This window comes from Agrobacterium sp. RC10-4-1 (assembly GCF_014138475.1).
Taxonomy (GTDB): domain Bacteria; phylum Pseudomonadota; class Alphaproteobacteria; order Rhizobiales; family Rhizobiaceae; genus Agrobacterium; species Agrobacterium pusense.
In genome coordinates, this window is sequence record NZ_JACJIT010000015.1 from 1 (window position 1) to 42,733 (window position 42,733).

Sequence of the window (42,733 nt, forward strand, 5' to 3'; positions counted from 1 at the left end):
TTCTATCTTAGGGATGTGACTAGTCATAATGGGCACATTACTCCTCACACTTAACAAGTGGGAGATCGCGTCCAGATATTTATGGGGCCACTACATAGAGAAGCAAGCTGGCGAAGAGGAAATCTGGATATTCGCCTATGGCTCATTGATGTGGAACCCCGGATTTGAAGTGGCGGGCATGGAAAACGCCGTCGTCCACGGTTGGCATCGTGCGTTCTCGCTAAGGATCGAACGGCTTCGTGCCACCTCAGACGCGCCGGGTCTGATGCTCGCCCTTCAGCCAGGGGGAAGCTGTTCCGGCGTGGTTCTCAAGCTTCCATGTGCTACAAAGAAACGAGATCTCCGGAACCTTCTGGCGCGCGAAATCCGGTATGCTGAGGTGTCTGACATGGTACGTTGGGTCACGGTCAAGACGCCGGCGGGCGCCCGTCGGGTACTAACGTTCTGGGCAAGCCCGAAGCAGTCGCCGTTGACATACAAGGTGCCTCTCAATGAGGCCGCCGCGCTGATCGCCCAGGCGTGCGGGCCGGCCGGTTCCTGCGCGGAATATCTGCATCGCACGGTTCTTGATCTCTCGGAGCGCAACATTTTCGATCGAAATCTCTGGCAGTTGCAAAAACTTGTCGCGGAAAGGCTTCAAGCTCTTCCGCGACATGCTCATCCCGCATGACCATATATGCCGCCCGTTTCTTGAAGCGTTTTGAGCAGGCGATACTGTGGAGCTGGATAGTAGATAGTAGAAGGTCAAAAATAAAACCAACGGCCAGTCCGTGAAAGGCATCAACAAGGGACCGCCCGCCTATGTCACCTTGATCACGTCAGCAATTAATGCCGGCGGGTAAATTAAGCGCGCGTTTTTACGCCTGTTGCTTGATTAAATGAAATACGCCCTGATTAAATAAAGACTGTCGGCCGCAAACCGTGTCAGCATGTTCTGCTGTCGACGATGTCTTCCGTTGCAGGCCAGAGTTCGGTTTTCGTCAAGGCGCCTACACGCGCCAATGGTTTCAAACGGCGTCGTTACAGTGAAGCCGAGAAAAGAAAGAAATCTGTGTTTCTGCCGCGAAAGCACCGCCACTCGCGCACTACCTACGAACGCGGTGGGCGAGTGCCAGAAGCGCATGAAAAGGTGAGAAGGCCGGTTGCCGTACGGCTCACGTTCTCCTCGCTGGTGTCAGAAGCTGCTCATTACGCGCCCTCCGTTCACGTTTGAAGCTCCGAAGACGACATCGATCTCAGCGCCGAAAAAAGGTATCGTTCGGTGAGCTCAAGCCCCGCATTCCTGGCGATTTTTATAGCGGATGTTATTTGCGATTCCAGATGACCCGTCTCGAGTTTCGTCTCAGCGGTCTGCTCAATGAGTACGACCCCGGAATAGATTGAAGGAAGATTGTCCAGGTCTCGAGAGCAGGAGCCCATACTCAGAAGAGATTTTCGACGTCCGCTGGGACACTCGATTGCATACGGCGAGACGAGTGGTTCACCCCCCAGAATGACTTCATGAATTCTAGCGGCCAGCCGTGGCCGATCTTCCTCCACGATACGTTCAAGAATAAACTCAACTGGAACACCGCGCGCGAGTTCTCCTTCGTCGATTTCATATATCTGTGCAAAAGCCTTGTCAGCAGTCAGGCTGTTTTCTCGGAGACACCATGAATAAAAGCCCGCGCCCTTCATCAGAACCTGGGCAACTTGCATATGCGGTTGCTTCATGGATTTGTACCCCCATCCATCGGCGGCACCTTGCAACACATTTATTTTCCGGGCAATGGTGCCGGGCACCAATCTCCAAACCCGTCCATCGCCTTTGGGCTCCATGTCGCCCGCCCAGCCACCTCGTTGCAGGCAAGTTCCGCGAAGGGTTTACGGTGGCGGTGAGAACCGCGGCGTTTTGACCGATGTTTCCTGATTAGCGGAAATCGGGCCTGCCGCCTCCATTTTCCTGGTGCTCCAGAGAGTGAAAAGCGTCCGCAATATCTTGTATGCGACCTCACGCGGCCAGCATTTACTCAACAGATCAAGCAGCCCACAGCGTGTCAGTGCTTTCCAGCAACGATTTGTATCAGGGCTTCGGAACCTGCTGGTCGGATGGAATGGTCCCATCTGGCGTCAGTTCATCGACAGCTTGCGGTAGATCCTTGCTTAGACGCGCCAATATCTCTTCACGCGACAGACGTGTCTTCGCGGCCAATTCATCGAGAACCTCCGGCCCGATCGCCTCTGAGAGTTCGTCGGCGTTGATGTCGTCGTTTGCCCCTGGCTTGATCCAGGATTCCGCCTTCTGCCCGAAGCCGTTTTGTTGGAACGTCTTGAGAAGGTCGCTCAGACCACCGCTTAAAATTCCTCCTGAGGTGAGCCCGTCGAAAATGGATCCGATCCCGCCGGAGTCCCTGCCGCCACCGAGCTTGCCGAGTAGGTCGCCGCCGCCCGACCGCGGTGATGCCGATCCTTCATCCCGGTTGGCTTCGGCGGACTGCTGCGCGTTCAACCCCCTCAGAAATTCCGCGATTTTCTCCCTATTCTGATAGCCCGCTACCGCAAGTACACCCAGCAATGCTTTCAGTTGGCCGCTCACCATGATTTTTCTCCTTGTTTTCCTGGGCCCCGAGAAAACATGGCGACGTGGCCCTCTCGCAAAAACAAAACGACTCGTCGGCAATGAGGTTCCATGAGGTCAATGGATGGAGACTGGCAGCCGCTTCTTCTGATAAACGCGCTAATGAACGGGCTGGGAGGGAGAGAAACGGATGTCCGATAGCGGCGCCATGCGGGTGGCGCCCCTAAGAGCAAGCTACCTTCCGCTCATGTCGTTCACTTCGTTCGGCGAGGTCGAGACGCCATAAGATTTTCGCCTAACTTGGATCGTCCGGCAATGACGGCAGTCCTGCACCATGCCCGGGTCGAGCGGAGGCTTTCGGGATCTTAAATGCAGGCGCGGGGAAATTTTTCATCATCGACAGGAGAGCGGCCGCGCGAAATTAGTGTCGTTCCAGGCCGCGGCTGGCCTGGTGCGATTTTGAGGATGTGCCCGCATTTTGCGCGTCATGATGAACCCATTTGAAGAATGGGTAGATGGGCATGAAAATGACAACTAGGGTGAGGATTGAAACGAGCATCTGAATTGGACGTTAGTGACGAAAAATCCGACCTGAATCTGTGTATACCTGCGCGACGCAATGTCACGATCGCAGTTAGAGTTTATTAATTGTGCCAGGGCGAGCGTTACTTCGCTGTCCGAACTTGCGAACCAATTTGTCTGCGCTGCATTCACTGTGATCAGCATGGCCGCAAATATTGTAGACAAGGTGACGATCATGAAAAGTTTCGGAAAATGTCAGTGTCTACGACGCGGGCGGGCGGACGCTGTACAAGCCGCGCCACATTATAATTGACGGTAATTATTAAAACTTGGTTTGCAATATTCCTTGCGTGAACGGACGGTACCGAAAGGGGATCCGGGCGAAATTGCAAGGTTTGCATGCCGAGAGACATCAGAAAGGGGCAAGTGGCACTTACGGCCGACTGCTGTTCCGCTTACGAATTCTGCATACCAATTAGAACGGGTGGAATGAAATCTCTGCCGCAGACCGTTGAATTAATCGCGGCAATTTTCTGGTGTACGAGATCTTTATCAAAGGTGGTATCGGGCGTCACTAGAGGGGCGCCACCGTGGCGCCCCTCCTGAAACTCTCACATACCATTGCCGCGATAGCGAAGCCGTTCCTGTTCGATCTGTTCGGCCTCGTAGGGCGACAGCGTTTCGTCGAAACGCGTCCATCCTTGCTTCTCGTACGCGGCGCGACGTTCTGTCGGATCGACCCAATTCGAGCGTTTGAGAATGGCTTCAGCCTCCGGCGCCAAGGCGTCATCTACCTTTGCGGTGACGAGGGTGCCACCCCGGCGGACGCCTTCCGCGTAGAAGTGGGCATCTCGTTCCGGGACGCCGGAGCTCGTCAGTGCGCCAATAATCCCGCCAGCGGCCCCACCTGCAACCGCACCGGCTGCCGCGCCCGCTGCAGTCGCTGCAAGCCAGCCAGCTGCAACGACCGGACCGACGCCCGGAATGGCCATCAAGCCAAGGCCGGTGAGCAGGCCGCCCGCGCCGCCGACGACCGCACCGATCCCCGCGCCAGTTCCGGCCCCTTCTGCGGCATTCGACTCTTTGTGCCGCCGATCGCCGTTATTGGAAACGATACTGATATCGCTGGATGGTACGCCCTGAGCTTCTAGTTCACTGACGGCGGAACTTGCGTCTGCGTAATCGTCAAAAAGTCCGGTAACAGTTTTCATAACATCCTCCTAGAGGTTACTTGGCAACAACATTGCCCTGATAATCGAGAGCGATCGAAACAGTTTTGCCGTCCTTCATGCCGGTGGCATTCCAAACGCCCCTGTCGTCTTTCTTAAGATCCTTCAACCCCGTATAACCCGCTTTTTCGATCCGATCCTTTGCCTGGTCCTCAGTAAAACTGTTGGCGCCCTCCACCGGGGCCGTCGGGTTTTTCGTGTCGGGGGTCGCAATTGCCGGCGTGTTTCCGTCGCTGTTGGCCGCGGGCGCACCTTGAGCATGTGCTGTAAGGGCCGAGACACAAATGAAGGCGGCGGTGAGAACAGTGTTTTTCATGGTTTTCTCCCTAGCTCGGATCTGCGTAGATTGATCCACCTGATTAACCCTTTGATGTTGTGTTGGTTCCAGCATCGGAGGCCTAGTGCTCAACAAGCATGGCGGCGCGTCAGGCATACGAGCGACGATGCAAGGGTCTGGACAGTGGCGCAGGCGAACGTCCAAATAAGGGGGAGATAGCAACTGAAGCGGTAGAGCGGCCGGAAAGCTACACGAGGCGATTGGCATCGGTAGTCAGGAGACCATAGAGATCGTCGATCGTGATCCCGTTCCGAACCTTCCGGACCTTTTTCATTTTGGCACGTGGATAGCGCAGAATATCGGCTATTTCGTCTCATCGCGGGCAAACCAGGCGTTAGGCACAGAGCCGCGTTCCTGTTTGCTCGTCGGATCCCGTTCGGCAGAGCTGGTAACCGGACCAAGCCCGGATGCCTGGTTCTTCCAAAACCAAGACTGAAACGACAGGCACTGCTGGTGCGACGAACGGCGATGTCTCGGGGTCGCCATCTGCGGCGACAAAAGAGCAGAAGTCCGGTTCGCAAGTGAACGTCAATGTCACGACCGAGCAGCGCACCGAAATCCGAAATGTAATCATCGAAAACAAGGTCGAACCCGTCCGCCCGACATTCAGCATTTCCGTTGGAACCGCGGTTCCAAGAACCGTTAGGCTTCACAAGCTCCCAGCGCGCGTGATCCAGATCGTTCCGCAGTACCGTGATTACGAATATATCGTTCTTGCTGACGAACGGATCATCATCATCGATCCTGCGACCTACGAGATCGTCTACGTTCTCACGATCTGACCACCGTCGTTGCCATTCATCCTGTTGGTCGCCACCTTGCGACCAACAGTTTGACCGGTTGTTTGCGTGCTGAGCCGCGCAAATTTCCCCCGGCAAGCGGGACATGCAGTGCCGTTTCGCGCGCCGATGACAGCGACCTGCCTTACAGGGTTCAATGACCCCCGCCACGAATAACCGCGTCCGCGGTGTGCGGCCAGGGCTCCATACAGCTCCTGCACCACCTGACAAAACCAAGGAGAAGAATGCGGAGGGTGCCAGACCGAGGTCGAGTGGTGGCAGGTTCTGCACGCACTCCCCCTCACTCGGGCCGGGGTCGGGTTACTCGCTGATCGCCTGGAGTTTGTCGCGTCTGAGTATTTCGATACAGCGGGCGTTCTTCAGGCGAACAATACCCTTCTCGCGAAGCCTGGACATGCTCCGCGATACCGTTTCAACCGTCATCCCGAGATAATCGCCGATATCCGTTCGCGTCATCGGCAGATCGATAATTCCCACATCGCCTTGTCGACGATCAAGGTCAACAAGGAATACCGCAAGTTTCTCGAGGGCGCTTTGGCGGCCAACCACGAGCAGATGCTCCTGGGCCCGAATCATGCTTCGCAAGGCGAGCGCCATCAGGTCGCCGCGGTGAATTTCGCTTCCTTCTGCCTCGATCGACGTCAATCCGGTTGGCACGATCGCCTCGGCGTAGAAGCTCCGACACCCCCACGCCTCAAAACCGAACGTTTCCCCTTGCACATGAAACGCAACAACCTGCCTACGGCCGTCCGTAAGCAGACGGTAGATGCGCACAGCCCCGGACTCTATCCTGTACAGAGATCCAGACTTTTCGCCCTGCGCATAAATCTCACTACCGGAGGCATGAAAAGTGATAGCGCGCGGGCGGACTACCCCCATTGGCAGACCGGGTGACGGAGACGAGCCACGGGAGGAATAACTGGCGGAAGCCATAGCGAGCATGTGAGCTGACCCTCAATTTTGATTGTCCCGACTATGCCGCAGAGCGACGCCTGCCAAAATTCGTTTGTTCCACTAAGGGTTTTTACCTAGCCGCATCAGCGCACTCACGATATCCGTGCCCGTTAGCGGCTTGTGAAGGATTTCTATGCTTGGCCTCTCGTTGCTGAACGTCTCGTCTTCTGCAAGAAAAAGGACAGGCGTCTTTACGGGGAGGGTTGCGAGACATGCTTCCCGCTCGCATTCTGGAAGGGAGCCGTCGAGAATAACACAAATCGCTCCACCGACCGATTCTCCGGCATACTTCCAGGACCGGAATGACGCGACGTCATATCCGTACGCGCGCAGGGCGAACGCCAAGCCGCGCGACAGTGCGGGGTCCTTCACAATCGAAGTTATATGTCGTGTAGTCGGCAAATTGACACCGGGAACATTGCAATAACGCGACAAGCAGGGCCAGTTGAACAGCCTCTTGACCTTGCGCGCCTTGTTCTGGATCAATTTCCGTCGGAGTTTCCAAAGTCCGCGATTTCAATCGAAAGTGACATGCGGACCAGCTCGGGAAGGCTTCGAGCTTTCATTTTTCCCATGACGTTAGCTCTGTGGACCTCCACGGTTCGCGGGCTTATGTCCAGATTGAAGGCTATGGACTTATTCGGGTGCCCCGCCACCACCGCCGCGAGAACCTGCCGCTCGCGTTCGCTCAGCGTCTCCAGTCTTTTGCGTACTTCTTCTGCCGATTCCGTTTCGGGAGCACGGGGATCCAGACGGGTAGCCGCACGGTGGATCGCGTCGATGATGACCGTATCTGCAAATGGCTTTTCAATGAAGTCAACGGCGCCGGCCTTCATTGCCTCCACCGCCATAGGCACGTCGCCATGGCCGGTGATTACTATCGACGGTATACGCACCCCCTCTGAGCGGATCCGTCGGATCAGCTCAACACCACTTATGTCCGGCATGCGCAAATCAGTCACCAGCACAGCGCGGTGAAGTCTGGGCGCAAGCGATGCAAAGGCGGTAGCCGTTTCATGCACTCTCACGCCAAGACCGCTCATGCTGAGCATAAAGGCGAGCGATTTCCTGACAGCTTCCTCGTCATCAACGACGTGCACAGTGAAATCATCGTTCGCCATTTTCTTCCCCATCATAGGCTGGCAGTGTGAATGTAAATCTTGCTCCTCCGAGCTCGCTACGTGACACGGTTATCTCTCCGCCGTGAGCCTCGATGATACGCTTCGATATGGACAGCCCGATTCCCATTCCGCCAGCCTTAGTCGTGACAAAAGGCCTGAACAACTGGTCGGAAATCTCATTGGGAATGCCGGCGCCGGAATCTTCGACTGTTACTGCGGCTTTGCCGCTTTCAGCAGCCTTGATGCTCACCCGAAGGTTTTTCTTTGGGGACTCGCCCATCGCCTCGACTGCATTTCGCATCAGGTTCGTGAGTACCTGCTGTATCTGAATTCGGTCGACCATGACCATATCGTCGCTAGCAGCAAAGTCAAAGACGGATCGCACACCTTTTTCTCTTGAACCCATCAGCGCCAGTGCGCCCGCCTCCTCAACCAGATGGCGGAGTTTGTGAGGCAGCTTCTCAGTCTCACCCTTAGTTACGAATTCTCGGAGATGGCGAATGATTTGACCTGCCCTGACACTTTGTTCACCTGCTTCCCTCAGGGCTTCGTGCAATTGCCTGTCCCTTTCACTTTCGGAGCCCTGTAGCAAGCGTGCGCAACCATGAACATAGTTGGCAATCGCCGAAAGCGGCTGGTTCAGCTCGTGGGCCAAGGTAGATGCCATCTCTCCCATTTCGTTCAGCCGTGCCAATCTTGCCAGTTCAGTCTGAATCTCCTGTAGGCGGGCTGCTGATTCCTCTCTTTCGGTAAGATCTCTCACGAAACCGGTGAAAAACCGTTTGCCCCCCCGATGCGTTTCTCCAACCGCGAGCTTCATGGGAAATGTCGACCCGTCCTTGCGCTGGCCGACCACGACCCTATCGGTTCCGATAATGCGTTTTTCGCCGGTCGCGAGATAGCGCTGGAGGTAGCCGTCGTGCTCGTGCCGATAAGGTTGTGGCATCAGCATTCGAAGATTTTGCCCAATTGCTTCGTCCTCGGAGTACCCGAACTGCCTGACGGCAGCTGCATTGAAAGAGACAATCGTGCCATCCTGCTGGCTGACGATCGTGGCATCGAGCACAGTATCGAGTATAGACCTTAGGTGTGCCTCGCGCGTGTTCAGCGCTTCTTCTGCCGCCTTATATTGATGCCTCAGGCGTTTGAGCGACCCCCCGAGGTACGCAATTGCAATGCCGACCGCTCCGAAAACCATCAACTCGGGGACCTGGGCGCCGCCGGGGGTAAGCGACCTCAGATAGCTTGCGGAGCAAAACGCCAGGAAAAATGCCAGCAGTCCAAGCCGCAAACCTCCGGTTATTGCGGCCAGGAGAATTGGAGGAACAAACAGTATGTAGATAGCAGGGGCGTCGAGTAGATCCATGAGAAACACTCAAAATAAACAGAACGAAAACGGATGAAGCTGCGATGGAATTCCCATGCGTTTGTCGCAAAGCGAGCGCAACCCGCCATTGGATCTTTTCCGGTCCCTGATCGGCATCATACTTTTCGCGTCCGCCATCGAGGTGCCCATCCTATCGCTAACCATATGTCACATTGGCATAGCGCGCTGGCTGGCGACCGGCAATTGATTCATGTGTCGGCGGGAGATCATGCCAAACTTGCGGACCACAGACGGTCGTAGAAAGTGATATACAATTCAGCGGCGACGGGACGAACTACCAGAGCTGGCCACGCCCGGAAAAGTCTACGCTGGCTTTGCGCACGAGGTTGCGATGAGGATCACGCATTCACGCGTGACGGACCGCCCGATCAACATGCCGGCGGCGCGAATCTTGAACATGCAGACTGACGTCTCGACTTCGACTGGGATGTTATTGCCACCCAGCCCAAGGCCTTCGATCAGACCAGGCCGGTCCACATGATTGCGCACATCAGGGTGACAAGGGTGTCGGCGAGCCACGCGCTGCTCAAGTCCCGGAAAGCTGAAGATTCAAAATGGTTTCAAGATTCTTCGGTCGACGTGAAGAGCCGGAATATGTCCGATCGGCGGCCAACAATGTTACAACCGCAGTCGTGTCGAGAAGATGCGCGATTACGGAAACATCGTATAGATCTCCAGCCGGTCCTGTCGATCTGACTGGTCGCGCACGTCTTTCATAAAATCGTCGCTCTCGCCGCGTGCCATCGCTGCTATCAGGGAGTTCCAGGCCTCGGCACGCTCAACATGGGGACACAAGATCAGTGCATCGCCCTCTTGCGTTATGTCCACACGATCAACGCCGAAACGCCATTCTTTCGGCAGGCGAATCCACTGGGAGTTACCGGACTGAAATACGCGGGCGACATGGGGCATGGTTCGCTCCCCTCAGTGTTTACCGCATTTATAAACATTATATGTCCCGCCACTTCAACTAGCAGCCTGCTTATAACCGACAGAGAGTAAGAAATGCGCAAGAGCAGGCTGTCGCAATGAGCGAGGCAAAGGCTCCGCCCTAGACTTGACTGATATCGCCGTCCGCCAGTTGAGCAAGGCCCGGTAGATCGCATACGAGAAGCTTCTGCCGGCCGCCCTGTACCAGGCCCTTGCTCTCCCAGCTGGACAGGATGCGAGAAACGGTGTGGAGCGTGGTGCCGGTCATTTCCGCTATGTCCTGCCGCGAGATCGGGAAGTCGATTCGAATACCGTCCACCTCCTTGCGCCCTGCCTGTTGCGAAAGGCGCAGTACGGCGTGCGCCACCCGACGCTCTACCTCCTGCGTCGACATTTCGCGTATGCGCGTATGGGCTTCCTCAAGACGTTGGCCAATGGTCTGCATGGCGGAGACGGCAAGGTGCGGGTTCTGCTCGACGAAGTGCGGCCAGAGGTCCGTCTGCCAGGAAAGGATCACGCTTTCGGCGGCCGTGGTCGCGGTACCGGGATAATCGGACCGCTGCAGCGCCCGGGCGAAACCGAAGAGATCACCGGGATGCACCACACGCACGATGATTTGCTGGCCATCGTGCGTGACCTGCGTCACCTTCAGGCGGCCATGAATGAGCAGGAAGAAATGCTTGGCTGGCTGGCCCTGCTCAAAGATGGCTTCGCCCGGCGGCACCAGCCGAGATGTGGCGTGCGTCAGCAGTCCGTCCAGCTCATCGTCGGCCATCCTGGCAAACAAGGCCAGCGACCGGATGACGCTTCGGTCAATCTTCACTTGCACCCTCTCCGGTTAACTGGCACCGCGCGCTCCCTGCCAGGAGAAACATGATGCGAGCGTTCTGTATTCTCAACGACACAGCTCTACCCATCGGGCGAAGAAGAACAAATGATATAAATCAACTGGATGTTTTAAGTGACGACTATCACGTAGCCCGACCGGCTGCCCGGAGCTTTTCGATGAGCGGAGCATACCAGCGCGTATCCTTCACCAGCCGGAAGCCGAGATTGTCAGGCGGTACTCCGACAGCGCAGCCTCCGCTCTTCGGGTTTTTGACGAAGGCGCTCATAGCCGCCCGATGTTTTCCCGACGCGACCGGGATACCGCAGGAGGCAACGCTATCGATCGCCTCACCATCCTTGCCGAGCGTCACGCGGTGGCTGCAGCTCGATGTCCATTCCCAGACGTTGCCCCCGAAATCGGCAAGGCCATATTCGTTTTCGCCAAAGCTGCCATAGGATTGCGGAACCGGGTTGTCCGAGGCTTTACGGCTGGTCTGCCGCTCGTAATCGGCCAGCCAACGCAAGGCCGGGTTTTCGCTGTCCGCGCCGACACCCAGCGTCTCATCCGGAAAATGCGACCCGGCGGCAAAAGCCAGTTCAGCGTCGCTCGGCAGGCGCCAGACCTCGCCTGTCCGCTCACTCAGCCACGTCGCATAAGCGCGGGCGTCATCCTGGCTGATTCCGGTTGCCGGTATCTCGCCGCCGACGGGAGCGGCAAAGCCGGGTTCCGGCTGCTGACAGCCGCCTTCCGCTACGCAGCGCGCATAATCGCCGCTCGATACCTGATATTTCATGATCGTCAGATTTTGCCGCATCACTACGTCGACCACCGGGCCATCGACGGCATAGCCATTGCGGAAATATTCGCCCTCCGCCCGGTATGTGAAATGTCCTGCGGGCACCGTAACGACCTGTGGAGCCATCATGGCCGCGCGGTCATCAATGCCGCTGCGGATGATCCCGGACTGGAAACCGATGGCCGTTGCCAAAAGCGTTGCAATCGAGAGCGGGAGAAGAAGCGAGACGGCGTTTGGGAAGTGGCTGTCGCGGGGAATGCCCATGGGAACCTGCCTGCGTCGAGAAGACGCCAAATTCGGACCTGCGTTCAGGCGCGGAGAGCAGAACCTTGAGCGCGCCCGCGGCTGTCGACGGGCGCGCTACCGTTTGTGTCAGATGCTCGACGGGGCGAGCACCGCCTGCATCAAGCTGTTGTTCCACTCGCCCGTCACCTTGAAATGGGCGGCCGCGCCCAATTCGAAGGCTTCGATAAGGTTGTGATTGACATAGGCGTAGATGCCGGGCTGCTCGAAGGTATAGAAGGCCGCGCCCGCCGTGCCGCCGGGGATGAACCATGTTTCCTGGTCGAGATCCGGCGGGTTGCGGAATTTACCCGTTGCCCAGACATAATCGCCATGGCCGCCGATAAGGTGCGGGCGGGTATCACGGTTCGCCTGCGAATGCACGATCAGCACCTTTTCACCCACGGCGGCCTGAAGGGCGTGTTCTCCCGTTAGCGCGCCAACCGCACCGTTGAAGACGATGTGACTCGGTGTCAGCTTGCGCATCACCTCCAGCGTGTCGGCCATGGCGTCGCCGGCGCTTTCATATTTTTTGAAATTGCCGTTCTCGTCGCGCGGGATGTAGAAGTCCTGCTCGCCGACATAATAGATCTTGTCATAAACAAGCTCCTTGCCGTGGCCATCCGTCAGGCCCTCACGCGGCAGTACCATGATCGCGCCATTCATGCCCGAGGTGACGTGCCACGGCACCATGCCGGGAGGTGCGCAGTGATAGACGAAGACGCCGGCCTTGGTGGCCTTGAAGCGCAGGATCGCCTTTTCACCGGGGTTGACGATGGTGAGCCCGCCGCCGCCGAGCGCGCCGGTGGCCGAGTGGAAATCGATGTTGTGCTGTAGCTCATTGGTATCGGGGTTGATGAGGGTCAGTTCGACATAGTCGTCCTGGTGCACCACCATCAGAGGCCCCGGAACCGAACCGTTGAAGGTCATGGCGTGGACCTCGGTGCCCTTGTCGTCGAGGATCATCTTCTGCTCTTTGATCGTGAGCGTGAACTCGACGATCTTCGGTCCGCCTTCGGCTTTCTGCGTGTGAGCATGCACGAAGGGCGGCTTGACGAGATCAACTTTTACGCGAGGTAGTACTCCAATCTCCGCCTTCGTCAATGGCTTGGCCGCAGCCTTTTTTTCCTCTGCCGCGCTCGCTGTCGATGGCATGATGACGGGAGCCAAAGCCCCTGCAAATGCCGCGCCTGCGAGAATATTACGCCGTGTGATGTGGAAGGTTTCCGTCATCATATTTCTCCTGTCCCTCTTGGGGCAGAGCATGCTTCGCTCTGTCCCAGCATTTGTAGTGGAGGTACGAAAATACAATTTGAGATGGAGCAAACTGCGCGTCGGGCCACCTGCGACATTTTGGCAGGAGGTTACGGCTTCATGCGGACGGGTAGCACCTCCTCTTTGCCTGTTCGCAAAGAAGCGAGACGGGATTGCGTCTAGACATATGTCAAGACCAAATGAGGAGCATTACAATGAGTGGCAGCCAAACCGTTCCCACCCAGGGGCGCAGCCGGCCAAAAGGCGGCATTCCAAGGGGGCTGGCACGCAGCGGCCCGGTTATCTTCTCCTACGGCTTCCGGCCGTTTTTTCTCGGTGGCGCCCTTTGGGCCATCGTGGCGATGGTGTTGTGGATAGCAGCACTTTCCGGCTTCATTGACCTTGGCGGAGATTACGGCGCGCCGAACTGGCATGCCCATGAGATGCTGTTCGGTTTCGCTTCAGCGGTGCTGGCCGGCTTTCTTTTGACGGCTGTGCCCAACTGGACGGGGCGGCTGCCCGTATCGGGCAAACCGCTGGTCTGGCTGTTTGCGCTCTGGTGCGCGGGCCGGATCTTCCTGCTCGTGCCAGACACGGTGGGTGTGGTCACCGCCGCAACCGTTGACGGACTTTTCCTGCCGGCACTTCTCACGATCTGCGCGCGCGAGGTCATTGCAGGGCGCAAGTGGAAGGACCTCAAAGTGCTGGGTGGGCTATTGGCGCTTTCCGTCGCCAACATCGTTTTCCATTTGGCGGCGATTGAAGGCGACCTGAGCCAGATGGCGACCCGTCTCGCCGTCTCAGCCTACACCGTGCTCGTCATTATCGTCGGCGGCCGGATCGTGCCGAGTTTCACTCGCAACTGGCTGAACCGTTTTGGCCGCACGGATTTTCCTGTGCCCTATAACGGCTTCGACACCGCCGCCATCCTCACCGGCGTTGCGGCGCTGGCCACCTGGACAATGGAACCCGAGAGCATGCTGGCCGTGACAACGGCGCTTCTGGCGGCTTGCATGCATGCGGTGCGGCTCATCCGCTGGCGCGGCTGGACGACATGGCCGGACCAGGTGCTGGTGGTGCTGCATGCGGCCTATGCCTTCATCCCCGCCGGTTTCATCGCCATCGCGCTGGCGGCTCTCGATGTCATGGATACACGCTCGGTCCTGCATGTCTTCACCGTCGGCGTCATCGGCTGCATGATGCTTGCGGTGATGACCAGAGCGAGCCTCGGCCATACCGGACGAAAGCTCGCGGCTAGCAAAGTCACTATTGCCGCTTATGTGGCGCTGATCGCCTGCGCACTGCTGAGGCCGGCAGCCGAGTTCTTCCCCGGCGCGATGATGCGTCTCTACGCCTGCTCGGCGCTTCTCTGGATCGTGGGTTTCGGTCTGTTCTGCTTCGAGTACGGGCCAATCCTGATGCGCGAGCGCAAACCGCTCAAAGCCTAGAAGGCCTGCTTGCCATACCGCCAAAACAAAACGCCCCGGAAGCAATTTCAGGGGCGTTTCGTTTTCCGGGAGTTTGACTTATGGTTTAATGCGCGCCGGCACCGGCGCGGATGAAGATGCGAAACGCCGTACGCGCCTCGTCGAAATTTCCGGCCCATTGATGACCCCGGGCCAGAAGCTCCGGGTAGAGGAAGGTCGGTTCCTGCGGCATCAGCAAGAAGATCACGGAACCTAGGGGAAGACGGTCAAGTGCGGCAAGCGTACGGGTCGTTTGACCCCCGGTCGCCTCATCGCTCAGATCGAGATAGACGACCGGGTCGGGCCATATCTGCGGCTCCTCCGCGTTGCCCGCAAGCGCGGGCGACACGGAAATCTGCTCGGCTTCACTGGATCGCGGCGTGAACAGCACCTCCCAGTCGCCGCCGCCGATTTCGCGGACCTGATGGTTGAAACCGCGTTCCGCCATCATTTTGAACAGTGGACTGGGCCGGAAGGTGGCGTATAATCGCAGCGCCTCACCGGGCGCAAGCCCTGCCACGGCTTCCATGATGGCCGGAAAAGGCTCGCCGCCGCTCAGCAAAAGCCGCCGGACATCGAGTTCCCTGATCATTTCCGTCATTGCATCACCTCATCTGTCGGCTGGCGGCGGCGGGGGCCGTCCGCCAGAGGAATTTTCACCATGCCGCAGGCGCTGGGGTCAATGTTCGGATCCGCAGCAGCATTCGCAGCCGGAGATATCGTCTTCCGAACCTTCGGCCTGTTCTTCCAGCCGGCCGATATCGAGACGCCAGACGTCCGGACCCTGTTCGAGATATTCCCAGCCGAACTGGCCGGGGAAATTGGTGGCGAGTTGGTAAAGCAGTGGACGGGGATCGTGATCGCTGGTGATCTGTAGCGATTGACCCTCGGTCAACGCGCCAAGTGCACCGAAAATGCGCGGATGGCGTTCGCGATGCGGAATGATGCGCACATCGATATTGGTCGCACTTTGGGCTTCGGACATAGGCTGGCTCCGTGGCCGCGGATGGAATGATGCCCGGCGGTGCGGCTGGCCGGCGGACTGGAAAAACCTATCCGCCTTGGCGTTGGGAGACATTGTCGCCGCGCAAACAAACCTGAGACTCGTCAGGTCCGTCTGCGTGACATGCGTCATCCGGCAAGGCTGCGATAGATTGCCGGCAGCGCCGATGGCAGCTTCGCTATCCTGCTGACGATGGCATAACCGTTCTGGCCGAACATTGCTGGAATATAGGATTGCGCCTTGCTGTCGACGGTCACGCCGAAGACGCTTACGCCCGAACGTCTCGCCTCGGAGACCGCACGGCGGCTGTCCTCGATGGCGAAGCGGCCCTCATAGTGGTCGACATCGTTCGGCTTCCCGTCCGTTAGCAGCAGAAGCAGCTTGCGGCGCTCCGGCCTTTCATGCAGCTTGGCGCTGGCATGGCGGATGGCGGGGCCGATACGGGTGTAAAAGCCGGGCTTCAGCGCCGCGATGCGACGCTCGACGGTGTGGCCCATCGGCTCATCGAAATCTTTCACCGTTTCCACCCGCACCCACGAACGGCGGCGGGAGGTGAAGGTCAGGATGGAGTGACTGTCACCACAGGCGGAAAGCCCGTGCGCCAACACCAGCAGGGCTTCCTTTTCCACATCGAGAACCCGGCGATTGTCGAACCAGGCATCGGTGGACAGGGACACATCGACGAGCATCATTACGGCAAGATCATGCGCCTGTGGGCGGCTTGCCATATGAATGCGGTCGCTGCCCTGTCCTCCGGCGGCGATGTCGCTTCTCGCGCGCACCACGGCGTCAAGATCGAGATCATTGCCGTCAAGCTGGGCGCGCAGCATCTCGTGGCGTGGCCGCAGCACCTCGAATTGCCGCCTGATCCGACGGATGAGGCTCTTGGTGTCCGGGTCGGGTTCCGATGCCGTTTCGGCGTCTTTCGCCGGACCGGCGATGACCCGGCAATGATCGGCGAGATAGGTACCGCTGCGATAATCCCATTCGGGATAGGTCAGCTCCGCTGTAAGCGGGGTATGGTTCAATGCTTCGGGCGGCAGGTCCAGATCGAAGCGGAAGCGGGCGGAAGGCCGTCCCTTTCTCTCGCCCAGCGTCATGTCATCCAGTTCGTCGGCTGCGCTGCCGTCGGCATCGTCGCTATCGTCACCGGGACGATCGACATTGACCATCTCCGCCATGGCGAGGATTTTTTCGAAACGGTTGAGGATGAAGGGGCTGCGTTCGGTCTGGCGGTTCTCAGTTTTTTCGCGCACGGCGATATGACGGGCGGCCTCCGCACTCTGCGGCGCTGCATTGGAGGCCGGCTGGTCCTCGCCGTGCCGGGCCTCGGATGTCTCGCGCAGCAGCGTATCCGGCCACAGCGGCACCGGCAGCATCGGCAGGTATCGTGGCGGCGCTTTGGCCAGAAAGCCGGCGGGTGGCTCATGTCCCTCGATCCCTGCCTCATCGGCCAGCATGGAAAGCACCCGTTGTTCCACCTGCTGTTCGGCCTGCGGCAGTGGCCGCTTTTGCCGCACCGCGAGCATGGCGGCGCATAGCCGGCGATAGCGGGTCTTCATGCCGGGAAAGGTACGGGTTACGGTCTCGGCCAGTTCCGCAGCGCGGTCGAGCCGGGCAAGATCGGCGCGCAGCGGATCGGCAGCCACGACCGGTTCAAGCGACATCATCGCCATGGCGGCGGCGAGCCAGAGATAGAGATCGCGGTTGAGGCACCGGTCGGGAAACAGATCGAGCATCGGCGGCAGCATCAGCGTGGCATGATCGCGTCCGGGTTGGGCGAGCTTCTCTTCGCCAAGGCCCATGCGCTGGCGCAGCCTCAGCCGGTGGCTGGAAGTGCGCGCGCGGGCCGGAGCGATCTGCACCGCGTGTTCACCGCCAAAACCGCGGAAACAAATGGCCAGCACGGCCTGCATATCTTCCAGCTTCACGGCTTGATCCGGAAAGCGCAACCATGTGCCGGTATCGCCGATCAGCCTGTGCCAGGCGCGGCCGACGGTTTCTTCCAGTTCCAGAAAGTCCAGCATGGTTTATCCTCATGGCATCAGGCCGGAATGCGAGGGCCTCGCCGCGCATTCCGATACGGATAAAAATGCGCCCTATCGAATGATCGCATCCGCAACTTCATGCAGCGCGGCCTTCACGTCAGGCTCGTCGGTCAGCGGCTCAATCATCGCCGCGCGCACGGCCTGACGGGCGGGAAGGCCGGTGTCGATGAGGCTGGCGCAATAAACGAGCAGGCGGGTGGAGACGCCTTCTTCCAGATCGTGACCTTTCAGGCCGCGCAACCGGTGGGCGAGATCGACGAGCGGCTCGACGTCGCGCGCATCGAGCCCGCTTTCATGCGAAACGACGGCAATCTCCTGCTCCTTCGGCAAAAAATCGAATTCAATGGCGACGAAGCGCTGGCGGGTGCTGGGTTTCAGGCTTTTCAGCAGGTTCTGGTAGCCGGGATTGTAGGATACGACGAGCATGAAACTCGAGGGCGCTTCCAGCACCTCGCCGGTGCGGTCCAGCGGCAGGGTACGACGGTCGTCGGTGAGCGGATGCAGCACAACGGCCACATCCTTGCGCGCTTCCACAATCTCGTCGAGGTAACATATGCCGCCCTGACGCACGGATCGTGTCAGCGGGCCGTCCATCCACACGGTTTCACCGCCTTTCAGCAGGTAACGACCGGTCAGATCGGCGGCGGCAAGATCGTCGTGACATGAAACGGTCGAAAGCGGCAGGCCGAGTTTCGCCGCCATATGGCTGACGAAACGGGTCTTGCCGCAACCTGTCGGGCCTTTCAGCAGCAGCGGCAATTGCCGCACCCAGGCGCTTTCGAACAGCGTGCATTCATTGCCAAGCGGGGTATAGAACGGCGTGTCCGGCAAAGGCTGCAGCGGGGGGCGGAAAATCGTATTCATGGTCATCTCCATGGTTGGTGGTAAGGACCGGCTCTCGGGGGAAAAGGAGAGCCGGTCCGTTTCTCATTCGGCGGGCTGCACGAGGCGGGCGACGTCGCCCTGTTTCTGCTTGCCCGGCACCAGGACTGCCCAGATGAACATGACCGCCGAAATGAGAACTGCGAAACCGGAGCCGAGACGGATCCAGTAGAAGATCGCCAACTGGTCCTGCACATCCATGAAGCTTTCGCCCATGACGCGCTGAAGCTGGATCTGCACCACGCCGGCAAAGGTCAGCGCGAAGGTCATGACCGACATGGCCGTGCACATCACCCAGAAGCTCGTCATCGAAAGCCACTGGTTGTAGGGCGCGCGGTTCTTCATTTCGGGGATGGCGTAGGCCATCATCGCAAGGTTCAGCATCACATAGGCGCCGAAGAAGGCGAGGTGGCCGTGCGCGGCGGTAAGCTGCGTGCCGTGGCTGTAATAGTTCACCGAAGACAACGTGTGCAGGAAACCCCAGACGCCGGCGCCGAAGAAGGCCATGACCGAGCAGCCGATCGACCACAGAAGCGCTGCGCGGTTCTCATGCTTGCGGCCGGCCTTCCAGGTCATAACGAAGGTGAAGATGACCATGGTGAAGAAGGGGGCCACTTCCAGCGTCGAGAAGAGCGAGCCGATCCATTGCCAATAACCGGGCGCGCCGATCCAGTAATAATGGTGGCCGGTGCCGAGAATGCCCGAAAAGAGGGCAAGGCCGACGATGACATAGAGCCATTTTTCCACCACTTCGCGGTCGATGCCGTTGAGCTTGATCATCAGGAAGGCGAGGATCGAGGCCATGATCAGTTCCCACACGCCTTCCACCCACAGATGGATGACGTACCACCAGTACATCTTGTCGAGCGCGAGGTTCATGGGGTTGTAGAAGGCGAAGAGGAAGAAGATCGCCAGACCCCAGAGGCCGAAGAGCAGGATGTTGATGACGGTGGTCTTGCGGCCCTTCAGCGCTGTCATGGTGATGTTGAACAGGAACATCAGGACGACAAGGACGATACCGACCTTGATGGCGAAAGGCTGTTCGAGGAATTCGCGGCCCTCATGGATGCGGAAGATATAACCGACCACGGCGACGGCGGCGGCCACCAGGAAGATCCAGAACTGCGCGATGGCGAGCTTGGGGCTGTAAAGCTCCGTTTCCGTTTCTTCCGGCAGAAGATAGAAGGTCGAACCCATGAAACCCATCAGCAGCCAAACCACAAGGGCATTGGTGTGGATCATGCGCACGATGTTAAAGGGCAGAAGCTCGGAAAGCGTATTGGGCAGCACGTAGATCGTCGCGGCGACGACGCCGAACAGGATCTGCGCCACGAACAGCCCGATTGCGCCGTAAAAATACAGCATGGCGACTTTTTGCGTCTGGTATTTCATCTCGTCATCTCCTTGCCGTCAGCCTCAACCCGCATCGTTCGGCGGCCAGTTCTGCGTCTTGATCCGGCTCGTCCATTCGAGAAAGTCGACGAGATCATCGAGTTCCTGTTCGGTGAGATTGAACTGCGGCATCTGGCGCCGGCCCTCGATGCCGGTGGGCTGGGCTGCCATCCAGGCCTTGATGGAATCGCGCGCCGCATCCTTGTCGTCCACGCCGCCATAGCGCTTCCAGACATTGCCGAGTTCGGGCGCGAAATAGGCGCCTTCGCCGAGCAGCGTGTGACAGTTGATGCAGGAATTTTTCTCCCACACATGTTTGCCGCGCGCGACGCTTCCCGTCAGCGTGCTTTCATCCGTCGAGGTGGTGCGCATGTAATAATGGCTATGGGCGGTCAGCCCGACAAATATGGCGAAGAAGAAGATGGAGCCGCCGTAAAAGACGTTTCGCGCTCCTGTTTTGGTCAGGCGTTCTGCCATGCCAATGGTCCTTTCCATCCGGAAGACCGCTTATGCGGACTGGCTTGATCGAACCCTCTTGCCGGGATTTGCCAGCAGGCTGGCGGAATGCGGTGGGGTCTGACGCCTTTCTAGCCGCTGGCTGCCGGCGTTCTTTGCCATTTGGCAAACAAGTGGAGAGGTGGCGTTATCCGCCTTTTCAGAGCGGCAAAATGCCCTGCAGGAATGCCCGCAAAAGGGCTGCGGCGGCAAAGATGGCCGGCCATGCCAGAAGTGCCGTGCGCAGCAGGCCCCGCTCTTCGCCAAAACCCAGAAAATCGTCGATGACGCGTCTGGATTTCAGGAGCGCGAAAAGCAGCATCAGGCAGGCGACGGCAACCGGCGGCAGAAGCGCCGCCTTCCACGAGGTGACGGCGGCCGTACCGGCGAGAACGAGAATGGCGAGCACTGCAAAACTTCTTGCAAGCTGGCGGGAGGTGCGGTGGATCATGACTGTCAAACCAGATAGACGATGGGAAAAATGACGATCCAGACCAGATCGATGACATGCCACAGCGTCGTCACCAGCGTGACGTTCTCGTTTTTCGGGAACACTGCGACGAGAAACAGCAGCACGGCCACGAAGACGACATGCAGCAGATGGAAGCCGGTGAGCAGGAAATAGAGCTCGAAGAATGCGCCATAGGCTGGATCGGAGGCGAAGGCGATTTCGGTGGAGTATTCAAGGAGCTTCACACCGACAAATGCGAAACCGAGCAGGCCGGTAAGCGCGAGCGCCCGCCTTCTGCCCGGCAGCGCGGTGGGGCGACTGGCCGCAACGGCCGCCTGCCAGCCGCTCGCCAGCAAAATCAGTGTGTTGAGGCCGGCAAGTTGTGGCTGCAGATGCTGGCGCGCGGCGGCAAATGCATCGGGATTGAGGGTGAAGGCAATGATGAAGGCGCCGGTCAGCGCGCCGAAAGCGGCAAGTTCGCTCCAGACCAGAATCCACAAAAGCAGGTTTCCACTTTCCTCTTCCGTATTGATCGCCATGGTCTTGTCCGTAATGGTAAAACAGCAAGCCACGCTTAGGCGTCCTCAAACCCCGCTTCTTTGCGGTCGGTCAAAGAAGGGAGCGTGCAAAGTCCTATTGTCATGACAAAGCGCAACTCTGGAAAATGGAGCTTCCCATGAACGACGCGCAGGTCGGGCTGATTGTCGCAACCCCTATTATCGTTGGCTTTGCGGTGCTGTTGTACCGTATGGGTGTGTTGCAGCGCATGGGTGCGGTTTCCGCCGTGCTTGCCTCCGTGGCCATTGCTTCGGTGCTGTTCCTGAACCAGTAAGAAGGCAGTCACATGCTTGAACTTGTCGCCGCTCTCTCGCTTTTCGTGGCGCTGCATTCCATTCCCGCCGTACCTGCCGTGCGCGGCCGGCTGATTGCGGCCATCGGCAGGCCCGCCTATTTCGGGACTTATTCCGCCGTTTCGCTTCTGACGCTGGGCTGGGTATTTTATGCCGCGCTGTCGGTCGATTATATTCCGCTTTGGGATGTTGCGCCCTGGCAGGCGCATGTCACCTTTCTGGCAGCGCCGATTGGCCTGTTTTTCGTGCTGGCCGGCCTCCTCAGCGTCAATCCGCTTTCCATTTCCGTGCGGCAGGGAGATAGACCGGGGGCAATCGTGCGCATCACGCGGCACCCGGTACTCGTCGGCTTTCTGTTCTGGTCGTTGGGGCATGTCGTGCCGAATGGCGACCTGCGTTCCGTCATCCTGTTCGGCGGCTTTGCGCTGTTTTCGCTTGGCGGGATGGCGATGACCGAAAAACGCGCGCGGAAAAGACTGGGTAATGCATGGAGCGCGGCGGCTGCTAAAAATGCAACGATCCCTTTCGCAGCAATGCTTTCCGGCAAAACGCGCCTCGCCGTGGACGGGCCGATGCTGCTAGCCGCGGCGCTGACAGGGTTGACGGTGTGGTGGCTGCTGGCCGGTGGTCATGCCGCGCTCTTTGGTGCTGACCCGATGGCCTATCTTTGATGGCTCACGACGTCTTCACCATATGCGGCTGCCATATCGGCGCCTGTGGCGCGGGCGCGATACCGAGCTGATCGATGGCGCGAGCGGCCATCTGGTCGACAATATCGGCGACGCTTTGCGGTCTGTTGTAAAAGGCCGGCACCGGCGGCATGACGATGGCGCCGGCCTCCGTCACCGTGCACATGTTGCGCAGATGGATGAGATGCAGCGGCGTCTCACGCGTCATCAGCACAAGTTTCCGGCGTTCCTTCAGATGCACATCGGCGGCGCGGGTAAGGAGATTGTCCGAAAACCCGGTTGCGATGGCCGCAAGTGTGCGCATGGAGCAGGGGGCGACGATCATGCCGGCCGTCGGGAAAGAGCCGCTGGCAATCGCCGCGCCGATATCGTCGACGGCATGATTGACGCCAGCGAGTGAGAACATCCGCCCCATGGCTTGCGCCCCTTCCTCATGCAACACGGTGCGTCTGGCGGATTGCGACAGGACGAGATGGATTTCGACGCTTTTCATCCCGGCAAGGCGCTCGACAATACGCAACGCAATGCCGGCACCCGAAGCGCCGGTGACGCCGACCACGACGCGGTACGGGATCATAGCCGTTCTCCAAGGCCGAGATCGCGCCACATCAGATCCACTTTCGCGATCACGTCAGGCGTCATCGACAGCACACGGCCCCATTCGCGCTCCGTTTCCGGCGGCAGCTTGCGGGTGGCGTCCAGCCCCATCTTGCCGCCGAGCCCGGCTTTCGGCGAGGCGAAGTCGAGATAATCGATGGGCGTATCGTTTATGATCATCGTATCGCGCGAGGCGTCGAAACGGGTTGAGAGCGCCCAGATGACATCTGCCCAGTTGCGCACATCAATGTCGGGATCGACCAGAATGATGAGCTTCACATAGCTGAACTGCGGCAGCATCGACCAGAGGCCCATCATCACCCGCTTTGCCTGACCGGGATAACGCTTGTCGATGGAAGCGACCATGACGCGGTAGGAACAGGCGTCCGGCGGCATCCACAGATCGACAATTTCCGCAAACTGCTTTTTCACGAGCGGCAGGAAAATGTCGAGCATGGCTTCGCCGAGAACCGAAGGCTCATCCGGCGGCCGGCCGGTATAGGTGGAAAGATAGATCGGATCGCGGCGCATGGTGATTGCCGAGAGCGTCAGGACCGGGAAGGATTCGACCGAATTATAATAGCCGGTATGGTCGCCATAGGGGCCTTCGAGTGCCTTTTCCGTTACTGAGACGGTCCCTTCCAGTACGATTTCGGCATTGGCGGGCACCGGCATCGGCACGGTCAAGGCTCTGGCAATGCGGCTTTTCGAGCCGCGCAGCAGGCCGGAGAAGCCAAGCTCGCTGATATGGTCGGGAAGCGGCATGACGGCGGCGAGAATGGTGGCGGGATCGGCACCGATGGCGACGGTAACGGGCATATCCAGCCCGCGCGCTCGCCACAGCCGGTGGTGATGCGCGCCGCCGCGATGCGCCAGCCAGCGTATGATCACCCTGTCCGGGCCCAGCACCTGCATGCGATAGATGCCGACATTGATATCATCGGGATCGTCAGGCGAACGGGTGATGACCAGCGGCCAGGTGACGAGCGGGGCCGGTTCGCCCGGCCAGCACCATTGCACCGGCAGGCGGGCGAGGTCGACAGCATCGCCCGTCAGCACCCTTTCCTGCACCGGCGCGCGTGAGACGTTGCGTGTCCGCATCGAAAGTGCGGCTTTCAGCAAATGCAGCTTACCCCATGCCTCGGCCATGGATTTCGGTGGTCCCGGCTCGCGTAATTCGGCGAGCTTTTGTCCAAGTGCGGGCAGGCCGCCGGTCTCAAGCCCCAGCCCCCACTCGATACGTTGCCGCGTGCCGAAAAGATTGGTAAGCAGCGGCATGTCCCGCACCTTTGCCTCATGGTCGACGGGTTGCTCGAAAAGCAGCGCCGGCCCGCCATCGGCGAGCACGCGGCGGTGGATTTCGGTGATTTCGTGCACCAGCGAGACCGGCTGGCGAATTCGCCGCAGCTGCCCGCGTTCTTCCAGCAACCGGGCGAAACTGCGCAGATCGGCTGCGTGGGCGGGTTTAGTTTCTGTTTTCTCGTCTCTCATGCCGCCTGTTTGCCGATGGCAGTGCGGCATGTCCTTGCGCTGCCGCAAATGCGGCTTCAATGCGAACGAAGATAGTCGGCGAGAACCAGGGCGTGGTTATGTTCGATATCATGGGCGGCATAAAGCAGCGTGACGCGGCCTTTCGCCATCAGCTCCTTCATGTGCGCCACGGCATCGGGATTGGCCGAGAGTTCCTTATGATAATGCCGGGTAAATTCCTCAAAGCGAGACGGCATATGGGAGAAGTTCTTGCGCAATTCGTTGCTGGGCGCGATGTCCTTCATCCACAGGGAAAGCTTTGCCTTTTCCTTGCTCATGCCGCGCGGCCAGAGCCGGTCCACCAGAATGCGCGCGCCGTCATCGTCGCTGGCGGGTTCGTAAATCCGTTTGACCCTTAAATCGGACACGGGCGGCCTCCGTCGCTTGGCAAGTCAATGAATTATAGCGGCTTTTGTGAAGTCGCACCCGAAAATTTCCCTGTCTTTGCGTTCGCTCAAACCGCCACCCGCGCGCTGCGGTTAGGTTGCCGCCCGCAACTGAGCCGACAGGACCTTTCATGAGACCTTTTCCCGCCGCCATCGCCCGCCCCATGAATTTCCTACCCCTTGCCGTGGTGCAGCGAGCGACGGCGGCGATGCTGGCACAGATCATGAAGCGGCATCCGGATATGTTCGTCCGGCTCGGTGAACATCGTGGCAAGCGCTACGCCTTTCTGCCCGTCGATCTCCCCTTCGCCTTCATGGTCGAGCCGGCAGGTCGCGCCATCACCGTCAGCCGCAAGGCTCGCCTGCCCAAGACGGATGCGGCGGTCGAGGGACCGCTTTTCATGCTGCTTGCGCTGATGGAGGGGCGGCAGGATGCCGATGCGCTGTTCTTTTCGCGTGATCTCAGCGTCACCGGCGACATGGAGGCGATGCTGGCGCTGCGCAATGCGCTTGATGACAGCGGCATCGATCTGCCGCGTGACCTCGGTGCATTTGCCGGGCCTTTCGCGCCCATGATAACGCGTGTCGCGAACCGCCTGCGTGGCCATGTTCTGTCCGAAACGCGGGGAGTTGACGCATGGAACTGATCTGTCCTGCGGGAACGCCTGCCGCCTTTCGCGAGGCCGTGGATGCCGGGGCGGATGCGGTCTATTGCGGTTTTCGGGATGAAACCAATGCCCGCAATTTCCCCGGCCTTAATTTTTCCCGCGAGGAACTTGCCGAGGCCATCGTTTACGCGAAAAAGCGCGGTGTCCAGACCTTCGTGGCGCTCAACACCTTCATGCGTGCTGGCAATGAGGATATCTGGTATCGCGGCGCGGCCGATGCCGTGAAGGCGGGGGCGGACGCACTTATCCTTGCCGATTTCGGCCTGATGGCGCATGTGGCGGAACATCATCCGCAGCAGCGTATCCACGTCTCCGTGCAGGCTTCCGCCTCCAATGCGGACGCGGTGAATTTCCTCGTCGATGCCTTCGGCGCGAAACGCGTGGTGCTGCCGCGCACCCTGACGATTGCCGACATCGCCCGGCTGGCGCGGCAAATCCGCTGCGAAATCGAAATTTTCGTGTTCGGAGGTCTCTGCGTCATGGCGGAAGGGCGCTGCTCGCTATCCTCCTACGCCACAGGCAAGTCACCCAACATGAACGGCGTCTGCTCGCCGGCAAGCCACGTCCGCTACCGGCAGGACGGGCAGGCGCTGGTGTCGGAACTTGGCGAATACACCATCAACCGATTTCCGGCCGGCGAGGCGGCGGGTTACCCCACGCTGTGCAAGGGCCGTTTCGAGATTGCCGATGACAAGTCCTATGCCTTCGAAGATCCGGTATCGCTTGACGTGATGGACCAGATCGATGCGCTGCGCGAGGCGGGGGTCAGCGCGCTGAAGATCGAGGGTCGCCAGCGCGGCAAGGCCTATGTGGCGGAAGTGGTTTCCACCCTGCACCGAGCGCTTTCCGCCGGTGCCGAAGAGCGCGGCAGGCTGCTCTCACGCCTGCGGCTCTTGAGCGAAGGCCAGCGCACCACCGTTGGCGCTTATGAAAAACGCTGGAGATGATGGCGATGGCAAAACCCGCAAAGGCCACTCTGGCGCTCGGCCCGGTCCTTTATCTCTGGCAGGGCGAGAAATGGCGAGATTTCTATTTTCGCATCGCCGATGAAGCGCCCGTCAGCCACGTCTATCTCGGTGAAACCGTCTGCTCCAAACGGTTTCATTTTACCGCGCCGCATTTCGCCGACGCGATCGAGCGACTGGAGAGTGCCGGAAAGAAGGTGATCCTCTCGACGCTTTCGCTGGTGACGCTGGAGCGGGAAAGTCGCCAGCTGCGCGGTCTGATCGCCGATAGCCCCTATCCGGTTGAGGCGAACGATCTTTCCGCGCTCGGCGTACTGCACGGCACGCCGCATGTCGTCGGGCCAGTGGTGAATGTTTATAATGCCGCAACCGCGCGGCTGCTTTCTTCTCGTGGGGCGAGTGCCATCTGCCTGCCGCCGGAACTGCCGATGACCTCGGTGGAGCGGATCGTGGCGCAGACGCCTAATGTGGACTTCGAAATCTTCGCCTTCGGCCGCCTGCCGCTCGCCATTTCGGCGCGCTGCGCCCATGCCCGCGCCAAGGGCAATATCAAGGATAATTGCCAGTTCGTCTGCGGCGACGATCCGGATGGATTGCCGGTGCGTACGCTCGACAGGCAGTCATTTCTGGCGCTGAACGGGGTGCAGACGGTGTCGCACACCTGCCAGTCGCTGCTTGGCGAATTGCCGAATCTGGCCATCGCCGGTATCAACCGCTTCCGGCTGTCGCCGCAGGACTGCGACATGGTTGCCGTGGCGCAAATCCATGACGATGTCCTGGCCGGCAGGCGGGAGGCGGAGGACGGTCTTGCACGTCTCGGGCAAATCTATCCGGACGTGCCCTTTTCCAACGGTTTTCACCACGGGCAGGAAGGGGCGGCCTGGATCGCCCGCGCCCGCAACACGGCGCATGGGGTGAACGCATGACGACGAACGGGCAAAGTGAACAAACGCTCTCCGCGGCCGCGCCGGGCGGAGCGGATATCGCGGCGGCGATCCATCTCGTGCGTAACGTGGTTTTGCCAAGAGCGCTCGATTGCGGCTGCCGCGACAAGGTGCACGACGCGCTGCGCGAGCTTGAGGATTTCGAGCGCCAGCGCAATGTCGTCAAGCTTCTGGCCGCCGCCCGCGAGGAGCGGCGCAAGATCGCGCTCCTGACCGAGATGCTCTGCGATTTCGCCGAAGACGACACGGTGGATCAAGGCGTGGTTGAAACCGCAAGCCTGATGTTTCTCGATATCGCTGCCGCCGCTCAGGAGGGCTCGCGGCTCCTGCGGGACGCGCTCTCACTCAAGATGGGTGAATAATCCCTGTTTTCGGCCCTGTTTGATCCTGCGCAAAGAGCACCCGCTTGCAAAATGTCATTTCCGGGTTGGTGACGCTTCGGGCCGCAAGGTCGGTTGTGCGGGCATCGGGGGCGCTTCCGGCGCGAACAAGGATCAGGACCATGGCCCATCTCACCCGTCGTCAGGCTCTTTCGGCCTTTTCCGGGCTCGCGGTCGCGACATTTGCCGCACCGCATGTTGCGAAGGCGGAAGCGCCGCTCACCTTTTATGGCCCTCCGGCCGCGCCCTCCGCCGTGCTGGCCCATGCGGTAAATGGCGGGTTCCTGAAGGATGTCGCACCCGGAGCAGTCTTCAAAGCCTGGAAAACACCAGATGAAATGCGCGCCGCCGTCGCCTCCGGCTCCATGGGAGCGGTGGTGATGCCGAGCTACGGCGCCGCCAATCTTCATAATCGCGGCCTCGGCCTCGGGCTGTTGAACGTGCTGACCACGGGCCTGCTCTATATCGTTTCGAAAGACGGGGCGCTGAACTCCCTGCAAAGCCTTTCCGGCAAGATCCTCGCTTTGCCGTTCAAGAACGACATGCCCGATTTCGTGCTGCGCCGCCTTGTTGCCGAAAACGGCCTGAAGCCCGGTGACATCAGGCTGGAATATGCCGCCTCGCCGCCGGAAGCCGTGCAATTGCTGTTGACGGGCCGGGTGGATGCCGCCCTGCTGAGCGAACCGGCCGCAACCGCTGTGCTGATCAAGGCGAAGTCGTTTTTCATGACCGTGCGCCGCACCATCGATATCCAGCGGGAATGGGCGAATGTGGCCGGCAAGGCCGAAATCCCGCAGGCCGGCCTCGCCTTGACGTCGCAGGTTCAGCAAAAGCTTGGCAAGTCCGGCATAGAGGCTCTACAGGCCGCCATGGAGGAGGCGCTCGCCAGCGCCATGGCCGATCCGAAGACGGCGGCCGACGCCGTCGCCGAAGCCTTGGGCTTTCCGCCCGACATCATCGCGGCCTCCTTCCCGACTAGCCATCTATGTGCGCTGAAGGCAAGTGCTGCGCGTACCGATCTCGAGGCGTTTTACGATGAACTTGCCAAGGCAGACCCGGCAATCATCGGCGGCCGGCGGCCGGATGACGGTTTTTATCTGGTATAGCAGGCATGAACCGTATTCTCGAAAGTCTTGGCTGGATGGGCCGCTATCTCTGGGCGGGCTGGGCGGGGCTTTCGGGTATTTTCTGCTTTCTCGCCGCCTGGCAAGCCGGGCATGAAATTTATGGCTCCTTCATCCTGCCTTCGCCGGGTGAGACCTTCGCGGCTATCGGAATGCTTGCGGCGAGGCCGGATTTCTTCGCGATCCTGTCGCAGAGCGCCGTCAGGGCCCTGACCGGCTTTGCCATCGCCGCCGGCATCGGCACGGTGGCGGGCGTGCTGGCGGGTTATTCCTTCGCGGCCATGCGTTTGATGAAGCCTGTTGTCACCGTTCTGCTTGGCGTGCCGCCCATCGGCTGGATCGTGCTGGCGCTCATCTGGTTCGGCTCGTCGGGGGGCACGGCCGTCGTGACCGTCATCATCGCCTCGGCCCCCTTGTCCTTTGCCGGTGCGCTGGAAGGTGTCGCAAAGCGCGACCACCAGCTGGAGGTGATGGCACAGGCCTTCGCCGCTCCGTGGTTTTACCGGCTGCGCACCGTCACCATGCCGCATGTGCTCTCCTACCTCTTCCCGGCCTGGACGACGACGGCGGGAAGCGCGTGGAAAGTAACCGTCATGGCCGAGCTCCTTTCGAATTCCGGCGGCATTGGCGGCGAACTGGCCACCGCACGCGCTCTGTTCGACATCACACAGGTCAGCGCCTGGCTCACCATCACGGTCGGCCTTGCACTGTTGACCGATTACGGCCTGCTTCATCTGTTACGCGAAGCGCTGGAACGCTGGCGCGCAGCCGGGCTGCCATGGGGTGTCAAACGATGAGCGACCGTTCCATCCTGCGTTTCGAACATGTCGGCCACGCCTTTTTAGGCCGCAGCCTGTTCGAGAATTTCGATCTCGGCATAGCGCCGGGGGAAACCGTGGCGCTGCTCGGCCCCTCCGGCAGCGGCAAGACGACGATCCTGCAGATCGCGGCTGGCATCATCGATCCCGTTCGCGGCCGCGTGCACCGCGATTATCGCCGGCAGGGTCTGGTGTTTCAGGAGCCGAGGCTGCTGCCGTGGATGACGCTGATCGACAATATTGCCTACGGCCTTGCGGCGGCCGGGATGCCGAAACGGGAGCGGCGCGAAAGGGCGGGCCTTTTTGCGCTGGAAGTGGGTCTGGAGGTGGCTGATTTCGGCAAATATCCGGTGGAACTCTCCGGCGGCATGCGCCAGCGCGCCGGCGTTGCGCGGGCGCTCGCCGTGGAGCCGGACATGCTGTTTCTGGATGAGCCCTTCAGCGCCGTCGATGTCGGCCTGCGCCGTCATTTGCAGGAGCTTCTGGTAAGCGCCGCCCGTCGGCGCGGTTTTTCCACCCTTCTGGTCACCCATGATCTTCACGAGGCGTTGCTGGTTGCCGACAGGCTGATCGTGCTCTCCGGCGTCGACGGCCGAGTCGTTGCCGCGCATAAGCCCGCGGGTTCGCCGGGCCGGCGCATGGCGCGTGCGGTTTTCGACGAAGCGGAACGCCTGTCCGAGAGCCCGGCCTTCGCCGAACTGTTTTCAGCAAGGGAGCAGGTCAGATGAGGCAGCCCCCCATCCTTTCCGAAGCCCTGCGGCTGTTTTTCCCTCTGGCCGCCATGCATGGCGCGGTTTGGCCGTTTTTGTGGGTAGTTATCGGCGGTTACGGCCTGCCTTTCGCCGATGCCGTGCCTGCCTCGCAATGGCACGCCCATGAGATGCTTTTTGGCACCTATGGCATGGCGCTTGCGGGTTTCCTCGGGTCGGCGGTGCCGGAATGGACGGATACGGAATCGGCGCAGGGGAGAGCGCTGGTCCATCTTGCCTGCCTCTGGGTGCCGGGCCGCATCATCGGTGTCTTGGGGGCTGATGCGTGGAGCCTGCTGGCCGGCTTTTTCGATATGGCTTTTCTGCTGGCGCTCTCTGTTCTCATCGGTCGGGCGATGCTGGCGCGGCGCACGGTGAAACACCTGCCGTTCCTTTTTTGGCTTCTTCTGTTTACGGCGGCTGAAGCCGGTGTGCGTTATGCCTGGTGGAGCGGCGATCTCGAACTTGCATCCCGCATGCTGGAGGCGGCGCTGTGCATTTTCACCGTGCTGTTTTCGCTTTCCGCCACACGTATCAATGTGGTCGTCATCAATCTGGCGCTCGATCCCGGCGGCGAGACCACGCCTTACCGGCCGCATCCCGGCCGCCAGCATATGGCAGGCGCCATGGTGACGCTTTACATGGCGGCGAAACTTTTCTTTCCGCAGAGCGATGTCTGCGCCTGGCTTTCGCTTGCGGCCGGCGCCGCCTTTTTCGACCGGCTGGCCGAATGGTTCATCGGGCGTGCCGTCTTTAAGACCGAGGTGCTGTTGCTTGGCCTCGGCAACGCCTTTGCGGGCGTGGGTTTTCTGGCGCTCGGCGCGACACGGCTCGGTTTTTCCGTTACGCCCGCCGCAGGGCTGCATCTGCTCTCGATCGGGGCGCTTGGATGCGCCATCATGGCAGTGTTCATCATTGCCGGGCTGCGGCATACGGGCCGCGATCTGACACATCTGCCATGGCAGGCGCATGTGGCCGCCGCTCTGATGGCGATCGCCGGGCTGGTCCGCATCCTCCCGGAATTCGACTTTGCCGCAACATTGTCTCCCTATCACCATGGCCTCAGCGCCGTTTTGTGGGCGGTGAGCTTCGGGGTCTGGTTGCAGAGTTTCCTGCCCTTCATGCGCGCGCCTGGCATGGACGATGCAGGAGTCTGCGGATGAGAGCGAGACACTGTTCGCCCGTCTAATGTTTATTTTTTGAGCAGAAGCATAATGCGAAATCAGTGATTTAGGCGAGCCGTCTTGATGAATGTTAGTTTTGATAAATAATCAATAAAATCAAGTGGTTGAATATTTCTGTCTTTTGGGGGATGATGACTCGAAACGAATAGGAAACGCGAATATGCCTAAAATAGTCGCGCCTCAACACGCAGATGAAAAGCCTGGCCGGACGAGGGAACTTGTTACCTTCGCGGTTCTGGCCTTTGGAATCTGGCCCGTTCTGGCGGTCGGATTTGTCGGGGCTTATGGCTTTATCGTCTGGATGTTCCAGATCATTTACGGCCCTCCGGGGCCGCCCGGTCATTGAGGGCGCCATGATGATGAAAGCCTCTCTCAGCCGGCGCGATTTGCTGCGCGGCGGGCAAAAACATAGACCACGCATCTGTCCCCCCGGGGTCGCGTTGAGCGACCTCACCGCTTGTAGCGGTTGTGCAAAATGTGTCGAAGCCTGTCCCAGCGGCATCATTGCCATGGTGGGCGGTTTGCCTTCGGTGGATTTTTCCAGCAGGGAATGTACCTTTTGTGGCAAATGCGCGGAGGCCTGTCCGGAGCCGGTGTTTGCCGCCTCCGCCTCGCAACGCTTCGATCATGTCATGGCGATCGGCGAGGGCTGTCTCGCCTTCGGCAATATTGATTGCCAGGCCTGCCGCGATGCCTGCCCGACCGAGGCCATCCGGTTTCGTCCCCGCCGCGGCGGGCCCTTCGTGCCTGAACTTATCGAACAAGCCTGCACCGGCTGCGGGGCCTGCGTGTCCGTCTGCCCGGCCAGCGTGATCGAGATCAAGGAAGCCACGGAGATGCAATATGCCTGAAAATACAGGCCGGTATCATGTTTCAAGCGCCGTGGTGGCGGTGATGCCGCAGATGCGGGACGCCGTGCTGGCAACGCTTTTAACGCTCGACAATGTCGAGGTTCATGGCGAGGGCAACGGCAAGATCGTCATCGTCATAGACGGCACGAGCACCGGCATGCTGGGCGATACGCTCACTTATATTTCGACACTCGACGGTGTGATTGCCGCCAACATGGTTTTCGAACACGTCGACACAGAGGAGACAAGCGGCGATGAGCAGCGAACTGACGCGGCGTGATCTATTGAAAGCCCATGCCGCCGGCATTGCGGCGGCAACGGCGGGCATTGCGCTGCCGGCCGCCGCCCAGCCGGTGCCAGGCGGGGTTTCCGCATTGCAGATCAAGTGGTCCAAGGCGCCCTGTCGTTTCTGCGGCACGGGCTGCGGCGTCATGGTCGGCGTCAAGGAAGGCAAGGTTGTCGCCACCCATGGCGACATGCAGGCGGAGGTCAATCGCGGCCTCAACTGCATCAAGGGCTATTTCCTGTCCAAGATCATGTATGGCAAGGACCGCCTGCAGACCCCGCTTCTGCGCAAGAGAAACGGCGTTTACGCCAAGGATGGCGAGTTCGAGCCTGTGAGCTGGGACGAGGCCTTCGACGTCATGGCCGCGCAGTGCAAGCGGGTGTTGAAGGAGAAGGGACCGACGGCCGTCGGCATGTTCGGCTCCGGCCAATGGACGATCTTCGAAGGTTACGCCGCAACCAAGCTGATGCGTGCCGGCTTCCGCTCCAACAATCTCGATCCCAATGCTCGTCACTGCATGGCGTCTGCTGCCTATGCCTTCATGCGCACCTTTGGCATGGATGAGCCGATGGGCTGTTACGACGATTTCGAACATGCCGATGCCTTCGTTCTCTGGGGCTCGAACATGGCGGAAATGCATCCCATTTTATGGACGCGTATCGCCGACCGGCGTCTGGGTTTCGACCATGTGAAGGTGGCGGTGCTTTCGACCTTCACCCATCGCAGCATGGACCTTGCCGACATCCCGATGGTCTTCAAGCCGGGCACCGATCTCGTCATCCTCAATTACATCGCCAACCACATCATCAAGACCGGGCGCGTTAACGAAGACTTCGTGAGGAACCACACGAAATTCGTGCGCGGCGTCACCGATATCGGTTATGGCCTGCGGCCCGACAATCCGGTGGAGATGAATGCCGTCAATTCCGTGGATCCGACCAAGACCGAAGCGATCGATTTCGAAACCTTCAAGGAATTCGTCTCCGAGTACACGCTGGAAAAGACCGCAGCCATGACCGGCGTTGAAGCCGGTTTTCTGGAGGAGCTGGCCGAGCTTTATGCCGACCCGAAACGCAAGGTCATGTCGCTCTGGACCATGGGTTTCAACCAGCATGTTCGCGGCGTCTGGGCCAACCAGATGGTCTATAACATCCATCTGCTGACGGGGAAGATTTCCGAGCCGGGCAACAGCCCGTTCTCGCTCACCGGCCAGCCCTCGGCCTGCGGCACGGCGCGTGAGGTGGGAACCTTCGCCCACCGCCTGCCTGCCGACATGACGGTGACCAACCCTGAGCACCGCAAACATGCCGAAGAAATCTGGCGCATCCCGCACGGCATCATCCCGGAAAAGCCGGGTTACCACGCCGTGCAGCAGGACCGCATGCTGCATGACGGCAAGCTGAATTTCTACTGGGTGCAGGTCAATAACAACGTACAGGCAGGTCCCAACACCAAGAACGAGACCTATCAGGGATATCGCAACCCGGAAAACTTCATCGTTGTTTCCGATGCCTATCCGACCATCACGGCTATGAGCGCCGACCTCATCCTGCCCGCCGCCATGTGGGTGGAAAAGGAGGGAGCCTATGGCAATGCCGAGCGGCGCACCCATGTCTGGCACCAGCTTGTCGAGGCCTCGGGTGAGGCGCGTTCCGATCTCTGGCAGCTGGTGGAATTCTCCAAGCGCTTCACCACGGATGAGGTGTGGCCGGCGGAGATACTGGAAGCCAATCCCGCCTATCGCGGAAAGACGCTGTACGAGGTGCTCTTCAAGGACAGTGATGTCGGCAAGTTCCCGCTGAGCGAGATCAACGCTGAATACGAAAACCAGGAAGCAAAACACTTCGGATTCTATCTCCAGAAGGGTCTCTTTGAGGAATATGCCGCCTTCGGGCGGGGCCACGGCCATGATCTGGCGCCCTATGATGCCTATCACGAGGTGCGCGGCATGCGCTGGCCGGTGGTGGACGGAAAGGAAACGCTGTGGCGTTACCGAGAGGGTTACGACCCTTATGTAAAGCCGGGCGAAGGCGTGAAATTCTACGGCAACAAGGACGGCAAGGCGGTCATCATTGCCGTGCCTTACGAACCGCCGGCGGAATCCCCGGATGCGGAGTTCGATACCTGGCTGGTGACGGGCCGCGTGCTGGAGCATTGGCATTCCGGTTCGATGACCATGCGTGTGCCGGAACTCTACAAGGCGTTCCCGGGCGCCCGCTGTTTCATGAATGCCGACGATGCGCGAAAGCGCGGCCTCAATCAGGGCGCAGAAATCCGCATCGTGTCGCGCCGCGGTGAAATACGTTCCCGGGTGGAAACGCGCGGCCGCAACCGCATGCCGCCAGGCGTCATCTTCGTTCCCTGGTTCGATGCCAGCCAGCTCATCAACAAGGTCACGCTCGACGCAACCGATCCCATCTCCAAGCAGACGGATTTCAAGAAATGCGCAGTCAAGATAGAGCCAGTCGCATGATCAGGAAACACGGATGGATCGCCGCCACGCTTCTGGTCGTGGCGTTGGCGACGGGGGCCGTTGCGCAGATGGTGCCGGAATTGTCCGGCCCACGCGGTGACGCCATGCAGACCGAACCCGCCAAACCCCTGCCGAAATGGGTGGTCGACGATTTTAGACGCATGCGCGCTTACCCGGAGCAGCCGCCGGTCATCCCGCATTCGATCGACGGTTACCAGCTTTCGGTCAATGCCAACCGCTGTCTTTCCTGTCACAAACGCGAGTTCACGCAGGATTCCGGCGCGCCGATGATCAGCGTCACCCACTATATGACGCGCGAAGGCCAGATGCTGGCGGACGTTTCGCCACGCCGTTATTTCTGCACCGCCTGCCATGTCCCGCAGGCTGATACCCGACCGCTTGTGCCCAGCACGTTTGAGGACATGAGCACGATGGGCGTCAAACCGGCGGGTAGCGAATGATGATTACCCGTGTGAAGAAACTTCTCGCCTGGTTATGGGCGGTTCTGACGACGCCGGCTGGCACGCTCAGCCTCGCCTTCCTGACGCTAGGCGGCTTCGTCGGTGGCGTGATGTTCTGGGGCGCCTTTAACACCGCGCTCGAGATGACCAACAAGGAAGCCTTCTGCATTTCCTGCCACGAGATGCGTGCCAATGTGTATGAGGAGCTGACTCGAACGGTGCATTTCTCCAACCGTTCCGGCGTGCGCGCCTCCTGTCCCGATTGCCACGTGCCGCATGAATGGACCGACAAGATCGCCCGCAAAATGCAGGCCTCCAAGGAAGTCTGGGGCAAGATTTTTGGCACAATCGACACCCGCAAGAAGTTTCTAGACAAGCGGCTGGAACTTGCCCAGCACGAATGGTCGCGCCTCAAGGCCAATGACAGTCTGGAATGCCGCAACTGCCACTCCTCCGTCGCCATGGACTTTACCAAACAGACACAGCGCGCCGCCGATATCCATTCCAAATATCTGCTGACGGGCAAGGCCACCTGCATCGACTGCCACAAGGGCATCGCCCATGAACTGCCGAACATGGAGGGCATCGACCCGGGTTGGAAAATGCCGCCGGCCCTCAACGATGAACCAGGACAGACGGCATCTGCGATCGATGATCTGCGGCGGGCGATGAGCGATGTGCACCGCAACGTATTCTAGGCCCCCTGGTTCCAAAGAGAGCCTTCGATCGCCGCGCCGTCTGTGCGGGCGTCGAAGCCTATGAGGCAGCCGGGCCGTGCGGTCATGCGCGATCCGTTCGAACAGGACACCGGTGACGATCGTTAAACCGGAAATCCTCCGCCAGGAGGGAAGCTGCGCGAACTATGGCCCGGAACCCGTGCTGATCTGCTCGAGGTCGGGTGCAATCGTCTTGAAAAAATAATCGTCTTTCAGGAGGACGGTAGCGGCATTCGGCTCACCATCGAGGCGATATATCCATAATAGTGATATCCAGCTCATGCGCAGGCGAGACCAGTTCGTTTTACCGGATTTCTCACAAGCAAAATCGAGGGCAGTAACAACCGTTTATCAGGACATCGCTGATGAACATGGTTCTTCGCATGAAATCCTGGTAACGCCGCTTTGCGTAAGGTCGGCGTGGGTACTTGCTGGACAAGCACATGCGGTTCGCGAATTTTCGAGGGATACGGCAATCCATGAATTTCCAACGGCTCTCCGCCAAGACTAATCTGACGGAGCCCGGGTTAGCCGCACTTCGGAATTTTGCCGTGGTGTTAACCATACATAAAATCGCCGCTCCAAGGTCTCTTCGGTTATGTTAACAGTTGGTGAAAATCCCGATCGGGTTGGACCAACGACGTGAGCTTTGTGCTGGAGAAACACTGGGATCGGCTCCTTAAGGAGATTGCAGCGTGTGAAGTGGCGGTTCGAGAAATCGAAACCGACCTTCGACTTCGTGCTATGTCGAACGACGCCAGCGACAAGGAGTTGGCTCTCTTGCGGCGGCTGAAACATGAAAAGGCCGATTTGCTTTATCGTTGCCAAAACCTCCGAGAAGCCTTCATCGCGTTGCTGGATAAAAGCAGTATCGCGGCCGAATAGGTTCAAGGTCGGAGTTGCGGCTAACTTTGGACCTACTTTTATCGATTTTGTCAGGCGTTCGTCGTCCCGGCTTTGGAGACGTGGCCCGAAGCTCGCACTGGGTCATCCCTGCCAAGCTCTCCGGCTGGCCCTGGGCGGCTTGCAGTTTCCAAATCGGCAACCATGCCGGCGCGAGGCGGCGATGGGCCGAGGCTGGCAGCGTCTGCCCTGGAGGCTCGGCAGAACGCGCGCATAATTAATACTGCCTCATGCAAACAGTCGCGAGGCGTTCCCCATACCCGAGCCACGCTCCGCCTCGAGCCACCTGAGGATATGCCCGTGTTGCGAGCGTTTCGTGGGAAGCTGTTCATCGTAGAGCAGCGCCTTATACACACATTTGCGTGCCGTCAGCGGCTGCAGGCAGCAGCAGCCATCGTCCTGGGCTCGGTTCGATCAACACGATGCGTGCTCAGTCCGTTACTGGAGTGGGACGTTGACGCCGCAATCGTTGACGTGGAGATCCACGATCAGACACTACTGAATGTGTCGATTGTACTGGAGAGACGTCAAAATGCCGTTCGTTTTCGCGAACCGGGCCAAATCGAACGACTGCGGTTAACTCTATGACCGGCGATAGCGCGGAGCTTCGCAATTAGCCGATGCGCTTTTCGGTCCACCCGGAACGTCGTCCGCTATCACTGACAGTCGCTCGACAATCGATCGTTGTCGGAACGACGCTCAATGCCTGGGCGAGGATGAGTAGTGAATTCCCGCAAAGCGACGCCTCGCAATGTCGCGAGTAACTCTACATCGATCCTGGAGTCGGGATCGGCGCCCGGAAAATCCCGGATGACCTCGCCTATCGTTTTTTCAACAAGCCGGCTCTGCATCCGCTCGTCAGCGGTAAACCGCGCGGCCCAGCGAAAAAGGAGGCGTCGAAGTGGACATTCCTGGAAATTGGATGGTTTGGGCACGCAGCCGTCCTCCACACGATATAGGCGGGAGCACGTAGTAACCCTCAGGTGCCACCGCCTATGTATTCGGTTGGCGACAATGCAAAAAGTGTAACACGTCTCGTGGAAGAGTCGAGCGATTAGATTTCAAGGATACGGAGTTGCAGCCCTGTAGCAGGCCGTCGCTGGCGGTCTGAACCGCTTTTGAAGGCATAACTTGCTTGCGATGTGAGCAAAAGGAAACCCTCCAGAGCGGAGGGTTCGAAGGTGTGCAACCATGACAGGCTGCAAGCGCATGGACGGGGGAAAGACCATCCGCCTACCCAACCGTCGCTGTGATGATTTGTTCCTAAAAATTCGATCCTCAATTGAGGTTATTGCGGCGCTTGCAGCCGGTATGCTTGCACCACTGGTTCTCATGAATGCCCTTGCCGGCCTTACTGCTCTCAACGTTCATTGATGGGCATCTCCGATTATATCGACTGGCCCTCTCGATGTTTCCATCAGCGGCCAGCGGACCTTCTTCTTCCATTCAGTCAAGGCATCGGCGGGTGAGGTGCAGAATACCCACTCAATGAAAGCATCGGATATGTTGGGATGGTCATAGAGGAGGGCGGCGATGCCTTTCCGGTCGCTGAACAATATCTCAATCCTCGCTCCCGTCGGAATGTCGTCATCATCTGCCCAGAGTTCCATGGCGACATATCCGGAATAGGCAGTCAGGTCGGATTCCCGGTCGACTTCGGCGACCAGCCTTTGGTCGAGATTATCGTGAGTGGATTTCCGCACGCCGAAGAATTGACCATCCTCCAGAAATCTCTTGGGATAGACACCATGATTTTCGAGAATGTAAGGGTGGATATGCATCTTCCTTCTCCTCTCTCCGAACAGTTCGGCGGGTTTAGTCTCCTCACGACAGGGCTGTGGCCCAGGCAGTGGTGAGGTAATGGCCGCCGATTATAAAAGGCGTCCTTGCTCCTCCACCGGTTCTCCACTTTGCGAAACGATCGTTGATCCGTACGGTTCGCGTGATGAAATGATCAGCGCGTCGTTCGGTAACGGGCGGGCGAGCTCCTTTGCCTCATTCCACGGAGCCCGCATCCAGACTTCGGTTTCTTCCCTCGTCAGCAGCAGGACCGGCATGGCCTTTTCATGGATCGGCTTCACGAGGTCATTCGGATCGGTCGTCAGGAAACCGTATAGGTCGTCGGTTGTGAGCCCATCCCTGACCTTGCGGACGCTCTTCCATTGCGGCACGTGGACGCCGGCAAAGAACATCAGCGATTTCGCATCATCACGGGCAAACCAGGCGTTGGGCACATTGCCACCCTCCTGTTTGCTCATCGGATCCGGCTCGGCAAAGCTTGTGACCGGGACAAGGCACCTGTGCTCGACGCCGAACCATCGCGTCCAGTGAGGGAGATTGAGTTTGCGCACATTCGTCACGCCACGGTCCGGTTCCATGCGGATGAGTTCGTCCATATCGACGGCCTGACCTTTGGCCTTCAGTTTTCCCGCTCTCGCTTCCGCAGCTTTCTTCTGCACGAAAATCGGCGAGGGCAGGCCCCACCGTGCATGAACCAGCTGCTTCTTGCCGTCAGCCGTGTTTCGGACAATCGGCCCCATCTGGTCGGGGTTCATCTGATAGGCCGGCATCAGGTTGATCAGGCTTTCGGCGTCCTGGGCCCACTTTGAGACCCAGTCCTTGTCGTCCATCCGATAAAGGTTGCACATGCTGGCAGTTCCCCCTTGGTCCGGATGCAATGTGCTCACCGCATCACGTGCGCTTCACTAGTGGAGCATATAAAACGCCGGTATTGTCCTGCCGTTCCCCCATACCTGGTAGGAGCCCGTCGCACTTTGTCGTAAGCCGTCACAAGCGCGGCCACCGTGGCGCCGGACATAACCCAATGCGGCTGGCCCTTGCGCGTCCGTCAAATCTGGCAAGGTCGGTCCATCCAGAACGACGATAGCAGCGACACGTGCGGTAATCCACCGCACGTGGTTCTATGAACCAGCCACGGAACGCTAGCTGGCCCTGGTGTAGCCAGGAATGAGTTGCTTCCAGATGGACAGGAGCAGGATTGCAATTGCGCCTGTCGCAATGCCGATGATTGCCTGGGCCAAAGAGGTAGCCAGCCACTTGGTGATTTGCGGAAGAACCGCCACTGTGTGTTCGATCTTAGATGCAAACATTTCAATCAGATGCTCTGGTTGATGCAATCCAAGCCCTGCCAGACTGTGCACGATGATGCTTCCACCTACCCACAGCATTGCCGCCGTCCCGACGATAGCCAATGCCTTCAAAAGCACGGGCACGCCCTTCACGAGGCCCGCTCCGACTTTGCTTGCTAAAGGGCTTCCTGCCTTTGCCAGGTGCAGTCCCACATCGTCTGCTTTGACGATGATGGCCACGACGCCATATACTGCTGCGGTGATCAGGATGCCGACGGTTGCCAGCACCGCAGCTTGCGAATAGATGCTCAATGTCGAAACCCCGGCAAGCGTAAGCGCCATGATCTCGGCTGAAAGGATAAAGTCGGTCCGGATCGCGCCGGAAACTTTGCGGCTTTCGAGATCCGCCGCGTCGAGCGCCGCGTTCTGAGCCTGGTCGTGCTTCGTGACGTGAGGAAAGAAGGCCTCGTGAAGCTTCTCCGCGCCTTCAAAGGACAGATAAATTCCGCCGATCATGAGCAGGGGGGTAATGAGCCATGGAGCAAAATATCCAAGCACAAGACAGATCGGCAGGAGAAAGATCAGCTTGTTTTTCAGCGATCCGAGCGCAATCTTTCCGATAATCGGAAGCTCACGTGCAGGAGCCAGGCCGATAACATAGGTCGGAGTAACGGCAGTATCGTCGATCACAACGCCCGCCGCCTTCACGCTGGCTTTCGCTGTCTGCGTTGCGATGTCGTCCAACGAGGCAGCTGCCGCCTTCGCGATGGCTGCAACGTCGTCAAGCAATGCGATCAGTCCAGTGGCCAAATCCAACTCCTTTACGGCTTCAGTGCGATGCGATTTTAGGCTGTGCGCTCGATAGTCTTGAGAGACGGGATTACACTACAGCCACCCTGTTTTTTTGAAACTGGAATACAGGATAGCGCAAAGTGTAAGAATGACACCGATTACGACATAATAGCCATATTCCGATTTCAGCTCCGGCATATGCTCAAAATTCATTCCATAAATGCCAGCTATCGCCGTAGGCACGGCGAGAATCGCGGCCCAGGCAGCAAGCTGCCGGGTGATTGTTCCCTGACGCTGCTGTTCCAGAAGGTTTGAGGCTTCGAACACGGAGGTGATGATTTCTCGCAGACCTGACATCATGAACTCGACGCGCCGAACGTGGTCGAGCACATCCCGGAAATAGGCCTTGGCATTGTCGTCGATACAGGGCAGTTCGAGGTTTGTCAGCTTGCCCACGACCTCGGCCATCGGGCCGAGGATGCGCTGAAACCGGATGACCTGTCGGCGCATGCGAAAAAGCCGTCTGATCTGCTCGCGTTCGAGAAAGGAGATCAGCATATGCTTTTCCATCTCGAGCACCTTGTCCTCCAGAGCCTCGACCATCGGAAGATAGCCGTCTACCACGAAGTCGATGATACCGTGCAGGACATAGTCGGGCCCGTGATCCAGGAGTTGTGGAGACTGTTCGAGCTGTTCCCGTAACTCCCTGTGTGAGCGCGCGGAACCATGACGAACGGAGATCACATGGTGCCGGCCGACAAAAATACAGGTCTCGCCATAGGCAATCTTGTCTCCTTCGAGATGGGCGGTCTTGATGATGACGAACAGCTGGTCGCCATAGACTTCGACTTTGGGCACCTGTTTGCCATTGAGGGCATCTTCTACCGCCAACGGATGCAGATCGAACATCGACTTGAGGCATGCCATTTCATCGGGTGTCGGGTCGGCAATGCCGATCCAGGCAAATTCGCCGTCGGTCTCTTGGAACGGGTCGCCCGTCAAGGGGAGTTTCTCAGTGCGCTCGCCGAGCCGATAGATGTAAGAGGCTATAACTGTCATGAAGGTCGCTCTCTAATGGCAATGGCTTGCGATGTGGCACCCAGCTACAGCCGTGGCAAGAGGGCGACGCAAAGTCTAAATGCCAGGACTGTGTCCATAGGGCGTCATCAGCCACTTTGCTACTGCATCGAAGCAGGGAAACGCTGCTGCAAATCTGAAGTTCGTTAAAGGGAAACCGGCTTCAAACTGATCTCGATGCGGAACAGGCACTTTAACGAGACGTTTCGACAGCGATGGAGTACGGCCAATGTCAGCTTCGTTCAGTCCCCTAAACGACGTGAGACGGGTCGCGCCCCGCAAGGTCTTCCGGTTCGAGATCCGCAGGATCGCGTTTCGTTGCCCGCAGAACCCGTTGAAAAAGAGAAATCCGGGGACATCGCGCTGTACCGTAAGCGGCAAGGAAACCCCATCTGGCGCGGCTGATGCTGAGTAGGGTATTTCGGGCGTAGGAGTTCTCTGAATGTGAGGATCTATGTCTAGACC

The 42,733-nt window shown here is 59.2% G+C and carries 47 protein-coding genes; 20 read left to right on the top strand and 27 right to left on the bottom strand.

Annotated elements, in window-relative coordinates:
* The first annotated feature begins 28 nt into the window (after window positions 1–28).
* Window positions 29–670, top strand: a complete 642-nt coding sequence (locus FHW77_RS25795; protein ID WP_286086168.1) for a gamma-glutamylcyclotransferase — start codon at window positions 29–31, stop codon at window positions 668–670.
* Window positions 671–1,203: 533 nt separating this feature from the next.
* Here FHW77_RS25795 and FHW77_RS25800 read toward each other — a convergent pair.
* The 4 genes from FHW77_RS25800 to FHW77_RS25815 form a co-directional block, all read right to left on the bottom strand.
* On the bottom strand, window positions 1,204–1,818 hold the full coding sequence (locus FHW77_RS25800) for a PAS domain-containing protein (protein WP_022557530.1): 615 nt from the start codon (window positions 1,816–1,818) through the stop codon (window positions 1,204–1,206).
* A 244-nt stretch (window positions 1,819–2,062) separates the two neighbouring features.
* Window positions 2,063–2,578 carry a YidB family protein gene (locus tag FHW77_RS25805; protein WP_022557531.1) on the bottom strand — a complete coding sequence of 172 codons (516 nt, stop codon included), beginning with the start codon at window positions 2,576–2,578 and terminating at the stop codon, window positions 2,063–2,065.
* Between the two features lie 1,112 nt (window positions 2,579–3,690).
* On the bottom strand, window positions 3,691–4,290 hold the full coding sequence (locus FHW77_RS25810; RefSeq protein ID WP_182591026.1) for a general stress protein: 600 nt from the start codon (window positions 4,288–4,290) through the stop codon (window positions 3,691–3,693).
* Window positions 4,291–4,306: 16 nt separating this feature from the next.
* The gene (locus FHW77_RS25815) at window positions 4,307–4,624 is read right to left on the bottom strand and encodes a hypothetical protein (protein ID WP_022557534.1); all 318 of its coding nucleotides are present in this window, start codon (window positions 4,622–4,624) and stop codon (window positions 4,307–4,309) included.
* 428 nt (window positions 4,625–5,052) lie between these two features.
* Here FHW77_RS25815 and FHW77_RS25820 point away from each other — a divergent pair, with 428 nt between their 5' ends.
* The gene (locus FHW77_RS25820; protein ID WP_051674317.1) at window positions 5,053–5,427 is read left to right on the top strand and encodes a DUF1236 domain-containing protein; all 375 of its coding nucleotides are present in this window, start codon (window positions 5,053–5,055) and stop codon (window positions 5,425–5,427) included.
* Between the two features lie 318 nt (window positions 5,428–5,745).
* Here the strand turns inward: FHW77_RS25820 and FHW77_RS25825 are convergent, their stop codons facing one another.
* From FHW77_RS25825 to nirK, 7 genes are all read right to left on the bottom strand, one after another.
* Complete coding sequence (locus FHW77_RS25825) at window positions 5,746–6,387, bottom strand: helix-turn-helix domain-containing protein (RefSeq protein WP_034499537.1); 642 nt, start codon at window positions 6,385–6,387, stop codon at window positions 5,746–5,748.
* 494 nt (window positions 6,388–6,881) lie between these two features.
* Window positions 6,882–7,520 carry a response regulator FixJ gene (fixJ, locus tag FHW77_RS25830; RefSeq protein ID WP_077986064.1) on the bottom strand — a complete coding sequence of 213 codons (639 nt, stop codon included), beginning with the start codon at window positions 7,518–7,520 and terminating at the stop codon, window positions 6,882–6,884.
* Window positions 7,507–8,886, bottom strand: a complete 1,380-nt coding sequence (locus tag FHW77_RS25835) for a PAS domain-containing sensor histidine kinase (protein WP_081859577.1) — start codon at window positions 8,884–8,886, stop codon at window positions 7,507–7,509. The genes fixJ and FHW77_RS25835 overlap by 14 nt, the downstream gene beginning before the upstream one ends.
* Before the next feature lie 672 nt (window positions 8,887–9,558).
* Window positions 9,559–9,819 carry an antitoxin gene (locus FHW77_RS25840; protein ID WP_034499543.1) on the bottom strand — a complete coding sequence of 87 codons (261 nt, stop codon included), beginning with the start codon at window positions 9,817–9,819 and terminating at the stop codon, window positions 9,559–9,561.
* A gap of 139 nt (window positions 9,820–9,958) precedes the next feature.
* A complete protein-coding gene (locus FHW77_RS25845; protein WP_034499545.1) occupies window positions 9,959–10,660 on the bottom strand; it encodes a Crp/Fnr family transcriptional regulator in 702 nt (233 codons plus the stop codon).
* 148 nt (window positions 10,661–10,808) lie between these two features.
* On the bottom strand, window positions 10,809–11,726 hold the full coding sequence (locus FHW77_RS25850; RefSeq protein ID WP_182591027.1) for an SUMF1/EgtB/PvdO family nonheme iron enzyme: 918 nt from the start codon (window positions 11,724–11,726) through the stop codon (window positions 10,809–10,811).
* Window positions 11,727–11,834: 108 nt separating this feature from the next.
* Window positions 11,835–12,977: a copper-containing nitrite reductase gene (gene nirK / locus FHW77_RS25855; protein WP_003585379.1), complete on the bottom strand. Its 1,143-nt coding sequence runs from the start codon at window positions 12,975–12,977 to the stop codon at window positions 11,835–11,837.
* 236 nt (window positions 12,978–13,213) lie between these two features.
* Here nirK and FHW77_RS25860 point away from each other — a divergent pair, with 236 nt between their 5' ends.
* On the top strand, window positions 13,214–14,446 hold the full coding sequence (locus FHW77_RS25860) for an NnrS family protein (RefSeq protein ID WP_182591028.1): 1,233 nt from the start codon (window positions 13,214–13,216) through the stop codon (window positions 14,444–14,446).
* An 85-nt stretch (window positions 14,447–14,531) separates the two neighbouring features.
* On the opposite strand, the gene FHW77_RS25865 is transcribed toward FHW77_RS25860, so the two are convergent.
* The 8 genes from FHW77_RS25865 to FHW77_RS25900 all read right to left on the bottom strand — a co-directional run bounded on the left by FHW77_RS25865 (window position 14,532) and on the right by FHW77_RS25900 (window position 21,274).
* Entirely contained in the window at window positions 14,532–15,065 is a 534-nt protein-coding gene (locus FHW77_RS25865; RefSeq protein WP_182591029.1) for a DUF2249 domain-containing protein, read from the bottom strand.
* Between the two features lie 78 nt (window positions 15,066–15,143).
* Window positions 15,144–15,449: a DUF2249 domain-containing protein gene (locus FHW77_RS25870; RefSeq protein WP_022557544.1), complete on the bottom strand. Its 306-nt coding sequence runs from the start codon at window positions 15,447–15,449 to the stop codon at window positions 15,144–15,146.
* Between the two features lie 146 nt (window positions 15,450–15,595).
* The gene (locus tag FHW77_RS25875) at window positions 15,596–17,494 is read right to left on the bottom strand and encodes a nitric oxide reductase activation protein NorD (protein WP_182591030.1); all 1,899 of its coding nucleotides are present in this window, start codon (window positions 17,492–17,494) and stop codon (window positions 15,596–15,598) included.
* 72 nt (window positions 17,495–17,566) lie between these two features.
* Complete coding sequence (locus FHW77_RS25880; protein WP_182591031.1) at window positions 17,567–18,379, bottom strand: CbbQ/NirQ/NorQ/GpvN family protein; 813 nt, start codon at window positions 18,377–18,379, stop codon at window positions 17,567–17,569.
* A 63-nt stretch (window positions 18,380–18,442) separates the two neighbouring features.
* Window positions 18,443–19,789 (bottom strand): nitric-oxide reductase large subunit, encoded by a 1,347-nt coding sequence (locus FHW77_RS25885; RefSeq protein ID WP_182591032.1) that lies wholly within the window; start codon window positions 19,787–19,789, stop codon window positions 18,443–18,445.
* A gap of 24 nt (window positions 19,790–19,813) precedes the next feature.
* Window positions 19,814–20,266, bottom strand: coding sequence for a c-type cytochrome (locus FHW77_RS25890; RefSeq protein ID WP_182591033.1), 453 nt, complete (start codon window positions 20,264–20,266; stop codon window positions 19,814–19,816).
* A 178-nt stretch (window positions 20,267–20,444) separates the two neighbouring features.
* The gene (locus tag FHW77_RS25895) at window positions 20,445–20,735 is read right to left on the bottom strand and encodes a hypothetical protein (protein WP_072495333.1); all 291 of its coding nucleotides are present in this window, start codon (window positions 20,733–20,735) and stop codon (window positions 20,445–20,447) included.
* Between the two features lie 5 nt (window positions 20,736–20,740).
* A complete protein-coding gene (locus FHW77_RS25900) occupies window positions 20,741–21,274 on the bottom strand; it encodes a cytochrome c oxidase subunit 3 (RefSeq protein ID WP_142187765.1) in 534 nt (177 codons plus the stop codon).
* Between the two features lie 137 nt (window positions 21,275–21,411).
* On the opposite strand from FHW77_RS25900, the gene FHW77_RS25905 reads away from it, so the two are divergent.
* Window positions 21,412–21,567 carry a hypothetical protein gene (locus FHW77_RS25905; RefSeq protein ID WP_022557550.1) on the top strand — a complete coding sequence of 52 codons (156 nt, stop codon included), beginning with the start codon at window positions 21,412–21,414 and terminating at the stop codon, window positions 21,565–21,567.
* A gap of 12 nt (window positions 21,568–21,579) precedes the next feature.
* The gene (locus FHW77_RS25910) at window positions 21,580–22,257 is read left to right on the top strand and encodes an NnrU family protein (RefSeq protein WP_072495331.1); all 678 of its coding nucleotides are present in this window, start codon (window positions 21,580–21,582) and stop codon (window positions 22,255–22,257) included.
* 4 nt (window positions 22,258–22,261) lie between these two features.
* Here the strand turns inward: FHW77_RS25910 and FHW77_RS25915 are convergent, their stop codons facing one another.
* Genes FHW77_RS25915 through FHW77_RS25925 form a run of 3 tightly spaced genes read right to left on the bottom strand, consistent with a single transcriptional unit; the run spans window position 22,262 to window position 24,770 of the window.
* A complete protein-coding gene (locus FHW77_RS25915) occupies window positions 22,262–22,852 on the bottom strand; it encodes a UbiX family flavin prenyltransferase (RefSeq protein ID WP_115063340.1) in 591 nt (196 codons plus the stop codon).
* A complete protein-coding gene (locus tag FHW77_RS25920) occupies window positions 22,849–24,363 on the bottom strand; it encodes a UbiD family decarboxylase (RefSeq protein ID WP_182591034.1) in 1,515 nt (504 codons plus the stop codon). Before FHW77_RS25920 ends, FHW77_RS25915 begins: the two co-directional genes overlap by 4 nt.
* A gap of 56 nt (window positions 24,364–24,419) precedes the next feature.
* Complete coding sequence (locus FHW77_RS25925; RefSeq protein ID WP_072495328.1) at window positions 24,420–24,770, bottom strand: DUF488 domain-containing protein; 351 nt, start codon at window positions 24,768–24,770, stop codon at window positions 24,420–24,422.
* Window positions 24,771–24,919: 149 nt separating this feature from the next.
* On the opposite strand from FHW77_RS25925, the gene ubiT reads away from it, so the two are divergent.
* The 15 genes from ubiT (at window position 24,920) to FHW77_RS26000 (ending at window position 37,292) form a co-directional block, all read left to right on the top strand.
* A complete protein-coding gene (gene ubiT, locus FHW77_RS25930) occupies window positions 24,920–25,435 on the top strand; it encodes a ubiquinone anaerobic biosynthesis accessory factor UbiT (protein ID WP_182591035.1) in 516 nt (171 codons plus the stop codon).
* Window positions 25,426–26,403: a ubiquinone anaerobic biosynthesis protein UbiU gene (gene ubiU, locus FHW77_RS25935; protein WP_182591036.1), complete on the top strand. Its 978-nt coding sequence runs from the start codon at window positions 25,426–25,428 to the stop codon at window positions 26,401–26,403. Before ubiT ends, ubiU begins: the two co-directional genes overlap by 10 nt.
* Before the next feature lie 5 nt (window positions 26,404–26,408).
* Complete coding sequence (gene ubiV / locus FHW77_RS25940) at window positions 26,409–27,347, top strand: ubiquinone anaerobic biosynthesis protein UbiV (protein ID WP_182591037.1); 939 nt, start codon at window positions 26,409–26,411, stop codon at window positions 27,345–27,347.
* Window positions 27,344–27,727, top strand: a complete 384-nt coding sequence (locus tag FHW77_RS25945) for a hypothetical protein (RefSeq protein WP_182591038.1) — start codon at window positions 27,344–27,346, stop codon at window positions 27,725–27,727. Before ubiV ends, FHW77_RS25945 begins: the two co-directional genes overlap by 4 nt.
* Window positions 27,728–27,867: 140 nt before the next feature.
* Entirely contained in the window at window positions 27,868–28,851 is a 984-nt protein-coding gene (locus FHW77_RS25950) for an ABC transporter substrate-binding protein (protein ID WP_182591039.1), read from the top strand.
* Between the two features lie 5 nt (window positions 28,852–28,856).
* Window positions 28,857–29,666, top strand: a complete 810-nt coding sequence (locus FHW77_RS25955; RefSeq protein WP_182591040.1) for an ABC transporter permease — start codon at window positions 28,857–28,859, stop codon at window positions 29,664–29,666.
* Window positions 29,663–30,415, top strand: a complete 753-nt coding sequence (locus tag FHW77_RS25960; RefSeq protein WP_182591041.1) for an ATP-binding cassette domain-containing protein — start codon at window positions 29,663–29,665, stop codon at window positions 30,413–30,415. The genes FHW77_RS25955 and FHW77_RS25960 overlap by 4 nt, the downstream gene beginning before the upstream one ends.
* Window positions 30,412–31,599: an NnrS family protein gene (locus tag FHW77_RS25965; RefSeq protein ID WP_182591042.1), complete on the top strand. Its 1,188-nt coding sequence runs from the start codon at window positions 30,412–30,414 to the stop codon at window positions 31,597–31,599. Before FHW77_RS25960 ends, FHW77_RS25965 begins: the two co-directional genes overlap by 4 nt.
* Window positions 31,600–31,780: 181 nt before the next feature.
* Window positions 31,781–31,966: a periplasmic nitrate reductase, NapE protein gene (gene napE / locus FHW77_RS25970; RefSeq protein ID WP_107676969.1), complete on the top strand. Its 186-nt coding sequence runs from the start codon at window positions 31,781–31,783 to the stop codon at window positions 31,964–31,966.
* 7 nt (window positions 31,967–31,973) lie between these two features.
* The gene (locus tag FHW77_RS25975) at window positions 31,974–32,471 is read left to right on the top strand and encodes a ferredoxin-type protein NapF (RefSeq protein ID WP_182591043.1); all 498 of its coding nucleotides are present in this window, start codon (window positions 31,974–31,976) and stop codon (window positions 32,469–32,471) included.
* Window positions 32,464–32,751: a chaperone NapD gene (locus tag FHW77_RS25980; protein WP_060724395.1), complete on the top strand. Its 288-nt coding sequence runs from the start codon at window positions 32,464–32,466 to the stop codon at window positions 32,749–32,751. Before FHW77_RS25975 ends, FHW77_RS25980 begins: the two co-directional genes overlap by 8 nt.
* Window positions 32,726–35,230 carry a periplasmic nitrate reductase subunit alpha gene (gene napA / locus FHW77_RS25985; protein WP_182591044.1) on the top strand — a complete coding sequence of 835 codons (2,505 nt, stop codon included), beginning with the start codon at window positions 32,726–32,728 and terminating at the stop codon, window positions 35,228–35,230. The genes FHW77_RS25980 and napA overlap by 26 nt, the downstream gene beginning before the upstream one ends.
* Window positions 35,200–35,691, top strand: coding sequence for a nitrate reductase cytochrome c-type subunit (locus FHW77_RS25990; RefSeq protein WP_034499927.1), 492 nt, complete (start codon window positions 35,200–35,202; stop codon window positions 35,689–35,691). The genes napA and FHW77_RS25990 overlap by 31 nt, the downstream gene beginning before the upstream one ends.
* Window positions 35,688–36,389, top strand: a complete 702-nt coding sequence (locus tag FHW77_RS25995) for a cytochrome c3 family protein (protein WP_081859578.1) — start codon at window positions 35,688–35,690, stop codon at window positions 36,387–36,389. The genes FHW77_RS25990 and FHW77_RS25995 overlap by 4 nt, the downstream gene beginning before the upstream one ends.
* 660 nt (window positions 36,390–37,049) lie before the next feature.
* The gene (locus FHW77_RS26000) at window positions 37,050–37,292 is read left to right on the top strand and encodes a hypothetical protein (protein WP_182591045.1); all 243 of its coding nucleotides are present in this window, start codon (window positions 37,050–37,052) and stop codon (window positions 37,290–37,292) included.
* Window positions 37,293–38,677: 1,385 nt separating this feature from the next.
* Here the strand turns inward: FHW77_RS26000 and FHW77_RS26005 are convergent.
* The 5 genes from FHW77_RS26005 to FHW77_RS26630 all read right to left on the bottom strand — a co-directional run.
* The gene (locus FHW77_RS26005) at window positions 38,678–39,091 is read right to left on the bottom strand and encodes a hypothetical protein (RefSeq protein WP_182591046.1); all 414 of its coding nucleotides are present in this window, start codon (window positions 39,089–39,091) and stop codon (window positions 38,678–38,680) included.
* Between the two features lie 90 nt (window positions 39,092–39,181).
* Window positions 39,182–39,958, bottom strand: coding sequence for an SOS response-associated peptidase family protein (locus tag FHW77_RS26010; RefSeq protein ID WP_182591047.1), 777 nt, complete (start codon window positions 39,956–39,958; stop codon window positions 39,182–39,184).
* A gap of 294 nt (window positions 39,959–40,252) precedes the next feature.
* On the bottom strand, window positions 40,253–41,209 hold the full coding sequence (locus FHW77_RS26015; protein ID WP_182591048.1) for a DUF808 domain-containing protein: 957 nt from the start codon (window positions 41,207–41,209) through the stop codon (window positions 40,253–40,255).
* Between the two features lie 75 nt (window positions 41,210–41,284).
* Window positions 41,285–42,250, bottom strand: coding sequence for a magnesium and cobalt transport protein CorA (locus tag FHW77_RS26020; protein ID WP_006699058.1), 966 nt, complete (start codon window positions 42,248–42,250; stop codon window positions 41,285–41,287).
* 75 nt (window positions 42,251–42,325) lie between these two features.
* Window positions 42,326–42,733, bottom strand: a 408-nt coding sequence (locus FHW77_RS26630; protein ID WP_210277085.1) for a hypothetical protein, incomplete at its 5' end; no start/stop codon positions are given.

Bases quoted from the DNA above. Each gene is read 5' to 3' on its own strand.
- FHW77_RS25945 (WP_182591038.1), top strand. From the start codon at position 27,344: ATGACGACGAACGGGCAAAGTGAACAAACGCTCTCCGCGGCCGCGCCG.
- FHW77_RS25960 (WP_182591041.1), top strand. From the start codon at position 29,663: ATGAGCGACCGTTCCATCCTGCGTTTCGAACATGTCGGCCACGCCTTT.
- ubiU (WP_182591036.1), top strand. From the start codon at position 25,426: ATGGAACTGATCTGTCCTGCGGGAACGCCTGCCGCCTTTCGCGAGGCC.
- FHW77_RS25850 (WP_182591027.1), bottom strand. From the start codon at position 11,726: ATGGGCATTCCCCGCGACAGCCACTTCCCAAACGCCGTCTCGCTTCTT.
- FHW77_RS25825 (WP_034499537.1), bottom strand. From the start codon at position 6,387: ATGCTCGCTATGGCTTCCGCCAGTTATTCCTCCCGTGGCTCGTCTCCG.
- FHW77_RS25880 (WP_182591031.1), bottom strand. From the start codon at position 18,379: ATGAATACGATTTTCCGCCCCCCGCTGCAGCCTTTGCCGGACACGCCG.
- FHW77_RS25885 (WP_182591032.1), bottom strand. From the start codon at position 19,789: ATGAAATACCAGACGCAAAAAGTCGCCATGCTGTATTTTTACGGCGCA.
- FHW77_RS25915 (WP_115063340.1), bottom strand. From the start codon at position 22,852: ATGATCCCGTACCGCGTCGTGGTCGGCGTCACCGGCGCTTCGGGTGCC.
- FHW77_RS25860 (WP_182591028.1), top strand. From the start codon at position 13,214: ATGAGTGGCAGCCAAACCGTTCCCACCCAGGGGCGCAGCCGGCCAAAA.
- FHW77_RS25965 (WP_182591042.1), top strand. From the start codon at position 30,412: ATGAGGCAGCCCCCCATCCTTTCCGAAGCCCTGCGGCTGTTTTTCCCT.
- FHW77_RS25840 (WP_034499543.1), bottom strand. From the start codon at position 9,819: ATGCCCCATGTCGCCCGCGTATTTCAGTCCGGTAACTCCCAGTGGATT.
- napE (WP_107676969.1), top strand. From the start codon at position 31,781: ATGCCTAAAATAGTCGCGCCTCAACACGCAGATGAAAAGCCTGGCCGG.
- FHW77_RS25955 (WP_182591040.1), top strand. From the start codon at position 28,857: ATGAACCGTATTCTCGAAAGTCTTGGCTGGATGGGCCGCTATCTCTGG.
- FHW77_RS25905 (WP_022557550.1), top strand. From the start codon at position 21,412: ATGAACGACGCGCAGGTCGGGCTGATTGTCGCAACCCCTATTATCGTT.
- FHW77_RS25975 (WP_182591043.1), top strand. From the start codon at position 31,974: ATGATGATGAAAGCCTCTCTCAGCCGGCGCGATTTGCTGCGCGGCGGG.
- FHW77_RS25795 (WP_286086168.1), top strand. From the start codon at position 29: ATGGGCACATTACTCCTCACACTTAACAAGTGGGAGATCGCGTCCAGA.
- ubiV (WP_182591037.1), top strand. From the start codon at position 26,409: ATGGCAAAACCCGCAAAGGCCACTCTGGCGCTCGGCCCGGTCCTTTAT.
- FHW77_RS25815 (WP_022557534.1), bottom strand. From the start codon at position 4,624: ATGAAAAACACTGTTCTCACCGCCGCCTTCATTTGTGTCTCGGCCCTT.
- napA (WP_182591044.1), top strand. From the start codon at position 32,726: ATGAGCAGCGAACTGACGCGGCGTGATCTATTGAAAGCCCATGCCGCC.
- ubiT (WP_182591035.1), top strand. From the start codon at position 24,920: ATGAGACCTTTTCCCGCCGCCATCGCCCGCCCCATGAATTTCCTACCC.
- FHW77_RS25835 (WP_081859577.1), bottom strand. From the start codon at position 8,886: ATGGATCTACTCGACGCCCCTGCTATCTACATACTGTTTGTTCCTCCA.
- fixJ (WP_077986064.1), bottom strand. From the start codon at position 7,520: ATGGCGAACGATGATTTCACTGTGCACGTCGTTGATGACGAGGAAGCT.
- FHW77_RS25990 (WP_034499927.1), top strand. From the start codon at position 35,200: ATGCGCAGTCAAGATAGAGCCAGTCGCATGATCAGGAAACACGGATGG.
- FHW77_RS25895 (WP_072495333.1), bottom strand. From the start codon at position 20,735: ATGATCCACCGCACCTCCCGCCAGCTTGCAAGAAGTTTTGCAGTGCTC.
- nirK (WP_003585379.1), bottom strand. From the start codon at position 12,977: ATGACGGAAACCTTCCACATCACACGGCGTAATATTCTCGCAGGCGCG.
- FHW77_RS25910 (WP_072495331.1), top strand. From the start codon at position 21,580: ATGCTTGAACTTGTCGCCGCTCTCTCGCTTTTCGTGGCGCTGCATTCC.
- FHW77_RS25810 (WP_182591026.1), bottom strand. From the start codon at position 4,290: ATGAAAACTGTTACCGGACTTTTTGACGATTACGCAGACGCAAGTTCC.
- FHW77_RS25865 (WP_182591029.1), bottom strand. From the start codon at position 15,065: ATGACGGAAATGATCAGGGAACTCGATGTCCGGCGGCTTTTGCTGAGC.
- FHW77_RS25805 (WP_022557531.1), bottom strand. From the start codon at position 2,578: ATGGTGAGCGGCCAACTGAAAGCATTGCTGGGTGTACTTGCGGTAGCG.
- FHW77_RS25900 (WP_142187765.1), bottom strand. From the start codon at position 21,274: ATGGCGATCAATACGGAAGAGGAAAGTGGAAACCTGCTTTTGTGGATT.
- FHW77_RS25800 (WP_022557530.1), bottom strand. From the start codon at position 1,818: ATGGAGCCCAAAGGCGATGGACGGGTTTGGAGATTGGTGCCCGGCACC.
- FHW77_RS26010 (WP_182591047.1), bottom strand. From the start codon at position 39,958: ATGTGCAACCTTTATCGGATGGACGACAAGGACTGGGTCTCAAAGTGG.
- FHW77_RS25980 (WP_060724395.1), top strand. From the start codon at position 32,464: ATGCCTGAAAATACAGGCCGGTATCATGTTTCAAGCGCCGTGGTGGCG.
- FHW77_RS25950 (WP_182591039.1), top strand. From the start codon at position 27,868: ATGGCCCATCTCACCCGTCGTCAGGCTCTTTCGGCCTTTTCCGGGCTC.
- FHW77_RS25820 (WP_051674317.1), top strand. From the start codon at position 5,053: ATGCCTGGTTCTTCCAAAACCAAGACTGAAACGACAGGCACTGCTGGT.
- FHW77_RS26020 (WP_006699058.1), bottom strand. From the start codon at position 42,250: ATGACAGTTATAGCCTCTTACATCTATCGGCTCGGCGAGCGCACTGAG.
- FHW77_RS26005 (WP_182591046.1), bottom strand. From the start codon at position 39,091: ATGCATATCCACCCTTACATTCTCGAAAATCATGGTGTCTATCCCAAG.
- FHW77_RS25995 (WP_081859578.1), top strand. From the start codon at position 35,688: ATGATGATTACCCGTGTGAAGAAACTTCTCGCCTGGTTATGGGCGGTT.
- FHW77_RS25875 (WP_182591030.1), bottom strand. From the start codon at position 17,494: ATGCTGGACTTTCTGGAACTGGAAGAAACCGTCGGCCGCGCCTGGCAC.
- FHW77_RS25870 (WP_022557544.1), bottom strand. From the start codon at position 15,449: ATGTCCGAAGCCCAAAGTGCGACCAATATCGATGTGCGCATCATTCCG.
- FHW77_RS25920 (WP_182591034.1), bottom strand. From the start codon at position 24,363: ATGAGAGACGAGAAAACAGAAACTAAACCCGCCCACGCAGCCGATCTG.
- FHW77_RS25890 (WP_182591033.1), bottom strand. From the start codon at position 20,266: ATGGCAGAACGCCTGACCAAAACAGGAGCGCGAAACGTCTTTTACGGC.